Annotated in this window: 68 protein-coding genes and 1 riboswitch (2 of these 69 cut by a window edge); of the genes, 20 read left to right on the top strand and 48 right to left on the bottom strand. The window is 67.0% G+C overall.

Features of this window, described 5'->3' with window-relative positions; genetic code table 11:
- Positions 1-280, top strand: the final stretch of a protein-coding gene (locus ACP7CK_RS12400) for an MBL fold metallo-hydrolase (RefSeq protein WP_426026356.1). The gene continues 623 nt to the left of window position 1, outside the view; 280 of the gene's 903 nt are visible here — the last part of the coding sequence; the start codon falls outside the window, past its left edge; the stop codon is at positions 278-280.
- On the opposite strand, the gene ACP7CK_RS12405 is transcribed toward ACP7CK_RS12400, so the two are convergent.
- Together ACP7CK_RS12405 and ACP7CK_RS12410 are read right to left on the bottom strand one after the other, a co-directional pair.
- On the bottom strand, positions 277-963 hold the full coding sequence (locus ACP7CK_RS12405; RefSeq protein WP_426026191.1) for a DUF1499 domain-containing protein: 687 nt from the start codon (positions 961-963) through the stop codon (positions 277-279). The two genes, ACP7CK_RS12400 and ACP7CK_RS12405, sit on opposite strands and share 4 nt — an antisense overlap.
- Before the next feature lie 15 nt (positions 964-978).
- A complete protein-coding gene (locus ACP7CK_RS12410) occupies positions 979-2,613 on the bottom strand; it encodes a long-chain-fatty-acid--CoA ligase (RefSeq protein ID WP_426026192.1) in 1,635 nt (544 codons plus the stop codon).
- A gap of 189 nt (positions 2,614-2,802) precedes the next feature.
- Here ACP7CK_RS12410 and udk point away from each other — a divergent pair, with 189 nt between their 5' ends.
- Positions 2,803-3,450 (top strand): uridine kinase, encoded by a 648-nt coding sequence (gene udk / locus ACP7CK_RS12415; RefSeq protein ID WP_426026193.1) that lies wholly within the window; start codon positions 2,803-2,805, stop codon positions 3,448-3,450.
- On the opposite strand, the gene ACP7CK_RS12420 is transcribed toward udk, so the two are convergent.
- A complete protein-coding gene (locus tag ACP7CK_RS12420) occupies positions 3,447-3,683 on the bottom strand; it encodes a hypothetical protein (RefSeq protein ID WP_426026194.1) in 237 nt (78 codons plus the stop codon). The two genes, udk and ACP7CK_RS12420, sit on opposite strands and share 4 nt — an antisense overlap.
- 754 nt (positions 3,684-4,437) lie before the next feature.
- Complete coding sequence (locus tag ACP7CK_RS12425) at positions 4,438-5,694, bottom strand: ectonucleotide pyrophosphatase/phosphodiesterase (protein ID WP_426026196.1); 1,257 nt, start codon at positions 5,692-5,694, stop codon at positions 4,438-4,440.
- A gap of 99 nt (positions 5,695-5,793) precedes the next feature.
- On the opposite strand from ACP7CK_RS12425, the gene ACP7CK_RS12430 reads away from it, so the two are divergent.
- Positions 5,794-6,720, top strand: a complete 927-nt coding sequence (locus tag ACP7CK_RS12430; protein WP_008260680.1) for an ABC transporter ATP-binding protein — start codon at positions 5,794-5,796, stop codon at positions 6,718-6,720.
- Entirely contained in the window at positions 6,710-7,567 is an 858-nt protein-coding gene (locus ACP7CK_RS12435) for a hypothetical protein (RefSeq protein WP_426026197.1), read from the top strand. Before ACP7CK_RS12430 ends, ACP7CK_RS12435 begins: the two co-directional genes overlap by 11 nt.
- Here the strand turns inward: ACP7CK_RS12435 and ACP7CK_RS12440 are convergent.
- The 33 genes from ACP7CK_RS12440 to metE all read right to left on the bottom strand — a co-directional run bounded on the left by ACP7CK_RS12440 (position 7,527) and on the right by metE (position 29,026).
- Complete coding sequence (locus ACP7CK_RS12440; RefSeq protein WP_426026198.1) at positions 7,527-8,456, bottom strand: LysR substrate-binding domain-containing protein; 930 nt, start codon at positions 8,454-8,456, stop codon at positions 7,527-7,529. The two genes, ACP7CK_RS12435 and ACP7CK_RS12440, sit on opposite strands and share 41 nt — an antisense overlap.
- 384 nt (positions 8,457-8,840) lie before the next feature.
- Positions 8,841-9,683, bottom strand: coding sequence for a hypothetical protein (locus ACP7CK_RS12445; RefSeq protein ID WP_426026199.1), 843 nt, complete (start codon positions 9,681-9,683; stop codon positions 8,841-8,843).
- A gap of 193 nt (positions 9,684-9,876) precedes the next feature.
- Positions 9,877-10,335 carry a GNAT family N-acetyltransferase gene (locus ACP7CK_RS12450; protein ID WP_426026200.1) on the bottom strand — a complete coding sequence of 153 codons (459 nt, stop codon included), beginning with the start codon at positions 10,333-10,335 and terminating at the stop codon, positions 9,877-9,879.
- Between the two features lie 94 nt (positions 10,336-10,429).
- A complete protein-coding gene (gene rplQ / locus ACP7CK_RS12455; RefSeq protein WP_035307159.1) occupies positions 10,430-10,849 on the bottom strand; it encodes a 50S ribosomal protein L17 in 420 nt (139 codons plus the stop codon).
- Positions 10,850-10,953: 104 nt separating this feature from the next.
- Positions 10,954-11,973, bottom strand: coding sequence for a DNA-directed RNA polymerase subunit alpha (locus tag ACP7CK_RS12460; protein WP_183194957.1), 1,020 nt, complete (start codon positions 11,971-11,973; stop codon positions 10,954-10,956).
- Positions 11,974-12,064: 91 nt separating this feature from the next.
- Positions 12,065-12,454 (bottom strand): 30S ribosomal protein S11, encoded by a 390-nt coding sequence (gene rpsK / locus ACP7CK_RS12465; protein ID WP_008264180.1) that lies wholly within the window; start codon positions 12,452-12,454, stop codon positions 12,065-12,067.
- Positions 12,455-12,463: 9 nt separating this feature from the next.
- The gene (gene rpsM / locus ACP7CK_RS12470) at positions 12,464-12,832 is read right to left on the bottom strand and encodes a 30S ribosomal protein S13 (protein WP_026108555.1); all 369 of its coding nucleotides are present in this window, start codon (positions 12,830-12,832) and stop codon (positions 12,464-12,466) included.
- A 178-nt stretch (positions 12,833-13,010) separates the two neighbouring features.
- Positions 13,011-13,745 (bottom strand): energy transducer TonB, encoded by a 735-nt coding sequence (locus ACP7CK_RS12475; protein ID WP_292148865.1) that lies wholly within the window; start codon positions 13,743-13,745, stop codon positions 13,011-13,013.
- Between the two features lie 30 nt (positions 13,746-13,775).
- On the bottom strand, positions 13,776-14,336 hold the full coding sequence (locus ACP7CK_RS12480; protein ID WP_008260031.1) for an adenylate kinase: 561 nt from the start codon (positions 14,334-14,336) through the stop codon (positions 13,776-13,778).
- Between the two features lie 33 nt (positions 14,337-14,369).
- A complete protein-coding gene (gene secY / locus ACP7CK_RS12485) occupies positions 14,370-15,749 on the bottom strand; it encodes a preprotein translocase subunit SecY (protein WP_008262163.1) in 1,380 nt (459 codons plus the stop codon).
- 130 nt (positions 15,750-15,879) lie between these two features.
- Entirely contained in the window at positions 15,880-16,473 is a 594-nt protein-coding gene (gene rplO / locus ACP7CK_RS12490) for a 50S ribosomal protein L15 (RefSeq protein WP_008260404.1), read from the bottom strand.
- 260 nt (positions 16,474-16,733) lie between these two features.
- Positions 16,734-16,922, bottom strand: coding sequence for a 50S ribosomal protein L30 (rpmD, locus tag ACP7CK_RS12495; RefSeq protein ID WP_008258716.1), 189 nt, complete (start codon positions 16,920-16,922; stop codon positions 16,734-16,736).
- Between the two features lie 2 nt (positions 16,923-16,924).
- Positions 16,925-17,533 (bottom strand): 30S ribosomal protein S5, encoded by a 609-nt coding sequence (gene rpsE, locus ACP7CK_RS12500; protein ID WP_008262674.1) that lies wholly within the window; start codon positions 17,531-17,533, stop codon positions 16,925-16,927.
- Between the two features lie 12 nt (positions 17,534-17,545).
- Positions 17,546-17,902: a 50S ribosomal protein L18 gene (gene rplR / locus ACP7CK_RS12505; RefSeq protein WP_008259637.1), complete on the bottom strand. Its 357-nt coding sequence runs from the start codon at positions 17,900-17,902 to the stop codon at positions 17,546-17,548.
- A 3-nt stretch (positions 17,903-17,905) separates the two neighbouring features.
- Entirely contained in the window at positions 17,906-18,439 is a 534-nt protein-coding gene (gene rplF / locus ACP7CK_RS12510; RefSeq protein ID WP_035307166.1) for a 50S ribosomal protein L6, read from the bottom strand.
- Position 18,440: 1 nt separating this feature from the next.
- Positions 18,441-18,839 carry a 30S ribosomal protein S8 gene (gene rpsH / locus ACP7CK_RS12515; protein ID WP_008262310.1) on the bottom strand — a complete coding sequence of 133 codons (399 nt, stop codon included), beginning with the start codon at positions 18,837-18,839 and terminating at the stop codon, positions 18,441-18,443.
- Positions 18,840-18,854: 15 nt separating this feature from the next.
- A complete protein-coding gene (gene rpsN / locus ACP7CK_RS12520; RefSeq protein WP_008259854.1) occupies positions 18,855-19,160 on the bottom strand; it encodes a 30S ribosomal protein S14 in 306 nt (101 codons plus the stop codon).
- A gap of 19 nt (positions 19,161-19,179) precedes the next feature.
- Positions 19,180-19,740 (bottom strand): 50S ribosomal protein L5, encoded by a 561-nt coding sequence (gene rplE, locus ACP7CK_RS12525; protein ID WP_008262588.1) that lies wholly within the window; start codon positions 19,738-19,740, stop codon positions 19,180-19,182.
- Complete coding sequence (gene rplX, locus ACP7CK_RS12530; RefSeq protein ID WP_008263379.1) at positions 19,740-20,048, bottom strand: 50S ribosomal protein L24; 309 nt, start codon at positions 20,046-20,048, stop codon at positions 19,740-19,742. The genes rplE and rplX overlap by 1 nt, the downstream gene beginning before the upstream one ends.
- A gap of 1 nt (position 20,049) precedes the next feature.
- The gene (gene rplN, locus ACP7CK_RS12535) at positions 20,050-20,418 is read right to left on the bottom strand and encodes a 50S ribosomal protein L14 (protein WP_003164378.1); all 369 of its coding nucleotides are present in this window, start codon (positions 20,416-20,418) and stop codon (positions 20,050-20,052) included.
- A gap of 18 nt (positions 20,419-20,436) precedes the next feature.
- The gene (rpsQ, locus tag ACP7CK_RS12540) at positions 20,437-20,679 is read right to left on the bottom strand and encodes a 30S ribosomal protein S17 (RefSeq protein ID WP_008262472.1); all 243 of its coding nucleotides are present in this window, start codon (positions 20,677-20,679) and stop codon (positions 20,437-20,439) included.
- Positions 20,680-20,689: 10 nt separating this feature from the next.
- On the bottom strand, positions 20,690-20,887 hold the full coding sequence (gene rpmC / locus ACP7CK_RS12545; RefSeq protein ID WP_008263673.1) for a 50S ribosomal protein L29: 198 nt from the start codon (positions 20,885-20,887) through the stop codon (positions 20,690-20,692).
- Positions 20,887-21,327: a 50S ribosomal protein L16 gene (gene rplP, locus ACP7CK_RS12550; RefSeq protein ID WP_008259917.1), complete on the bottom strand. Its 441-nt coding sequence runs from the start codon at positions 21,325-21,327 to the stop codon at positions 20,887-20,889. Before rplP ends, rpmC begins: the two co-directional genes overlap by 1 nt.
- A gap of 3 nt (positions 21,328-21,330) precedes the next feature.
- Positions 21,331-22,086 carry a 30S ribosomal protein S3 gene (rpsC, locus tag ACP7CK_RS12555; protein WP_008264251.1) on the bottom strand — a complete coding sequence of 252 codons (756 nt, stop codon included), beginning with the start codon at positions 22,084-22,086 and terminating at the stop codon, positions 21,331-21,333.
- Complete coding sequence (gene rplV, locus ACP7CK_RS12560; RefSeq protein ID WP_008262904.1) at positions 22,086-22,466, bottom strand: 50S ribosomal protein L22; 381 nt, start codon at positions 22,464-22,466, stop codon at positions 22,086-22,088. The genes rpsC and rplV overlap by 1 nt, the downstream gene beginning before the upstream one ends.
- A gap of 3 nt (positions 22,467-22,469) precedes the next feature.
- Positions 22,470-22,748 (bottom strand): 30S ribosomal protein S19, encoded by a 279-nt coding sequence (gene rpsS / locus ACP7CK_RS12565; protein WP_008262211.1) that lies wholly within the window; start codon positions 22,746-22,748, stop codon positions 22,470-22,472.
- Positions 22,749-22,750: 2 nt separating this feature from the next.
- The gene (gene rplB / locus ACP7CK_RS12570; RefSeq protein WP_008259904.1) at positions 22,751-23,587 is read right to left on the bottom strand and encodes a 50S ribosomal protein L2; all 837 of its coding nucleotides are present in this window, start codon (positions 23,585-23,587) and stop codon (positions 22,751-22,753) included.
- A 4-nt stretch (positions 23,588-23,591) separates the two neighbouring features.
- Positions 23,592-23,894, bottom strand: coding sequence for a 50S ribosomal protein L23 (locus ACP7CK_RS12575; protein WP_008260292.1), 303 nt, complete (start codon positions 23,892-23,894; stop codon positions 23,592-23,594).
- Positions 23,894-24,532, bottom strand: coding sequence for a 50S ribosomal protein L4 (gene rplD, locus ACP7CK_RS12580; RefSeq protein ID WP_035307172.1), 639 nt, complete (start codon positions 24,530-24,532; stop codon positions 23,894-23,896). The genes ACP7CK_RS12575 and rplD overlap by 1 nt, the downstream gene beginning before the upstream one ends.
- Positions 24,532-25,281: a 50S ribosomal protein L3 gene (gene rplC / locus ACP7CK_RS12585; RefSeq protein WP_426026204.1), complete on the bottom strand. Its 750-nt coding sequence runs from the start codon at positions 25,279-25,281 to the stop codon at positions 24,532-24,534. Before rplC ends, rplD begins: the two co-directional genes overlap by 1 nt.
- A 21-nt stretch (positions 25,282-25,302) precedes the next feature.
- Positions 25,303-25,608, bottom strand: coding sequence for a 30S ribosomal protein S10 (gene rpsJ / locus ACP7CK_RS12590; RefSeq protein WP_003164367.1), 306 nt, complete (start codon positions 25,606-25,608; stop codon positions 25,303-25,305).
- A 296-nt stretch (positions 25,609-25,904) separates the two neighbouring features.
- Positions 25,905-26,672, bottom strand: a complete 768-nt coding sequence (locus ACP7CK_RS12595) for an acyl-CoA thioesterase (RefSeq protein WP_292148859.1) — start codon at positions 26,670-26,672, stop codon at positions 25,905-25,907.
- Positions 26,669-29,026: a 5-methyltetrahydropteroyltriglutamate--homocysteine S-methyltransferase gene (gene metE / locus ACP7CK_RS12600; protein ID WP_426026205.1), complete on the bottom strand. Its 2,358-nt coding sequence runs from the start codon at positions 29,024-29,026 to the stop codon at positions 26,669-26,671. The genes ACP7CK_RS12595 and metE overlap by 4 nt, the downstream gene beginning before the upstream one ends.
- A 110-nt stretch (positions 29,027-29,136) precedes the next feature.
- A riboswitch (cobalamin riboswitch) is annotated at positions 29,137-29,339 on the bottom strand.
- Positions 29,340-29,591: 252 nt separating this feature from the next.
- On the opposite strand from metE, the gene ACP7CK_RS12605 reads away from it, so the two are divergent.
- The gene (locus ACP7CK_RS12605; protein ID WP_426026206.1) at positions 29,592-30,344 is read left to right on the top strand and encodes a porin; all 753 of its coding nucleotides are present in this window, start codon (positions 29,592-29,594) and stop codon (positions 30,342-30,344) included.
- Positions 30,345-30,484: 140 nt separating this feature from the next.
- On the opposite strand, the gene ACP7CK_RS12610 is transcribed toward ACP7CK_RS12605, so the two are convergent.
- The 3 genes from ACP7CK_RS12610 to ACP7CK_RS12620 all read right to left on the bottom strand — a co-directional run bounded on the left by ACP7CK_RS12610 (position 30,485) and on the right by ACP7CK_RS12620 (position 33,545).
- On the bottom strand, positions 30,485-31,375 hold the full coding sequence (locus tag ACP7CK_RS12610) for a GIN domain-containing protein (RefSeq protein ID WP_426026207.1): 891 nt from the start codon (positions 31,373-31,375) through the stop codon (positions 30,485-30,487).
- An 84-nt stretch (positions 31,376-31,459) separates the two neighbouring features.
- Positions 31,460-32,374, bottom strand: coding sequence for a transcriptional regulator (locus ACP7CK_RS12615; protein WP_426026208.1), 915 nt, complete (start codon positions 32,372-32,374; stop codon positions 31,460-31,462).
- Between the two features lie 10 nt (positions 32,375-32,384).
- The gene (locus tag ACP7CK_RS12620) at positions 32,385-33,545 is read right to left on the bottom strand and encodes a GNAT family N-acetyltransferase (RefSeq protein WP_426026209.1); all 1,161 of its coding nucleotides are present in this window, start codon (positions 33,543-33,545) and stop codon (positions 32,385-32,387) included.
- A 173-nt stretch (positions 33,546-33,718) separates the two neighbouring features.
- On the opposite strand from ACP7CK_RS12620, the gene ACP7CK_RS12625 reads away from it, so the two are divergent.
- Positions 33,719-33,880 (top strand): hypothetical protein, encoded by a 162-nt coding sequence (locus ACP7CK_RS12625; RefSeq protein WP_008259259.1) that lies wholly within the window; start codon positions 33,719-33,721, stop codon positions 33,878-33,880.
- 46 nt (positions 33,881-33,926) lie between these two features.
- Positions 33,927-34,982 carry a L,D-transpeptidase family protein gene (locus ACP7CK_RS12630; RefSeq protein WP_426026210.1) on the top strand — a complete coding sequence of 352 codons (1,056 nt, stop codon included), beginning with the start codon at positions 33,927-33,929 and terminating at the stop codon, positions 34,980-34,982.
- Here the strand turns inward: ACP7CK_RS12630 and ACP7CK_RS12635 are convergent, their stop codons facing one another.
- Together ACP7CK_RS12635 and pdxH are read right to left on the bottom strand one after the other, a co-directional pair.
- Entirely contained in the window at positions 34,983-36,578 is a 1,596-nt protein-coding gene (locus ACP7CK_RS12635; protein WP_426026211.1) for a carboxylesterase/lipase family protein, read from the bottom strand. It abuts the gene before it with no gap.
- Positions 36,579-36,655: 77 nt separating this feature from the next.
- Positions 36,656-37,330, bottom strand: a complete 675-nt coding sequence (pdxH, locus tag ACP7CK_RS12640) for a pyridoxamine 5'-phosphate oxidase (RefSeq protein ID WP_035307197.1) — start codon at positions 37,328-37,330, stop codon at positions 36,656-36,658.
- A 178-nt stretch (positions 37,331-37,508) separates the two neighbouring features.
- Between pdxH and ACP7CK_RS12645 the strand changes: the two genes are divergently transcribed.
- Genes ACP7CK_RS12645 through aroC form a run of 4 tightly spaced genes read left to right on the top strand, consistent with a single transcriptional unit; the run spans position 37,509 to position 39,967 of the window.
- The gene (locus ACP7CK_RS12645) at positions 37,509-38,243 is read left to right on the top strand and encodes a DnaJ C-terminal domain-containing protein (protein WP_426026213.1); all 735 of its coding nucleotides are present in this window, start codon (positions 37,509-37,511) and stop codon (positions 38,241-38,243) included.
- Between the two features lie 58 nt (positions 38,244-38,301).
- A complete protein-coding gene (locus ACP7CK_RS12650) occupies positions 38,302-38,505 on the top strand; it encodes a type II toxin-antitoxin system VapB family antitoxin (protein ID WP_426026214.1) in 204 nt (67 codons plus the stop codon).
- Positions 38,502-38,873 carry a type II toxin-antitoxin system VapC family toxin gene (locus tag ACP7CK_RS12655; protein ID WP_426026215.1) on the top strand — a complete coding sequence of 124 codons (372 nt, stop codon included), beginning with the start codon at positions 38,502-38,504 and terminating at the stop codon, positions 38,871-38,873. The genes ACP7CK_RS12650 and ACP7CK_RS12655 overlap by 4 nt, the downstream gene beginning before the upstream one ends.
- Before the next feature lie 8 nt (positions 38,874-38,881).
- On the top strand, positions 38,882-39,967 hold the full coding sequence (gene aroC / locus ACP7CK_RS12660; protein WP_426026216.1) for a chorismate synthase: 1,086 nt from the start codon (positions 38,882-38,884) through the stop codon (positions 39,965-39,967).
- A gap of 25 nt (positions 39,968-39,992) precedes the next feature.
- Here the strand turns inward: aroC and ACP7CK_RS12665 are convergent, their stop codons facing one another.
- Positions 39,993-40,136 carry a hypothetical protein gene (locus tag ACP7CK_RS12665; RefSeq protein ID WP_154726799.1) on the bottom strand — a complete coding sequence of 48 codons (144 nt, stop codon included), beginning with the start codon at positions 40,134-40,136 and terminating at the stop codon, positions 39,993-39,995.
- A gap of 99 nt (positions 40,137-40,235) precedes the next feature.
- Between ACP7CK_RS12665 and ACP7CK_RS12670 the strand changes: the two genes are divergently transcribed.
- Positions 40,236-40,577, top strand: a complete 342-nt coding sequence (locus ACP7CK_RS12670) for a VOC family protein (RefSeq protein ID WP_154726798.1) — start codon at positions 40,236-40,238, stop codon at positions 40,575-40,577.
- A 6-nt stretch (positions 40,578-40,583) separates the two neighbouring features.
- Here ACP7CK_RS12670 and ACP7CK_RS12675 read toward each other — a convergent pair whose 3' ends face one another.
- The 3 genes from ACP7CK_RS12675 to thiE form a co-directional block, all read right to left on the bottom strand.
- Positions 40,584-40,925: a hypothetical protein gene (locus tag ACP7CK_RS12675; RefSeq protein ID WP_426026217.1), complete on the bottom strand. Its 342-nt coding sequence runs from the start codon at positions 40,923-40,925 to the stop codon at positions 40,584-40,586.
- Positions 40,926-41,514: 589 nt separating this feature from the next.
- The gene (locus tag ACP7CK_RS12680; RefSeq protein WP_426026219.1) at positions 41,515-43,197 is read right to left on the bottom strand and encodes an ATP-binding protein; all 1,683 of its coding nucleotides are present in this window, start codon (positions 43,195-43,197) and stop codon (positions 41,515-41,517) included.
- 73 nt (positions 43,198-43,270) lie between these two features.
- Positions 43,271-43,924 (bottom strand): thiamine phosphate synthase, encoded by a 654-nt coding sequence (gene thiE / locus ACP7CK_RS12685; protein WP_372705646.1) that lies wholly within the window; start codon positions 43,922-43,924, stop codon positions 43,271-43,273.
- A gap of 131 nt (positions 43,925-44,055) precedes the next feature.
- Here thiE and ACP7CK_RS12690 point away from each other — a divergent pair, with 131 nt between their 5' ends.
- Positions 44,056-44,241: a (2Fe-2S)-binding protein gene (locus ACP7CK_RS12690; protein WP_035308943.1), complete on the top strand. Its 186-nt coding sequence runs from the start codon at positions 44,056-44,058 to the stop codon at positions 44,239-44,241.
- Between the two features lie 138 nt (positions 44,242-44,379).
- Entirely contained in the window at positions 44,380-44,880 is a 501-nt protein-coding gene (bfr, locus tag ACP7CK_RS12695; RefSeq protein ID WP_008259683.1) for a bacterioferritin, read from the top strand.
- 7 nt (positions 44,881-44,887) lie between these two features.
- Here the strand turns inward: bfr and ACP7CK_RS12700 are convergent, their stop codons facing one another.
- The gene (locus tag ACP7CK_RS12700) at positions 44,888-45,610 is read right to left on the bottom strand and encodes an ABC transporter permease (protein WP_426026220.1); all 723 of its coding nucleotides are present in this window, start codon (positions 45,608-45,610) and stop codon (positions 44,888-44,890) included.
- Positions 45,610-46,476: an ATP-binding cassette domain-containing protein gene (locus tag ACP7CK_RS12705; RefSeq protein WP_426026221.1), complete on the bottom strand. Its 867-nt coding sequence runs from the start codon at positions 46,474-46,476 to the stop codon at positions 45,610-45,612. Before ACP7CK_RS12705 ends, ACP7CK_RS12700 begins: the two co-directional genes overlap by 1 nt.
- A gap of 165 nt (positions 46,477-46,641) precedes the next feature.
- Here ACP7CK_RS12705 and ACP7CK_RS12710 point away from each other — a divergent pair, with 165 nt between their 5' ends.
- The 6 genes from ACP7CK_RS12710 to ACP7CK_RS12735 all read left to right on the top strand — a co-directional run.
- Positions 46,642-47,139 carry a hypothetical protein gene (locus ACP7CK_RS12710; RefSeq protein WP_035308937.1) on the top strand — a complete coding sequence of 166 codons (498 nt, stop codon included), beginning with the start codon at positions 46,642-46,644 and terminating at the stop codon, positions 47,137-47,139.
- Positions 47,140-47,382: a helix-turn-helix domain-containing protein gene (locus ACP7CK_RS12715; protein WP_035308935.1), complete on the top strand. Its 243-nt coding sequence runs from the start codon at positions 47,140-47,142 to the stop codon at positions 47,380-47,382. It begins immediately after the preceding gene.
- A gap of 55 nt (positions 47,383-47,437) precedes the next feature.
- Positions 47,438-47,998 carry a tryptophan-rich sensory protein gene (locus tag ACP7CK_RS12720; protein WP_426026222.1) on the top strand — a complete coding sequence of 187 codons (561 nt, stop codon included), beginning with the start codon at positions 47,438-47,440 and terminating at the stop codon, positions 47,996-47,998.
- 99 nt (positions 47,999-48,097) lie between these two features.
- On the top strand, positions 48,098-48,664 hold the full coding sequence (gene efp / locus ACP7CK_RS12725) for an elongation factor P (protein ID WP_008264088.1): 567 nt from the start codon (positions 48,098-48,100) through the stop codon (positions 48,662-48,664).
- A 117-nt stretch (positions 48,665-48,781) separates the two neighbouring features.
- Positions 48,782-49,588 (top strand): inositol monophosphatase family protein, encoded by an 807-nt coding sequence (locus ACP7CK_RS12730; protein ID WP_154726792.1) that lies wholly within the window; start codon positions 48,782-48,784, stop codon positions 49,586-49,588.
- A gap of 210 nt (positions 49,589-49,798) precedes the next feature.
- Positions 49,799-50,594: the 5' portion of a glycerophosphodiester phosphodiesterase gene (locus ACP7CK_RS12735; RefSeq protein WP_426026223.1), read on the top strand. Its footprint extends 230 nt past the window's final position; only the first 796 of its 1,026 coding nucleotides appear in the window; its start codon is at positions 49,799-49,801; its stop codon lies off the right edge, out of view.

The raw sequence follows: 50,594 nt of genomic DNA on the forward strand, positions 1-50,594 counted from the left end.
GCTGTGGCCGACGCACGGGGCGCCGGTGACGCAGCCCGCCCCCTTCCTGGCCGCCTATCGCGCGCACCGGCTGGAGCGGGAGTCCCAGGTGCTGGCGCGGCTGCGGGCGGGGGACCGGAGCGTGGCGGAGATGGTGCCGGTGCTCTATGCGGTGGTGGATCAGCGGCTGTGGCCTGCGGCGTCCCTGTCGGTCCTGGCCCATCTGATCAAGCTGGTGGAAGACGGGGCGGCGACGGCGGAACCGGAGCCGGGCCTGAGGGCCGTGTTCGACCTGGCCTAGCGGATCTCCTCTTCCAGGGCGGTGACGATCCTGTTCATCAGGCGGCAGGTCGCGCCGCCGTCGGGGCGGGAGTCGCGGGCGGCGACGCGGATGTCGGTGCGGCCGGGGCGGATGCGGACGACGGCGTCATAGGCGAAGCCGAACCAGGCGCCTTCGTGAACGCCCTCGACCTCGAAGGTCGAGGCGCGGACGATCGGGAAGCCGGCGTCGACCAGGGCCGAGACGGCCTGCTGGGCCAGGACCTGGGTCGGGATCGAACGGGCGGCCGAACAGGATTCGGGGCCGGTCACGCCGGAGGCGTCCGGATGCAGGGCCGACAGGCGACTGTAGGCCGGGGGTTCGGCCACATTGGTGCTGATGTCGCGCGGGGACGGCTGGGCCAGCCGCCGCCCCTGATGCAGAAACACCGCCAGGGTCGCGCCGGCCAGGACCAGGGCGACGACGGCGAAGATCCAGCGCCGGCCGAGGTCTCGCAGCGCCAGGGCCAGCACGAGCAGGGCCGCCGCCATCCCGACCCAGGCCAGGCCTCGCGCCATGGTCCAGGTCATCAGGTCATAGGTGACGGCTCGATCGACGCCGCCGAACAGGGTCGCCGCCATGGCCGCGACCACCAGGACCGGGGCGACCGCCGTCAGGGCGGTCAACCCCGGGATCAGGGCGGGGACAGGCTTTTTCGACGACATCGGCGCTCCGGATCTTCAACCAGGCTGGATCTCTGGCAAGCGGTAGTCCTTCATCCGCTCGCGCAGAAGCTTCTTGTCGATCTTGCCGGTGGCGCCCAGCGGAATCTCGTCCACGGCGACCACGTCGTCGGGCATCCACCATTTGGCGATCTTGCCGTGCAGGAAGTCGAGATGCTCCTGCTTGTCCAGGGTCTCGCCGTCCTTGAGCCGCACGATCAGGACCGGCCGTTCGTCCCATTTGGCGTGGGCGGCGCCGATGACGGCGGCCAGTTCGACCTTGGGATGGCCGACGGCGATATTCTCGATCTCGATGGAGCTGATCCATTCGCCGCCGGACTTGATCACGTCCTTGGACCGGTCGGTGATCTGCATGAAGCCCAGGTCGTCGACCGTCGCCACGTCGCCGGTGTCGAAGAAGCCCTCGTCGTCGACGATGTCGCCCTCCTCGCGGAAATAGGCGCGGGCGACGGTCGGACCCTTGACCATCAGATGGCCGAAGGTCACGCCGTCGTGCGGCAGGGCCGCCCCGGCGTCGTCCTTGAGCTTCAGCTCGACGCCCAGCGGCGGCGTGCCCTGTTTGACGCGCCATTTCAGCTGTTCCTCGAACGGCTTGTCCGCCAGTTCGGGGGTCATGTTCGACAGGGTGCCGATGGGCGAGGTCTCGGTCATGCCCCAGCCCTGCAGCACCTCGATCCCATAGTCGTCGTGGAAGGCGCGGATCAGGCTTTCGGGCACGGCGGAGCCGCCGATCAACACGCGCTTGACCGTCGAGAGCCGCAGGTCGTTCTGCTTCATATGGCCCAGCAGCCCCTGCCAGACGGTGGGCACGGCGGCGGAGAAGGTGACCTTCTCGCTCTCCAGCAGTTCGTAGATCGAGGCGCCGTCCATCTTGGCGCCCGGCATGACCAGTTTGGCGCCGGCCGCCGGTCCGCCGAAGGCGATGCCCCAGGCGTTGGCGTGGAACATCGGCACGACGGGCAGGATCACCTCGTTGGGCGTGGCGCCCAGGACGGTGGACTGCAGGCCCAGCAGGGTATGGATGAAGTTCGAGCGGTGCGAATAGAGCACGCCCTTGGGATGGCCCGTGGTGCCCGAGGTGTAGCACAGGCCGCAGGCGGTCTGTTCGTCGAAGTCGCCCCAGACCACCTCGGCCGACTGACCTGCGATCACCGTCTCATAGGCCTCGGCCTTGGGCAGAGTCGTCTGCGGCATATGGGCGTCGTCGGTCATGATGATGACGCGCTCGACCTTGGGCAGGTGCGGCAGGATGGCTTCCAGCAACGGTACGAAGGTCAGGTCGGTGAAGATGACCCGGTCCTCGGCGTGGTTGATGATGTAGACCAGTTGCTCGGGGAACAGGCGCGGGTTCAGGGTGTGGCAGACCGCGCCGATCCCCATGACGCCGTACCAGGTCTCGATATGTTTGTCGGTGTTCCAGGCCAGGGTGGCGACGCGGTCGCCGGGCGCGATCCCCCAGGCCTTGAGGGCGTTGGAGACGCGCCTGGCCCGGTCGTGAATCCGGCCATAGGTGGTGCGGACGATCGGCCCCTCGACCGAGCGCGTCACCACCTCGCGGTCGCCGTGCCAGTGTTTGGCGTGGTCGATGATCTTGTCGACCGTCAGCGGCCAGTCCTGCATCAAGCCCAGCATGTCGTTTCCTGTTCCTATGGATGCGTCTGCTCGAGGCGACGCTTGCCCGGACGCTAACTTGGTTATCGGCGATAAGCAACGTGACCGAGGGAAGGGCCGGCGCGACGGATCGTCCCCGGATCGTCTGGCGGGGGCTGCTCGCGCAAGCCGCTGTGGCGCAGGCTTCGCCGACGTTCTAGAAGGCCGGCCATGACAATATTGATCGCGATCACGGGGGGCTCCGGCTCCGGCAAGAGCACCCTGGCCGAGGCCCTGGTCTCGGCCCTGCCGGAGGGCAAGGCGGTGCTGGTGCGCGAGGATTCCTATTATCGGGACGCGGCCTCCCTGCCCGGCTTCGACGCGGCGACCTTCGACTTCGACGATGTGGCGGCGCGCGACCACGCCCTGATGATCGCCGACCTGATGGACCTGAAGGCCGGGCGGCCGGTCACGGCGCCGGTCTATTCCTTCATCCATCACGGCCGCGAGCCGGGCGGCGAGCCGATCCCCGCCAGCGAGGTGGTGATCGTCGAGGGCACCCATGTGCTGTGCACCCCCGAACTGACGGCCCTGTTCGACATCCGGGTCTTCGTCGACACCCCGTCCGACATCCGTTTCATTCGCCGCCTGTTGCGCGACCAGTCCGAACGCGGCCGTTCGGCGGATTCGGTCGTGGCCCAGTATCTGACGACGGTGCGGCCGGGCCACGAACGGCTGACCGAGCCGTCGCGCACCCATGCCGACTTCATCATCGCCGACGCCACAGCGGCGGTGCGGCTGGAGGATCCGCAGGCCGTGGTGCGTCTGGCCGCGCCGGTCCTGGCCCATCCGCTGCTTCAGCCGCTGCTGGACGCCTAGACCCAGGGATCGTCGTCCGCGAAGACGGCGCCGGCGGCGGCCCGTTCGGCCTGGATGCGAACCTGCTCCGCCGCCTCAGCCCACTTGTCGGCCAGTATGGCGTCCATCCGGGCGCACTGGATGACCAGTTCCGCCCGCAGGCGGTCGTCTTCCGCCTGTTCTTCGGGACTGCGCCTTTCCGGCGGCGGCAGGCCGCGGCCGGGTCTGGGACGACGGGGTCTGGGACGGGCCATCAACGGCTCCTTTCAGGACAGGTCTGATCGTCCTCGCGCTTTCGCTGCGAAGTTCATGGAGGGCTGGGCGGGGCGCCGGGCCTTCGCCCGGAGTTTGATCTAGAAATACCGTTTCGACGAAGGTTTGACGCCCCGCGCGAATGGTTGGCCTGCAAGCTCGGGGCGCCGAGCGGTGGCGGTCTTATCGCCTAACCCCATAAGCCTGCGACGGGTCGGCGGTCCCTGCGAAGAACCGTCCCGAGTGCGATCGAGTATCCCCCTCGACCCTCCGCCGGCGCACCATGTGTCGCCGTCGGCGCGGAGGAGTTGCACCCCCGCTCCCGTTCCATCCGCTCCCGCCGCCGCAAGGTCGCAGGCCTTACGAGCCCTCCAAGCGACGAGACCGGGCGTGATTATAGGGGACGGGGGAGCCCTGGCGGGGAAGTCGGGGCGAGAATCTGGCAAGCTGTTGGAATTGCTGGAGTGAGGCCAGCGTCATTGTGACAGTTGGACCCGTTCGGGCCCCCTCCGTCACGGCGCTCTGCGCCGCGCCACCTCCCCCAGGGGGGGAGGAATGCGAGCACCGAAATCCTCCCCCCCTGGGGGAGGTGGCGCGGCGCAGAGCGCCGTGACGGAGGGGGCGACTCCGGCGGTGATGATGACCCTTGCTGGCTTCTGGAAGAAGACTTCCCTCTCCGACCCTGGTCCGCTGCGCGGACGCCGGGGATAGTCTCTCCCGCAAGCGGGAGAGGGTCTGGGGCGCGGAGCCGGCGTTCTACTGCGTGGTGACCGGCAGAGTGTCCTCGGCCCGGCCGTCGCCCTGGGGCGCGGTGACGCCCAGCATGCGGGCCAGGAAGGGCTGGACATCGACGCTGTCGAGGTCGGTCAGGCGGCGGCCGGGGATGACGCCGGGGCCGTGGGCGATGAACAGGGCCTGCATCTCGGGCACCTGATTGTCATAGCCGTGGGCGCCGCCGGGCCGCGTGACGGGCCGGTCGCGCGTGGCGGTCAGCCAGCCGGTCTCGACCAGGCAGACGATCCGGGCCACGCGCGGATTCGAGCCATAGACCAGGCGGGCGGGGACATCGGCCTTGTTCCAGCATTCCATGTGGGGGTGACGCCCGACCAGCTTCTGCTGCACCTCGGCCTCGCGGCCCGGCGCGGGATCGGCGGTCAGGACGGCGCCGCCATAACCGATCTGGAGCGCCGCCGGGTCGATGATGTCGTCGATCCACACCACCCGGTCGGGCGAGGTGGCGGCCATGCCGTGATCGGACACAAGGACCAGAAGCGTTCGGTCATAGAGTCCCCTCGCCTTCAGACCCTCGACCAGCCGACCGATGGAGGCGTCCACCGAGGCGACGGCGGCGCGGGTCTCGGCCGCATCCGGCCCATGACGGTGACCGGCGCTGTCGACGATGTCGAAATAGAGGGTCTCGAACCTCGGCCGCTGATCGGCGGGCAGGTCCAGCCAGGACAGGATCCGGTCCACCCGGGCGTCGCCCGACATCGACTGGTCGAAGGGCTCCCAACGACTGGGCCGGACACCGTGGATCTCGACCTCGGAGCCCGGCCAGAACATGGTCCCGGTGCGGACGCCCGCCTTTTCAGCCGAGACCCAGATCGGCTCGGCCTGGTCCCAGAAGCCGCTCTCCTTGCTGGCCATGGTGAAGACGCCCAGTTCGGCGTCGGTGAAGCGGTTGCCGACGATCCCGTGGTGGTCCGGGTGCAGGCCCGTCACCAGCGTATAGTGGTTGGGGAAGGTCACGCTGGGAAAGGACGGACGCATCGGCCCGAAGGCGCCGCCGGCGACCAGGCCATCCATGACCGGGGTCGCCCCCCGGCCCAGATAGTCGGGACGGAAGCCGTCGATGGAAATCAGAATCACCGGGTCCGGACGGTCGGCCTGAGTCGCAACGGCCGAAACGACCGGGGATTGCGTGACCGGCGCGGTCGAGGCCGGCGCCCCGGCGCAGGACGCAACCGCCAGTGCGGCGACGAGCGCCAGGCCGGAAACCAGGAAGCGGGACATGGGCGAACTCCGAAGCGACATGGAACCATTGCCTAAACTTAATGGACGACAACCGCGCGACGGCTTGTCGGAACGGCGTTCGCGGGCCAAGCTCGCCTCATGGAAACCGTCATCGAAATCCGCGGCCTGACCAAGACCTATGGGACGGTCAGGGCCCTGGACGGCCTGACCCTGTCGATCCCGCGCGGCGGGGTCTATGGCATTCTGGGGCCGAACGGCGCCGGCAAGTCGACCCTGTTCCGCACCCTGCTGGGCCTGATCCGCCCGACTGCGGGCGAGGCCACGGTCATGGGCGGGCGGATCGGCGATCCGGCGGCGACGCGGCGCATGGGCGCGATGATCGAAACCCCGCGCTTTCCCCCCTTCATGACGGCGCGCCAGGTGCTGGTCTGGCTGAGCTACGCCCACGGCGGCGTGCCGACCGCCGAGATCGAGGCCTGGCTGAAGCGGGTCGGCCTGGCCGAGGCGGCGGACCGGCGGGTGCGCGGCTTCTCGGTCGGCATGCTGCAGCGGCTGGGCGTGGCGGCGGCCCTGATGACCAGGCCCGACCTGGTCATCCTGGATGAACCGACCAGCGGCATGGATCCGCCCGGCATTCAGGAGATGCGGGCCCTGATCCGCAGCCTGGCCGACGACGACGGCGTGACCGTCATCCTGGCCAGCCACCAGTTGCAGGAGGTCCAGCGCGTCTGCGACCGCGTCGCCATCTTCAACAAGGGCAAGGTGATCACCGAGGGTCGGGTCTCGGACCTGACCGCCTCGGGCGAGCGGCTGCGCCTGTCGGTCACGCCCCTGGCCAGGGCCCTGGGCGTGCTGGGCGACCGGGCGACGCTGGACGGCGACGCCCTGATCGCCGCCGTGCCGCGCGCCGAGGCGGCGGCGACGATCCGCGCCCTGGTCGAGGCGGGGGTCGAGATCGAGGAGGCCCGCTGGATCGGCGCCGACCTGGAAGACGTCTTCATGAGCGAGACCGGCTGGACCGGGGTGCAGGGCGCGCCTGTGAAGGGGACCGATCATGCTGGTTGATGCGCTGAAATCCGAGGCCTATCGCGTCTCGCGGAACCGGACGGCGGTCTTCTGCAGCGTCCTGCTGACGCCGCTGCTGTTCATCATCGGCGGCGTGGCCTTCCACATCATCACCAAGACCAAGGGCGACGCCCTGGCGGCCAAAGCCAGTCTACCCGCCGAGATGGGAAATCAGCCGGTCAATCTGGCGGACGCCCTGGGCTTCACGGCCACCTACGGCGCGAACGGCGTGCTGCTGGCCTTCATGCTGCTGGCGGCGGCGACCGTCTACGCCGGCGACTATCGCTGGGAGACCTGGCGTCTGATCAGCGCCCGCAACGGCCGGCCCTGGCTGATCCTGGGCAAGATCGGGGTGATGAAGGCCCTGGCCATGATCGCCATGCTGGCCATGCTGATCGCCGCCTTCGTCTTCTTCATCTCCCAGGCGGTGGTGACCGGGCGGCCGATGGCGTTCGACCTGACCGATTTCGACCTGGGCCAGTTCCTGCTGCTGTGGCTGTTGTCCCTCATCCGCATCGTTCAGTACGGCCTGATCGCCCTGCTGGCGGCGGTGGTCAGTCGCTCGCTGCTGGCGGCCCTGTTCGTGCCCTGGGCCCTGGGTTTCGCCCAGTCCATCCTCGGAGGACCGCTGACGCCCGTGATCGGCTGGGCGCCGACCGACTGGGCCGCCCAGCTGCTTCTGCCGGGCCTGGCCTATGACACGCTGAAGGCCGCCGTCTCTCCCGGCCCCATGCCCCTGCCCGAAGGCGTGGTCATGAAGGCGATCGTCAGCCTGACCCTGTGGTGCGTCGTGCCGGTCGCGGCCTCTATCGCCTGGTTCCAGCGTCAGGATCTGTCGAAGGAATAGGCGGAGGCGGGCTGCGCGCGCCTTCCACCACCAGCCAGTCGCGGAAGGCGTCCACAGCGGCGTCCCGGCGGCCCTCGGGACGCAGGAAGGCGAACCAGGACGGACGTTCGACGAAGCCGAACGGCGCCGCCAGCCGCCCCGCCACGACGTCCGGCGCCACAAAGGCCCAGGGCGCAATGGCGACGCCCATGCCCGACACGGCGGCCTCGACCATCGAGTGATTATGCGCGAACTCGCGCTCCACCCTGGCCGGGGGCAGGTCCAGGCCCACCAGGGCGGCCCAGGCCGGCCAGGCGCGACGGAAGGTGGCCGAGCGCAGACGCGGGGCGCCGGCCACGGCCGCCAGGGTCGGCAGCCGCGCCATCACCTCCGGGGCCCCGACCGGTCCCTGATGCTGGGGCAGGAAACGTGTCGCCTCGGCGCGCGGATGAACCTGGTCCGGCTCAACAATCCGGATCGCCCCGTCGAATCGATCGCGCCGATAATCGACCGGCGAATAGGATTCCAACAGCCGCACCCGAACCTCGGGATGGGCCTCGAGAAAATCCGGCAAGCGAGGGATCAGCCATTTCAGTGCGAAGGTGCCCGGGCAGGAGATCTCGATCTCTCGCGCGGCGCCGTGGCGGGTCGCCTGGACCGCGTCGGTGATAGCGCCGAAGGCCGGGGTCAGGCGCTCGGCCAATTGCGATCCCGCCTCGGTCAGGACCAGGGCGTGACGCGGACCGGACACCAGCACCACGCCCAGCGAGGCCTGCAAGGCCGCGATCTGGCGACTGACCGCGCCATGGGTGACGCAAAGCTCGGCGGCGGCGCGGGTCATGCTGCCGTGGCGGGCGAAGGCCTCAAAGGTGCGCAGGGCGTTCAGCGGCGGCGGCGCGGCGGGTTTCATGTGACTTCCCCTCACAGACCCCTGCCCGCTTAATCGATTTCGGCCTCCAGGGAAATCGGCTCCAAACTGGTCATGCCTCAGTTCGACCCGCCGCCGCGCCCGCCCCGCCGCACCCGCCTGGACAAGATGGTCTACGGCCTGTGCGTTCTGCTCATATGGATCCTGGCGCTGGGCGAGGCCTTCACCGGCTAGAACCGCTTCTCCATGAAGACGTCGGCGCGGGCGTAGGGGGTCGGGCGGGACGGCAGATGGAGAAAGCCGAAGCTTTCGTACAGGGCGATGGCCGGCTTCAGGGCGCTGTTGGTTTCTATAGAATACGGACGCCGTCGAACCGGTCGCGCTGATAAATCGCCGGCTCCTTGCGTTCCGACAGTCGCCGAAGATTTAGAGGGGCGTCGGAAGCGGCCATGCTTCTCGAGCGCGATCGACGGCCTCGGTCAAGTCCGCTTTCACCCCGCCCCGCTCAGCGCAAACCTTGGCCAACCCCGGATAGTCGAAGGTCGCCGGATCGCTCAACACCGCTCGAAGTTCATCTGGCCAAGTAGCGATGCCCATTTCGTCCATCTGCTCTCCTCGCGGCAGATTCCACCGCCAAGTCGTATCGGCCTGTCCTGCATCTTCAACACAAGCTCGCTCTTCAAACCGCAGCCGTGCCTGGGCCTTGAACCACAGTCTCCGGTTCAGATCCGTCGGCTGCGCAGCAAATGACGCGAACAGAAGACATCTACCGGTCAAGTCATGATGCTTAGAGATGAGCGCAGCCAACGCGGCGGTCTCCGCCTTGGCGCTTCCGCTGTTCACGGTCTCAGCTACGGCCGTCTCGCCACTCTCCACACAGGGATTATCCGGCTGCTCCAACCAACCTGGCTGCCTAGGCGTGGGCAGTAGGTAGAGCGGCGACAAGGCAACGCTCAGCACAATCAACGGAGACTGAATCGCCCAGTCCTTCGCGGTAAATCGAGGGGGCGAGGCGACAGTCACCTCAGCAAGGTCTGACGCCATAAAACAGGGCGGATCCAACCCGCGGCCACACAACATATCTCCTGCCGGAATGACGCCGTCCAAGAGGATACTTTCTCCGCTCCTCATCACCCCAGTCGTTAGGGCGCCGCGTTGAAAAATGGCCCCGGCAGAAAGGCCGTCGGTCGCCACAGTCTGAAACGACCGGGTCGGCACGCAGCCACCGAGCAAGGCGCAAAGGAGCGTGGTCAGAATCAGGCGGCTCATACTTTGAGCATGGCTTAGCTGCGCCTCCCCATAAAGCAAAAGGCGGTCCGCTGCCCCGGCCACCATTTCCGCGTGTGGAGATGCTGCCCAATCCCCCGTCTTCGGCGCAGCGTAAGAAGACCGAAGCCATAGCTCTCGGCTAGGATGTGGCGATTAATCACTCGGTTTTGGCGCTGGGCGAGGCCTTCACCGGCTAGAACCGCTTCTCCATGAAGACGTCGGCGCGGGCGTAGGGGGTCGGGCGGGAGGGCAGGTGGAGGAAGCCGAAACTTTCGTACAGGGCGATGGCCGGCTTCAGGGCGCTGTTGGTCTCGAGATACAGATGCGCCGCCTCCGCCTCGCGGGCCGCCGCATCGCAGGCCTCCAGCAGACGCCGCGCCAGGCCCAGACCGCGCGCAGCGGGCGTCACCGTCATCTTCGACACCTCGAAGCCGTCAGGAATACGGATCAGGGCGCAGCAGCCGACCGCCTCCCCGTCCCGTTCGGCGATGAAGATCCGTCCGCCCCCGGCGATGAAGACCCCGTGCGGGTCGTCGATGGAGCGCCGATCCTTGGCCTCGATGGCGAAGCCGCCCTCGGCCAGCCAGGCCTCGTTCAGCCGCGCCCAGGCGGCGGCGTGGTCGGGGCGGTATTCGACGATGGCGACGGTCATCCGCGCCTCTTGCCCCATGTCCGCTCAAAGCAAAAGGGCGGCCGGATTGCTCCGGCCGCCCTTTCGAACATCAGTCTCGTCAGAGACGAAAGGCTCAGGCCTCGTCGTCGCCTTCGAAGGCCAGGACCGGACCGGAGTCCTTGCCCTTGGCTTCGACGTCGCGATCGACGAACTCGATCACGGCCATCGGGGCGTTGTCGCCGTGGCGGAAGCCCGCCTTCATGATGCGGATATAGCCGCCGTTACGCTCGCTGTAGCGCGGGCCGAGCGTTTCGAACAGCTTGCCGACTTGCGGCACGTCGCGAACCTGGCTGATGGCCTGACGACGGGCGTGCAGATCGCCCTTCTTGGCCAGGGTGACCAGCTTCTCGACGAAGGGACGCAGTTCCTTCGCCTTGGGCAGGGTCGTGGTGATTTGCTCGTGCTTGATCAGCGAGGCGGCCATGTTCGCGAACATGGCGGTGCGGTGGCTGGTCGTGCGACCGAGTTTACGATGGGCGGCGCCGTGGCGCATCTGGGTCTCTCCTACTCCGGAACCGGTATCCCAACAGGGACCTGGAACCGTAATCTTCTAACCGCCCCGGCATTCTCCCGAGGGAGACGGGCGGAGGGTTGAACTTAGATCTGGTCGTCGAACTTCTTGGCCAGATCTTCGATGTTTTCGGGCGGCCAGTTCGGCACGTCCATGCCGAGGCTGAGGCCCATCGTCGCGAGAACTTCCTTGATCTCGTTCAGCGACTTACGGCCGAAGTTCGGGGTGCGAAGCATTTCGCCCTCGGTCTTCTGGATCAGGTCGCCGATGTAGACGATGTTGTCGTTCTTCAGGCAGTTGGCCGAACGGACCGACAGCTCCAGCTCGTCCACCTTCTTCAGCAGGGCCGGGTTGAAGGGCAGGTCGGGCTTGCCGTCCGACTGCTCGACAGCCTTCTTGGGCTCTTCGAAGGTGATGAAGATCTGCAGTTGGTCCTGCAGGATGCGCGCGGCGTAGGCCACGGCGTCAACCGGCGTGACCGCACCGTTGGTTTCGACTTCCAGCAGCAGCTTGTCGTAATCCAGCGACTGGCCCTGACGGGTCGGCTCGACGCGATAGGCGACGCGCTTGACCGGCGAATACAGGGCGTCGACGGCGATCAGGCCGATCGGCGCATCTTCCGGACGGTTCAGCTCGGCGGCCACATAGCCCTTGCCGTTCTGGACGGTCAGTTCCATGCGGACCGACGCGCCGTCGTCCAGGGTGCAGATGACGTGATCGGGGTTCAGAACCTCGATGTCCGCCGGCACGTCGATCTGGCCGGCCGTCACGGCGCCGGGGCCCGTGGCGCGCAGGGTCATGCGCTTGGGGCCTTCGGCGTGCATGCGCAGCGCCAGTTGCTTGATGTTCAGGACGATGTCGACCACGTCTTCCCGAACGCCTTCCAGCGACGAGAATTCATGGACGACGCCGTCGATCTGGATGGCGGTGACGGCCGCGCCTTGCAGCGAGGACAGCAGAACGCGACGGAGCGCGTTGCCGAGCGTCACGCCGAAGCCACGTTCGAGAGGTTCGGCCACCAGGCGCGCCTTGCGCTGGGCGTCGGAACCGATCTCGATCTGCGGCTTCTCGGGACGGATCAGCTCTTGCCAGTTTCTTTCGATCATTTTGTCCCTCGAACGGGTTTCGTAGACTCCGGCCTTGTCGACGAGGCCATGGTGGAGCCGACGGAGATGGGGGTGCTGTAGGCGGTGTCGCTTAGACGCGACGACGCTTGGGCGGACGGCAACCGTTGTGCGGCATCGGCGTGACGTCGCGGATGGTGGTGATCGTCAGACCGACCGACTGCAGCGCGCGCAGGGCCGATTCACGGCCGGAACCCGGACCCGAGACATTCACTTCCAGCGTCTTCACGCCGTGTTCCTGCGCCTTCTTGCCGGCGTCTTCAGCCGCCATCTGGGCGGCATACGGGGTCGACTTACGCGAGCCCTTGAAGCCCATGTGACCGGCCGACGACCAGGAAATCGCATTTCCCTGCGCGTCGGTGATGGTCACCATGGTGTTGTTGAAGCTGGCGTTCACGTGGGCGACGCCCGAGGTGATGTTCTTGCGCTCGCGCTTCTTTACGCGACCCGGTTCCTTGGCCATGTGTCTGTCTTACTTCTTCTTGCCGGCGATCGGCTTGGCGGGACCCTTGCGGGTGCGGGCGTTGGTGTGCGTGCGCTGACCGCGGACCGGCAGGCCCTTGCGGTGACGCAGGCCGCGGTAGCAGGCCAGGTCCATCAGACGCTTGATGTTCATCGACGTCTCGCGGCGCAGGTCGCCCTCGACCGTATGATCCTTGTCGATCGTTTCACGGATCGACAGGACTTCGGCGTCCGTCAGCTGGTTCACCCGGCGAGCCGGCTCGATGCCGACCTTCTCGGTGATGTCCTTGGCGGCGGCGGGGCCGATGCCATGGATGTACTGAAGCGCGATTTCAACGCGCTTGTTGGTCGGGATGTTGACGCCAGCAATACGGGCCACGAAATTCTCCAGATACGCGTTAGTCAGACGCAACAAACGCTCCGGTTAACAAACCAGGAGCGTGGCGCCCTTCGCGGGAAGGCGCCCTTATACAGATGATTCACATCGCGTCAACGCCTGGTGGATCGAAGACAAGCGAAGGCCGCTGCGACTTGGATGCCCGGTGTGCGTGCGGACGTCAACGCGGCCGATTGCCGAAGTCGATTCCCACCACCAGCCTCTGGCCCTCGACCGGACGGCCGTCCTCTGTCGGGGGCAGGACGCGGAACTGATCGACCAGGCGCAGGGCCGCCTCGCCGAAGCCCAGACCCGCCGGCGTCTCGCTGATCACCCGGCAGTCTTCCAGCCGCTGGTCCAGGCGAACGACACAGGACAAGGCCGCATTGCCGTATCGGCTGCGCGCCGCCCGGGGGTGGTTGGCGCGGATTTCCGACACGGGCGGAGAGCGGAGCACCCGCGCCCGGGTGGAGCCGGCGCCCGGCCCTGAGCCCGATCCGGCCCCGGATCCGCTGCCGCTCCCCTGCCCGCCCTGGCCGAAACCGGCCGCCGGCGAAGGCGCGGGCGCGACGCCGACGACCGGGGCCGGCTCAGGCGCCTGTTTGGGCGGGGCGGGCAGTTCGACAGGACGCGGCTGTTTCAGCGGCGGGGGCGTGTGGATGCGCGACGGCGCGGCTGGGGCGCCTCCCCCGATCTCCGGCGCAGGCGGCTCAAGCGAGATCGGCGGCGGCGGCTCATAGAGCAGGACTTCGACCGGGCGGGGCTGCGTCCCCAAGGTCTCCGGCGCCCTGCCCTTCACCTGGCCCAACAGAAGGAACAGGCCGATCTCGACCACGGCCACGCCGCCGAAAACGACGAAGGCGCGCCAGCGTCTGCGGGCGCGCCTTCTTTCATGAGGGGTCTTGGCGTCAGGCATCGGTCGTCTAACGCCCGACGCCCGGTTTGGTCACGCCAGAGCTTCGTCGATCGCCTTGGCGACGGAGTCGATGGAGCCCATGCCGTCCGCTTCGGTCAGCTTGCCCTGGGCTTCATAATAGGGAAGCAGCGGGGCGGTGTTGCGGTTGTAGGCGTCCAGACGCACCACGAAGGTGTCGGGATTGTCGTCGGGACGGCCCTGTTCGGCGTAGCGTTTGGCGATCCGCTCCAGCAGGGCCGAGTCGTCGACCTTCAGCCGCACCACGGCGTCGATCTGGGCGCCGCGCTTGGCCAGCATGGCGTCCAGGGCCTCGGCCTGGGCCACGGTGCGGGGGAAGCCGTCGAAGATGGCGCCGCCGGCGGCCTCGGCCTCCGGCAGGCGATCCTCGATCAGGGCGATGACGATCTCGTCCGTCACCAGATCGCCGCGCGCCAGCACGTCCTTGACCTTGAGCCCCAGTTCCGAGCCCGAGGCGATGGCGGCCCGCAGCATGTCGCCGGTCGAGAGCTGGACCATGCCCCGCTCTTCGACCAGCCGCTTGGCCTGTGTCCCCTTGCCCGCCGCCGGCGGTCCGAACAGGATCAAGTTCACGCGTAGGCCCTCCCCAGGCTTCTTGTAGTCAACTCAGCGCCGCACCGGAGTGGGCGCGCCACGACCGCCGCGACCGCGCAGCTTGGCCTTCTTGATCAGGCCCTCGTACTGGTGCGCCAGCAGTTGGGACTGGATCTGGGCCACAGTGTCCATCGTGACCGACACGACAATCAAGATAGACGTTCCGCCGAAGTAGAGGCTGTTGCCCATCTGGGCGACCAGGAACTCGGGCAGCAGGCAGACGGCGGTGATATAGGCCGCGCCGATCACCGTCAGACGGGTCAGGACATAGTCCAGATACTCGGCCGTGCGCTTGCCCGGACGGATGCCCGGCAGGAAGCCGCCGTACTTGCGCAGGTTCTCGGCCGTGTCCTCCGGGTTGAAGGTGATCGAGGTGTAGAAGAAGCAGAAGAAGATGATCAGGGCGGCGTACAGGGCCATGAACAGCGGCTGGCCGTGCGTCAGCTGCGACGTGACCAGCGGCAGCCAGCCCAGATAGTCGGGCAGGTCCGCGTTGGCGGTCAGGCTGGCCACCGTGGTCGGCAGCATCAGCAGGGACGAGGCGAAGATCGGCGGGATGACCCCGGCGGTGTTGACCTTCAGCGGCAGGAACGAGCGTTCGCCCCCGGCCATGCGGTTGCCTTCCTGGCGCTTCGGATACTGGATCAGAAGCCGGCGCTGGGCGCGTTCCATGAAGACGATGAAGACCACGGTCGCCACGGCCAGAACGGCGATGAACAACAGGGCGAAGGCGGACATCTGACCCTGCTGGGCCAGGCCCAGCATGCGGGCGATGGTGGACGGCAGGACCGCCACGATGCCGGCGAAGATGATCAGCGAGATGCCGTTGCCGACGCCGCGCGCCGTCACCTGCTCACCCAGCCACATCAGGAACATGGTGCCGCCCGTCAGGGTCACGACGGTCGAGACCAGGAAGAAGATCCCCGGATTGTCGACCAGACCCGGCTGGGCGTTCAGGCCCGCCGCGATGCCCAGCGACTGGGCCAGGGCCAGGAACACCGTCAGATAGCGGGTGTACTGGTTCAGCTGCTTGCGGCCGCTCTCGCCGCCTTCCTTCTTCAGCTTTTCCCAGGGCGGATACACGGTGCCCATCAGCTGCACGATGATCGACGCCGAGATATAGGGCGCGACGTTCAGCGCGAAGATGGCCATCCGCTCGACCGCGCCGCCCGAGAACATGTTGAACATGTCCAGGATGCCGCGCTGACCCGAAGGGTCCTGGAAGAATTGCAGGAAGGCCTGCGAATTGATGCCCGGGATCGGAACGTAAGTCCCGATGCGATAAACCAGCAAGGCGCCCAGCGTGAACAGCAGGCGCTTGTGCAGCTCGGTCGCTTTCGCGAACGAGCCCATGTTCATATTGGCGGCGAGTTGTTCTGCGGCCGAAGCCATTATGCGTCCCCACGACTGACAGAGTCGTCAGATAGGCGGAAAGCGGCCCTCATGCGAGGGCCGCTTCCGTTGTTTCGTCGTCGCAGGTGTAATCAGGCCACGGCCTAGTCCAGCCGCGACGACGCGTTGCTTAGGCCTTGGCGGCGGCGCGCTTGGTGCGGGCCGAGATCTTGTTCTCGTCGCCGCGCGGGGCCTTCGGAGCCGGAGCCTTGCCCTTGGCGGCGTTGCGCTTCTCGACGCGCGCAGCGGCCTTGGCTTCGGCTTCGATACGTTGTTCCAGCACGGTGCCGCCAGCGGCTTCGATGGCCTTCTTGGCGCCGGCGGTGGCCGACCAGACGACCAGGTTCAGGGCTTGCTTGACTTCACCGGTGCCCAGCAGACGCACGCCGTCCTTGACGCGACGGATCACGCCGGCGGCGACCAGGGCGTCGCCCTTCAGTTCCGACTTGGCGTCCAGCTTGCCGGCGTCGATGGCGTCTTGCAGGCGCCACAGGTTCACTTCGGCCAGCTTCAGGGCGTTCGGGTTGTTGAAGCCGCGCTTGGGCATGCGCATGTACAGCGGCATCTGGCCGCCTTCGAAGCCCAGCAGGCTGACGCCGGTACGCGACTTCTGACCCTTGACGCCGCGGCCCGAGGTCTTGCCCTTGCCCGAACCGGGGCCACGGCCGACACGCATGCGCTTCTTGTGCGCGCCTTCGTTGTCGCGGATTTCGTTCAGTTTCATATGCCTGATCCTTTCGGGTTCTAGCGCCCGGACATCGTCCGGACTCGGCGTTCAAAGTTTATCGTCTCCCTCCCCCTCGGGGGAGGGTGGTCGGCGGAGCCGACCGGGTGGGAAGGGCTCGGCGAGCCCGTCCCGGATATCTCAAGGTCGGGCGCTATAGCGGCTCCCCGAACAGCAGTAAAGGCGACTCTTGCGAGCCGCCCCCACCTGGTCGCTTGCGCGACCTGCCCTCCCCCGAGGGGGAGGGAGAGTCTTTCGTCTTACTTTTCGACGATCTCGGTCAGGTGGGCGACCTTGGCGATCATTCCACGAACCGAAGGCGTGTCCACCAGGGTCGATTCACGGCCCAGGCGGTTCAGACCCAGGCCCACCAGGGTGGCGCGCTGGTCGTTCTTGCGGCGGATCGGCGAACCGGTCTGCTTGACGGTGACGGTCTTTTGCTCGGCCATGATTAGGACTCCACAGCTTCGGGCGCCGAGGCGCCGTCGTTGCGACGGCCCATCAGATCCGCGACCTTCTTGCCGCGCTTGGACGCGACCTGACGGGGCGAGGACTGGACCTTCAGCGCTTCGAACGTCGCGCGGATCATGTTGTAGGGGTTCGACGAGCCGGTCGACTTGCCCACGACGTCCTGGACGCCGAGGGTTTCGAGCACGGCGCGCATCGGACCGCCCGCGATGACGCCGGTCCCGGGAGGGGCGGCGCGCATCATGATCTTGCCGGCGCCCCAACGGCCGTTGCCGTCGTGGTGCAGGGTGCGGTTCTCGCGAAGCGGAACGCGGATCATGGTCTTCTTGGCTTCCTCGGTCGCCTTGCGGATGGCTTCCGGCACTTCGCGCGCCTTGCCGTGACCGAAACCGACGCGGCCCTTGCCGTCGCCGACGACCATCAGGGCGGCGAAGGAGAACCGACGGCCGCCTTTGACGGTGGCCGCAACGCGGTTGATGTGAACCAGCTTCTCGACGATGTCCGAATCCGGACCGTCGACAGCGGGACCGTTGCGATTGTCACGACGGTTGCGATCGTTACCGCCGCCGCCGCGCTGGGGTTGATGCGCCATGCTTCGCGTCCCTTAGAAGTTCAGGCCGGCTTCGCGCGCGGCTTCCGCCAGCGCCTTGACCCGGCCGTGATAGATGTACTCGCCACGGTCGAAGACGACGTCCTTGACGCCCTTCTCGATGGCGCGTTCGGCGATCAGCTTGCCGATCGCTGCGGCTGCGGCCGTGTCCGAACCGCGCTTGCCCTTGCCGCCTTCCAGCGACGAGGCCGCAACGACGGTCACGCCCTGGGCGTCGTCGATGATCTGGGCCGAGATGTTCTTGTCCGAACGGTACACCGACAGGCGCAGACGGCCGTTGGCGACGGCCTTCAGGCGGCGACGGGTGCGCTCCGAGCGGCGCTTGGCTTGTTGTCGAAGAGAAAGAGCCATGACTTACTTCTTCTTGCCTTCCTTGCGACGGACCTTCTCGCCCGCGTAACGGACGCCCTTGCCCTTGTAGGGCTCCGGCGGACGCAGCTTGCGGATGACCGAGGCGATCTGACCGACAGCCTGCTTGTCCGAACCCAAGATCTTGATCTCGGTTTGCTTCGGAACAGCGAAGCTGACGCCGGCCGGGGGATCGATGTCGACTTCGTGCGAGAAGCCGAGCTGCAGCGACAGGGCGTTGCCCTTCATCGCGGCGCGGTAACCGACGCCGACCAGCTCAAGCGACTTCTCGAAGCCGGTGGTGACGCCGACGACCATGTTGTCGACCAGCGTGCGCGACAGGCCCCACATCGCGCGACCGCGTTGCGTGTCCGACCGCAGGCCCAGCGACAGTTCGTCGCCTTCCCGGGTGACTTCGATTTCCTCGGCGACGGTCCAGGAGCTCTCGCCCTTGGGGCCCTTCACGGAGACGGTCTGGCCGTCGAGCGTGACAGTCACGCCCTTCGGCACAGCGATGGTTTTCTTGCCAATACGGGACATATCAGTAGACCCTGCAGAGGACTTCGCCGCCGACGTTGGCGTCGCGGGCAGAAGCGTCGGACATGACGCCCTTCGAAGTCGAGAGGATCGAGATGCCGAGGCCGTTCTTGACGGGCTTCAGATCGCCGATCGCCGAATAGACGCGGCGGCCCGGCTTGGACACGCGCGCGATCTCGGCGATGACGGGCTGGCCGTCGAAGTACTTCAGCTCGATCTCGAACTGCGGAAACTCACCCGGATTCTGAACCAGGTTGTAGCCGCGGATGTAGCCTTCGTCCTGCAGCACGTCGAGGACGCGCTGGCGCAGACGGGAAGCGGGGGTCAGCACCTTGGAACGCTTGCGGGTCGCCGCGTTCTTGATGCGAGCGATCATGTCGCTCAGGGGATCGTTGATCATCATGTCTGTTCGCTCCCCTTACCAGCTGGACTTGGTCAGGCCAGGGATCTGGCCCTGGTTGCCGAGTTCGCGCAGCGCAATCCGGCTCATCTTGAGCTTGCGATAGAACGCACGCGGACGACCGGTCACTTCGCAACGGTTGCGAATACGGGTCGGCGCGGAGTTGCGCGGCAGTTCAGCCAGCTTCAGGCGCGCGTCGAAACGCTCCTCAAGCGGCAGGTTTTCGTCGTTGGCGGTCGCCTTCAGGGCGGCCCGCTTCGCGGCATACTTCGCAACCAGGGCCTTGACGGCTTCGTTGCGGTTTACGGCGCTCTTCTTAGCCATTGTTCTCTTCCCTTCCCGCTCAGTTCTTCACGAACGGGAACTTGAACTCGGTGAGGAGAGCCTTGGCTTCCTCATCGGTCTTGGCCGTGGTGCAGACGATGATGTCCATGCCCCACATCTGGTCGATCTGGTCGTAGTTGATTTCCGGGAACACGATGTGTTCCTTCAGACCGGTGGCGTAGTTGCCGCGACCGTCAAACGACGTGCCCTTCAGACCACGGAAATCCTTCACGCGCGGCAGCGCGATCGTGATGAACCGGTCCAGGAACTCGTACATCTGGTCGCCGCGCAGGGTGACCTTGCCGCCGATGACCATGCCCTCGCGCAGCTTGAAGCCGGCGATGGAGTTACGGGCCTTGGTGGCGACGGCCTTCTGACCGGCGATGGCCGTCAGATCCTTGAGGGCGGCGTTCGCCTTCTTGGAGTCCGCGACGGCTTCGCCGATGCCCATGTTCAGGACGATCTTGTCCAGCTTGGGCACCTGCATTTCGTTCGTGTAGCCGAACTTTTCCTTCAGCACCTGGCGGATGCGCGCCTGGTACTCGCCCTTGAGGCGCGGGGTGTACTTCTCGGTAGCCATCAGATGACGTCTCCCGTCGTCTTGGCGATGCGGACCTTGGTGTCCCCATCGATCTTGAAGCCGACGCGGGTCGCCTTGCCGTTGGCGTCGGCGATCGCGACGTTCGACAGGTGAAGCGAGGCTTCCTTGTTCTTGATGCCGCCCTGCGGGTCAGCCTGGCTCGGGCGCGTGTGGCGCTGAACCATGTTGACGCCTTCAACCAGGACGCGGTTTTCGGTGGGCAGGACCTTCAGCACGTTGCCCGTGCGGCCCTTGTCCTTGCCGGTGAGGACGACGACGCGGTCGCCCTTTTTGATCTTGGCGGCCATGTTACAGGACCTCCGGAGCCAGCGAGATGATCTTCATGTGGTTCTTGGCGCGCAGTTCGCGGGGAACCGGGCCGAAGATCCGCGTGCCGACAGGCTCGTTCTGCTTGTTGACGATGACGGCGGCCGACTTGTCAAAACGGATGACCGAGCCGTCCTTGCGTTGGATGTCCTTGGCGGTGCGCACGACGATGGCGCGAACAACGTCGCCCTTCTTCACGCGGCCACGCGGGATGGCTTCCTTCACGGAGGCGACGATTGTGTCGCCGATCGAGGCGTAGCGGCGCTTGGAGCCGCCCAACACCTTGATGCACATGACCCGGCGGGCGCCCGAATTATCGGCCACTTCCAGGTTAGTTTGCATCTGGATCATAAGATCAGATCCTTCTGATTACGAGGCGGAGGCGTTGGAAAGGACTTCCCAGCGCTTCAACTTGGACTTCGGGGCGCACTCGACGATGCGAGCGATGTCGCCGACTTTGAGCGCGTTGGCTTCGTCGTGGGCGTGATACTTCTTCGAAAGACGAACGATCTTCTTCAGAACAGGGTGAAGCAGCGTGCGCTCCACCTTCACGACGACGGTCTTTTCGCCCTTGTCGGACACGACCACGCCTTCGAGAATTCGCTTGGGCATATTCGTCTCCTTACGAGGCCGCACGCTTCTCGCGCAGAAGCGTCGAGATGCGGGCGATGTCTTTGCGCACTTCACCCACGCGGTGGGTTTTTTCCATTTGGCCGGTGGCCGCCTGGAAACGCAGGTTGAACTGTTCCTTCTTGAGCTTCAGCAGCTCGTCGGACAGTTGGTCGGTCGTTTGCGACCGCAGATCGGCGATCTTGGTCATTAGGCGGCTACCTCGACATGGGCGACGCCGGCGTCGATACGGGTCACGACCTTGGTGCGGACCGGCAGCTTGGCGGCGCCGAGACGGAGCGCTTCACGGGCCACTTCGTCCGTCACGCCGTCGATTTCAAACAGGATGCGGCCGGGGTGGCAACGCGCGGCCCAGTGGTCCACGGCGCCCTTGCCCTTACCCATCCGGACTTCGGCCGGCTTGCCCGTGACGGGCAGGTCGGGGAAGACGCGGATCCAGACGCGGCCCTGGCGCTTCATCTGGCGGGTGATCGCGCGGCGAGCCGCTTCGATCTGACGCGCAGTGATGCGTTCCGGCTCCAGCGTCTTCAGGCCGTACGACCCGAAGTTCAGCGAGAAGCCGCCCTTGGCCGAGCCGTGGATGCGGCCCTTGAAGGCCTTGCGGTACTTGGTCTTCTTCGGTTGCAACATGACTTAGTTCTCACGTCCCCGGTCGCGACGCGGACCGCGGTCGCCACGGGGGCCGCCGCGTTCGCGGCCTTCGTTCGAGGACGGACCCGACGCTTCCTGGGCCCAACGCTTGTCCTGGGCCATCGGATCGTGCTCGAGCACTTCACCCTTAAACACCCAGACCTTCACGCCGATGATGCCGTAGGTCGTCTTGGCTTCGTAGAAGCCGTAGTCGATGTCGGCGCGCAGGGTGTGAAGCGGCACGCGACCTTCGCGATACCATTCCATCCGCGCGATTTCCGCACCGCCCAGACGACCCGAGACGTTCATCCGGATGCCCTTGGCGCCCAGACGCATGGCCGACTGCATCGAGCGCTTCATGGCGCGGCGGAAGGCCACGCGACGCTCGAGCTGCTGGGCGATGTTCTCGGCGATCAGCTGCGCATCGGTTTCCGGCTTGCGGACTTCGATGATGTTCAGGTGAACTTCACCTTCGGTCTGGGCCGAAATGTCCTTGCGGAGCTTCTCGATGTCAGCGCCCTTCTTACCGATCACGACGCCCGGACGGGCGGCGTAGATGGTGATGCGGCACTTCTTGTGCGGGCGCTCGATGATGATGCGCGACACGCCGGCGGCGGCCAGACGTTCCCGCAGCCACTCGCGCAGCTTCAGGTCCTGGTGCAGCAGGCGGGAATAGTCGGCGCCGGCGGCGAACCAACGGCTGTCCCACGTACGGTTCACGCCGAGGCGCAGACCGATCGGATTGATTTTCTGACCCATCAGGCGGCCTCGCCGGCTTCACGGACCACGATGGTGATCTCGCTGAACGGTTTCAGGATGCGCGACGAACGGCCACGAGCACGGCTCGCGAAACGCTTCATCACCAGGTTCTTGCCCACGAAGGCCTCGGCGACGACCAGGTTGTCGATGTCGAGGTTGTGGTTGTTCTCAGCGTTCGAGATCGCCGAATACAGGACCTTGCGGACATCGGTCGCGATACGCTTACGGCTGAATTCCAGCTCGTTCAGCGCCTTCTGAACCGGCATGCCGCGGATCGATGCGGCGACCAGGTTCAGCTTTTGCGGGCTGATGCGCACGTTGACCAGCTTGGCGCGGGCCTCGGTCGGGGCGACCCGACGAATGTTCTTGGTCTGGGCCATCAGTTACTTCCTTTTGGCCTTCTTGTCCGCCGCGTGACCCGGGAAGTTCCGGGTCGGGGCGAACTCGCCGAGCTTCATGCCGACCATCTCTTCCGAGACCGACACGGGCACATGCTTCTGACCGTTATGGACGCCGAACGTCAGACCGACGAACTGCGGCAGGATGGTGGAGCGGCGCGACCAGGTCTTGATCACGTCCTTGCGGCCCGACGTTTGAACGGCGTCGGCCTTCTTGAGCAGATACCCGTCGACAAACGGGCCTTTCCAGGAGGAGCGGGCCATTCTTAGCGAGCCTTCTTAACGTGGCGGGTACGGATGATGTACTTGTCCGTAGCCTTGTTCTTGCGGGTACGGGTGCCCTTGGTGTCCTTACCCCACGGCGTGACGGGGGTGCGACCACCAGAGGTCCGGCCTTCACCACCACCGTGCGGGTGGTCGATCGGGTTCATGGCGACGCCGCGGACGTGCGGGCGGAAGCCCATGTGACGCTTGCGACCGGCCTTGCCCAGGTTCTGGTTCATGTGGTCGGGGTTCGAAACCGCGCCCACAGTGGCGATACAGCCGTCCAGGACCATGCGCAGTTCGCCCGAGCCGAGACGGATCTGGGCGTAGCCCTGATCGCGACCCACCAGCTGAGCGTAGGCGCCGGCCGAGCGAGCCAGCTGGGCGCCCTTGCCCGGCTTCATCTCGATGTTGTGGATGATCGTACCCACCGGCATCGAACGAAGCGGCATGGCGTTGCCCGGCTTCACGTCGGTCTTTTCGCCCGCGATCACCGTGTCGCCGGCCTTAAGGCGTTGCGGCGCGATGATGTAGGTCTTCTCGCCGTCTTCGTAGGTCACGAGGGCGATGAAGGCCGTGCGGTTCGGATCGTATTCCAGACGCTCGACCGTGCCGACCATGTCCCACTTGCGACGCTTGAAGTCGATCTTGCGGTACAGGGTCTTGGCGCCGCCGCCGCGGAAGCGGACCGCGATGCGACCGCCCTGCCCGCGTCCGCCCGACTTGGTCAGGCCTTCGGTCAGCGACTTTTCCGGACGGCCCTTGTGGAGCTCCGAACGGTCGACCAGCACGAGGGCGCGACGGCCCGGCGAGGTCGGATTGTAATGTTTCAAGGCCATCTGATCAGAGCCCCGTGGTGACGTCGATCGACTGGCCGTCGGCCAGGGTCACGATCGCTTTTTTGATGTCCACGCGACGACCCAGGATCCCCCGGAAGCGCTTGGTCTTGCCCTTTTGAACCAGGGTGTTGACCTTCAGGACGTTGACTTTGAACAGGCTTTCGACCGCCGCGGCGATCTCGTCCTTGGTCGCCGTGTCGGCGACGCGGAAGACGACCTTGTTCTGCTCGGACAGGATCGTGGCCTTTTCGGTGATCACCGGAGCCAGGATGGTGTCGTAGTGCTTGGCGGTAGGTTGAGCGGCCATTACGCGGCTTCCTTATCGCTGAAGCGGGCTTCGATCGCCTCGATAGCGGCCTTGGTCAGCACCAGCTTGTCAGCCCGCAGGATGTCATAGACGTTCAGGCCGGCGTTCGGCAGCACGTCGATGTGCGGGATGTTGCGTGCGGCCAGGCCGAAGTTCGTGTCGACTTCCGGACCCGCGATGATGAGAGCCTTGGTCCAGCCCAGCTTGCCGAGCGTCTCGCGCAGCGAGGCGGTCTTGGCTTCCTTGACCGAGACGGTGTCCACGATGATCAGGTCGCCCGACTTCGCCTTGGAGGACAGGGCGTGACGCAGAGCGAGCGCGCGGATCTTCTTCGGCAGCGAGAAGCCGTGGTCGCGAACGACCGGACCAAAGGCGCGCGAACCGCCGACGAACTGCGGTGCACGGCGCGAACCGTGACGAGCGCCGCCGGTGCCCTTTTGCTTGTACATCTTCTTGCCCGTACGAGAATTCTCGTTGCGGGTTTGAACCTTGTGCGTGCCGGCGCGGCGCTTGGCCAGCTGCCAGTTGACGGTGCGGGCCAGGATGTCGCCGCGGATGTCGGAGATGCCGAAGACGGCGTCCGACAGTTCCACGTCGCCAGCGGCCTTGCCGTCGAGTTGGATGACAGAGAGTTTCATTACGCTTCACCGCCTTCGGTCGCTTCGACGGGGGCTTCTTCAGCCGGGGTCGAGGCGGGTTGAGCAGCAGACTTGCTCGACTTCAGCGCACCGGGGAACGGAGCGTCAGCCGGACGAGCCTTCTTGATGGCGTCACGAACCTTGACGTAGCCGCCGTCATGACCGGGGACAGCGCCCTTGATCAGGATCAGGCCACGCTCGGCGTCCACGCGGACGACGGTCAGGTTCTGAGTGGTGACGGTTTCGGCCCCGTAGTGACCGGCCATCTTCTTGCCAGGGAAGGTCCGACCCGGGTCCTGACGGTTACCCGTCGAACCGTGCGAACGGTGCGACAGCGAAACACCGTGCGTGGCGCGCAGACCGCCGAAGTTCCAGCGCTTCATGGCGCCGGCGAAACCCTTACCGATGGTCTCGCCCTGGATATCGACCTTCTGACCCACCACGAAGTGTTCGGCCGAAAGCTCGGCGCCCACGTCCAGCAGACCGTCCGCATCGACGCGGAACTCGGTCACATAGGCTTTCGGTTCGACTTCCGCCTTGGCGAAGGTCTCGCGTTGAGCCTTGTTGGTGTTCTTGGCCTTCTTCGTGCCAGCGCCCAGTTGGAGAGCGACGTAACCGTCACGCTCCTGGGTACGTTGGCCGACGACCTGGCAGCCGTCGAGCTGAAGCACAGTGACCGGTACGTGCGCGCCGTCATCGGCGAACACGCGGGTCATGCCCAGCTTCTTGGCGATCACGCCCGTGCGCATCGGATCCCGCCTCTTTCTACTTTAAATCTTGATCTCGACGTCCACACCGGCGGACAGGTCGAGCTTCATGAGCGCGTCCACGGTCTGCGGGGTGGGGTCGACGATGTCGAGCACGCGTTTGTGCGTGCGGATTTCAAACTGCTCACGCGACTTCTTATCGACGTGCGGAGAGCGGTTCACGGTGAACTTCTCGATCAGGGTCGGCAGCGGAATCGGACCGCGAACGGTCGCGCCGGTGCGCTTGGCTGTATTGACGATCTCGCGCGTCGAGAAATCGAGGACGCGGTGATCAAAGGCCTTGAGCCTGATGCGGATGCTTTGATCCATATCGGTGCTTACTTCCAATGCGGTCGGAGGACCGCGTCCCTGTGAACCATTTCAAAGACCGAAGGCCTTCGGGCATAGAGCCCTCAGGGAACGCAAATCCGCAAAAACGATCGGCCCACGCAGTCGCCTGCGAAGGCCGCTAAAGTCCTGGGTCACTGCAAAGAACAGGGTCTCAGGTCGTTCCTGCGAACCGCGTCTGCATCCGGGGATGCACAGCCGGTCCAACAAGAGTGGGGCTTATGCCTACCGATTCCATTTTCGTCAAGCGGCGAAACCGTGGCGGCGACAGGATTCCGTCAGGCCGGTTCCAGCGTCGCCGCAGGCTTCGAAATCGGCGCAGATCGCCCCGCCTCATCGACCGCCACCATGACGAATTCGGCCACGGCCGACCGCCGTCGTTCGCCGGTCAACAGCGCCTCCGCCCACAGCTCCACCTCTATGGCGACGGAGGAGCGGCCGACCCGCGTGACGCGCGACGCCAGTTCGATCATGTCTCCTTCTCTTATAGGCGACGAGAAGTCGATGCGGTTCGACGCCGCCATGACCATGACGCCCCTGGCCCGTCGCGTGGCGCAGATGAAGGCGGCCTTGCCCATCAGCTTCAGGGCGTCGCCGCCGTAGAGGGTGCCATAGTGGTTGGTCCAGGTCGGGAAGACCATCTCCGCCGTCCGCAGCCAGCCGTCCCCCGGCTCCTCCCCCTTGTCCGGAACCGGCGGCAGGTCGCCCTGCCCCGCTTCGCGGGGCGCCACCATGTTGAACACGCCGCGCGTACACAGGCGGCGCTCGCCGCTGACCGGCGCCTCGGCCCACAGTTCGACCTCGACCCCCATGGAGGTTCGGCCCACGCGCGCCACCCGACCCGTCGCCTCGACCATTTCGCCGATCCGGGCGGGTGCGGCGAAGTCGATCCGCTCGCAGCCGGCCGTGACCGTGTGCCGCCGCGCATGACGCGCGGCGGCCAGGAAGGCGACCTTGTCCAGGTGCGCCAGACCGACGCCGCCGAACAATGTGCCGTGGTGGTTGGCGTCGCCGGGGAACACCATGTCTATAAGCGTGACGCTCATCCCCCTACGGCCTCCAGGCGCGCGGCCTTCGCGGCCGAGACCATATTGGTCAGCGCCGCCTCGGTCTCGGCCCAACCGCGGGTCTTCAGGCCGCAGTCCGGGTTCACCCACAGCCGGTCCACCGGCAGCTTGCCCGCCGCCGCCGTCAACAGGGCCGCCATCTCATCCACCGACGGCACGCGCGGCGAGTGGATGTCATAGACGCCCGGCCCGATCTCGGCCGGATAGCGATAGTCGGAGAAGGCGTCGAGCAGCTCCATCCTGGACCGCGAGGTCTCGATGGAGATGACGTCGGCGTCCATGGCCCCGATGGACTGGATGATATCGTTGAACTCGGAATAGCACATGTGGGTGTGGATCTGGGTTTCGTCCCGCACGCCCGAGGCGGTGATGCGGAAACACTCGACCGCCCAGTCCAGATAGGCCGCCCAGTCGGCGCGGCGCAGCGGCAGGCCCTCGCGCAGGGCCGCCTCGTCGATCTGGATCACGACGGCGCCGGCGGTTTCCAGATCGATCACCTCGTCACGGATGGCGAAGGCGATCTGGCGGCAGGTCTCGCTGCGCGGCTGGTCGTCGCGCACGAAGGACCAGTTCAGGATCGTCACCGGGCCGGTCAGCATCCCCTTCATCGGCCGCTCGGTCAGGCCCTGGGCGTAACGCCACCATTCCACCGTCATCGGTCTGGGCCGCGACACGTCGCCATAGATGATCGGCGGCCGCACGCAGCGCGAGCCATAGGACTGGACCCAGGCGGCCTTGGTGAAGACGAAGCCGGACAACTGCTCGCCGAAATACTGGACCATGTCGTTGCGCTCGAACTCGCCGTGGACCAGCACGTCCAGACCCAGGTCTTCCTGCCATTTCACCGTCCGCGCCGTCTCTTCGCGCAGGAAGGCGGCGTAGGCGGCGTCGTCGATGACGCCCTTGCCGTGATCGGCGCGCGCCTTTCGAACCTCGGCCGTCTGGGGGAAGGAGCCGATGGTGGTGGTCGGATAGGCGGGCAGGTTCAGCCGCCGCTGCTGCACCGTGCGCCGGATCTCGAAGCTGGAGGTGCGGTTCGACAGGGCGGGGTCGGCGTCCGCGGCGCGCGCCTGGACCTTCGGATCATTGATGCGCGGCGAAGTGCGGCGCGAGGCGACGGCGGCGGTCGAGGCGTCCAGTTCGGCCTTCACCGCATCGCGGCCCTGGTTCAGGGCGCGGGCCAGGGTCGCCAGTTCGGCCACCTTCTGCACGGCGAAGGCCAGCCAGTTCCTGATCTCCGGCTCCAGGGCCGTCTCACGCTCCAGATCGATGGGGGTGTGGAGCAGCGAGCAGGACGGCGCCAGCACCACCCGGCGGCCCGAGGCGACCAGGGGCTCGACCCGGTCCAATACGGCGTTCAGATCGGCCTTCCACACATTGCGGCCGTCGATGACGCCCAGCGACAGCACCTGATCGGGACGCATGTCCGAAGCGACCGGGGCCAGTTGCTCCGAGGCGCGGATCAGGTCGAGATGCAGGCCATGCACCGGCAGCTTCAACGCCGTATGCAGATTGTCGCCCAGCGCCCCGAAATAGGGGGTCAACATCAGCTTGATCGGCGGCGTCACATCGGCCAGCACGCGATAGGCGTGATCATAGGCAGCCTTGGCCTCGTCGCTCAGGTCCGTGACCAGGCAGGGTTCGTCCATCTGCACCCAGGTCGCGCCCGCGCGCGCCAGCGACCGCAACACCTCGGCATAGACCGGCAGCAGGCGAGGCAGCAGGCTGAGGACGTCGAAGTCGGCCCCGCGCGTCTTGCCCAGCAGCAGATAGCTGACCGGCCCCAGCAGCACCGGTCGAGTGTCGATCCCCTGCCCCCTGGCTTCCAGATACTCGTCCAGCGCCTTGGTCGAGCCCAGCCGGAAGACCTGATCCGCCGTGAACTCAGGCGCGAGATAGTGGTAGTTGGTGTCGAACCATTTGGTCATCTCCATCGCCGGCGCGCCCTCACCGCCGCCGTGGACATGACCCTGTTCGCAGACCGGACTGTCGCCGCCGCGAGACCCCGGCGCTCCAGACCCTCTGGCCATGGCGAAATAGGTCGCCAGATCGACCCGATCCCCGCTCCAGCCATAGGCGGCGGGCACGGCCCCGACCATGGCGGTCAGGTCCAGCACCTGATCATAAAGAGAGAAGTCGTTCGACGGCACGATGTCGGCGCCCAGATCGCGCTGGCGCGCCCAGGTCAGGGCGCGCAGCTCGGCGGCGGTGGACAGCAGGGCGTCCCCATTGATCTTGCCGGCCCAATAGGCCTCAAGCGCGGTCTTCAGCTCGCGCTTGGGGCCGATGCGGGGAAAGCCGAGGGTGGCGACCTGGACAGTGTGGCGGGTCATGACGTTCGAAACCTGTGTTGTGGCTAGGTTTCGGACAGGGGCGCATCGACGCCGACGCGGACGTGCAGGGTCCGGCGGCGCGCATGCGGCCTGACCGGACACCCCGCCGGAGGACGTTATCTGTCGGGGCAGGTCTCCTGGCTCACGGGTCGACGCCTCGGATCCGGCCTTCCCGGCGCGAACGCCAGTGACACGAGATGGACCCTCGACTCGCCGCTTACAGTTGCGGGGGCAGCGCCGGTTTCACACCGGCTTCCCTCTTAGCTCCACGCGCCCCGAAGACCGCGTGCAGACCACGACCCGGGCACATGACCGCAATGAAGCGCAGCCGTCAATATATATAAGGATATGTTTATATGATTATATGATTTCGGCCCGTTAACCCCTTGCCGCAGGAAACGCGCGCGAGCGACACATTTCGACCACAAGGCGTGGCGGATGAGACACATGTCAGTTTCAAGACACTTATGTAACGACGGTTTATTGCTCAGCTTCTCGCGCCGGCTGGTAGCAGCCGCCCTCCCCGGGCCTCCACCCGGGCACAGACTGCTAAGGACAAAAGAAAATGAAGACGATCCTCCTCGCCTCGGCCGCCGCCACCCTGTTCGCCGCCCCGGCCTTCGCCCAGAACGCCATCGGTTCGGTCGGCGTGACCTACTCCAACCCGTCGATCGAAGTCGCCGGCGATGACGTCGACGCCGACGTCTGGACCGTGGACGGCACGGTCGCCCTGCCGGCCGCCGACTGGACCGTGACCCTGAACGGCGCCGTCGACTACACCAAGGCCTTCGGTGAAGAAGACGTCACCGGCGTCGCCGCCGCTCACCTGACCAAGATGTGGACCTCGGACGTCCGCGCCGGCGCCTTCGTCGCCGCCAACGACATCGGTTCGGGCAACGATCCCGTCTGGACCGTCGGCGCCGAAGCCCAGAAGTACCTGTCCAACGCGACCCTGACCGGCCTGGTCGCTTACACCACGTCTGACGACAGCGACGCCGACATCTGGACCGTCGGCGGCGACGCCGCCTTCTACGTCATGCCGAACCTGCGCCTGAACGCCGGCGTCAGCTACAACAACGTGGACGTGGCCGGCGGCGACGTGGACGCCTGGACCTATGGCGTGGGCGCCGAGTACGAAATCGAGAACACCCCGTTCTCGGTCGGCGCCGCCTACACCCGCGCCGACGTCGACTCGATCGACGTCGACACCTGGTCGCTGGGCCTGCGCTACAGCTTCGGCGGCGGTCTGCAAGCGCGTGACCGCGCCGGCGCCGGCCTGAACGTCTCGTCGATCACGAGCGTCCTGGGCGGCCTGTAAGCAACGGCCTCCCTCACGGGATGAGAAGAGCCCCGGCGGAGCGATCCGCCGGGGCTTTTTTCATGTCCGGATCGACGCACGAAAAAGGCCCCCAGGGTTCCACGACCGGGGGCCTTTCCTCTCGCGGCGAGATACGGGTCTTAACGCCCGATATGAAGCGTCCCTGATCCGACGACGGTGCGGGACACTGAGCCTGTGGCGGCGGCGACGCGGACGTTCCCCGAGCCGGCGATGGCGACGCTGAGGTCGCGGGTCGTTCCGCCGTAGCGGACGTCGCCGGACCCGCCGATGGCGACCGACAGCTTGTCCAACCGACCCTGGCGGACGTTCACCCCGCCCGAGCCGCCGATGGAGATGTCGCCCTGACCATTAGCGCTGGCGACCTCCACATTGCCCGAGCCGCCGACGGCGACCTTGAGGTCGCCGGTGCCGCCGGCCGAAACCGAGCCTGAACCGCCGACGCTGGCGTCCAGCGTCCGCGACGTCCCGGCGCGGATCGACCCCGAACCGCCGACGCCCAGCTCAAGGTCGCCGTCCACATTGGCGATGGTCCAGCCGCCGCAGCCGCCGCTGTTCAGTTCGACCGAGCGCGCGCCGCGTCCCACGGCGCCGAACACGGCGCCGCCGGCGCTGACATCCACGTTCCGCGGCGTGCGCAGGATGATCAGGGGCGCGTCCTCCAGCCGGATGCGGCCCAGATCGCGCACCTCGACCGTCGCGCCCTGGCCGGGCTGGGCTGCGTCTGCGCGGCCCGAGTTGCAGTTGCGTATGCCGTCGCCACGCCCCCAGAGGCCATTGCGGCGGAGCCCGCCGTCGATCTCCACGTCACGGCCGTTGCGCCGCACCTGTACGGCCGGCAGCCGTGACCGGCCCTGTGTCACCTCGACGGCGATGTCCTGGCGGTCCTCGACGATGACGACCACGCGCGCCACGGCGTTGCGGATCTCGACTTCGCCGGCCGATGCGGGCGCGGCGGCGGCCAACCCCGTCAGGGCGGCGACGGCGGCGGCGGCGATCAGAGCGGTTTTCATGGAGGCGTTCCCTTTCCCGGATATGAGGAAAAGGTGCGCGCTGGCGACCCGCGAGTCATTTTAACTCGAGGTCATGAACTCGAATTAACGGGTGGCGTTCAAGGCGCCCGCGCCGTCCGCAGCCCCGACCTCGGGCTGGAAGTCGCGCTCGAAGGTCGCGATCCGGCTCTTCATCGCCCCGGCCCGCTTCAAAGCGAGCGACGCGACCCAGCGCGCCGCCAACTCCGGCGCCGCCATGCCGTCGGTGAGGCGCGGCTCGCCGCCCCGGCTGCGGATCACGGCGTTGGTGAACAGTGCGCCGTTTCTGAACCGCGACGGCCAGGTCTGGAAATCCATCGACAGGCTGACGCAGAACCGGTCCAGGTTCTCCACACGATGCGGCGCATACAGGGGCCAGGTCAGGGCGCGGCCGGGCTCCAGATCCATGATCTGGGCGTCGTTCTCGAACGCCAGATCATAGGGCAGTTCCTCCGTCGTCTGGCGCGCGACGACCTGTTCCATGCTGCGCTCGGGCAGATGCCGCTCGTCGCCCGGATAGACGAACAGCCTCTTGCGCCCGCGCAGGTGGAACAGAACCACCCCCGCCGCATCGAAATGATAGGGCACCCGCGCCTTGGGCGAGGACAGGATCAGCTGGCCCGCGTTCCGCACAGCCCGCAGACCCGGATAGGTCGCCTGGATCGCGGCGAAATCCTTCATCGCCGCCGCCCACAATTCGGGCCAGGCCGTCTCGACCCCGCGCAGATTGACCCAGAGCCGGCCCTGTTTGATCGCCTCCAGGAGATCCTCGCCCGACAGCCGCCCCCGCGCGCCGGTGCGCAGGCTGACCTGGCCCGCGTCGTCGTAGTCGTACAGGTTGATGTCGAACAGTTCGGCCGGATAGCGGTCCAGCACGGCGGCCAGGGCCGCATCCTCGGCGAAGCCCTGTTCCACCAGGCTGTGCGGATGGGTATTGGCCTCGGCGATGGGGCCGGGATAGCGGGTGCGGCGGCCGCTCATGATCCTATCCTCAGACATGGGCGACGCGCGTGGGCGTCTTCCTGCGGGCGGCGGCCTTGCTGACGGCGGATCGAACCGCGACGGCCGCGCCGCGCAGCCGCCCGACCGGCGAGGCCTCGCAGGCCTCGATGGTGGACCAGCGACGGCGCAGCGACGCCCGCAGCGCCTCGCCCCGGCCGCCCGCCTTGTCCAGCACGCCTACCGCTGCGTCGCCCAGGGCCTGGGTCAGGCCGGGCCGCATCACCACCGCCTCGCGCACCGTCTGCCGGGCGTTGACGAAATACTTCTTGTAGCTCTCGCCCTCGAACCCGAAGTCGAAGACCCGGAAACCCTCGGCCGAGGCCAGCCGCATCGTGTCCATGCTCAGCAATATCCCCGGCGAGCAACGCGCCAGGCTGGGTTCATAGACCGGGAACCAGAAATGATAATGCCGACCCGCGTGTAGCGAGAACTCGATCGCCACCAGCTTGTCCCCCGCATGCATGGCCGCTATCGAGGCCCCGAAGTCCGGCCGGGGGTCCGCCATCAGGGCGTGGAGCAGGTCGCGCGTCCAGCCGCAGGCGAAAATGTCGTGCAGGCCCGACCGGCGATACTGGGCCGCCTTCAGATCGATCAACTGGTCCAGCAGGGCGGGGTCGCGCAGGCCGCGTTCGACCCGAACGGGGCCCAGCTCGGCCTCCAGGCTGCGACGGGCCCGTTCCTTGTCCTTGAAATATTTGCCGAAGGTCACGCGGCGCTCGGCGTACCAGGCGTCGAAGCCGGCGTCCGGCATGGCGACCTGAACGGTCTCACGCGCCTGGCCGGTCTCGGCCGCGCCGATCCAGCCGGGGACGTTCAACCGGCGTGCATGAAGCAGGTGCGCCACCTGTTCCAGCGTGATGGTCTCGCCCTCGGCGGCGATCACGCCATGATAGTCGTTCATCGGCGCACCCAGCGGCTGCACCGATCCGCCGCGTTTCTGATGCGGGAAGAAGCCGACGATCCGCCCCCCGCGCCGAAACACGGCCACGGCCGCGCCCGGACAGACGCGGGCGGCGATCTGCGTATAGTCCCAGCGGAAATAGGGACTGGTCAGGGCCGGATTGGTCGTCGTCCAGTCGCGCCACAGGGCGATCGCGGCGGCGTCCATCGCCGCCGCGCTCATGATCTCGACCTGCAGCGTTTCGGCCATGCGCGTCCTCATGCGACCCTTGGGAGCAAGGTCCATTCCAGAAACCATGCGCCATGGCCCGTTTCGGTATGGTTCATCGTCATGGTGAACGGGGTGATATCGCCACAGCCGGGAGCCCCGCCGGCCCGCGCGCGTTGCCATCCTGCGGAGGCCTGCTCCGCCAGGAGACCCCCATGACAGACGCACGCCCCGACAATCGCAACGTAGAGAACGAAAACCTGCGTCCGGACCACGACGGCGAACCGCCGCGCCCCGCGACCGAACCCAAGGGCTCGGAAGGCTCCAGCAACTCGGGCGAGACCGCGACCGATCCTGCGACGGGCGAGGAGAACTGAACCCGACGCCACCACGCCCTTGTCTGTCGCCTCCGAAAGCTCCCGAATGAACCGCCGTTTCGCCTGCCTCGCCTCCAGTCTCGCCGTCCTGACCTTGGCCGCCTGTTCCCCGCCCGCCGACAATGACCGAGATGCGGCGACGTCCCCCGCCGCCGAAGTCGGGCAGTCAGGCCCCCTGTCGCGCGACGCCATCGAGAACAGCGCCTATTCGCCCCCTGCGCCCGACGCGCCCCAGACGACGGCGCAAAATCCGGCTCAACCGGAACCGGCCCTGATCCGCGCCCAGATTTTGCTGGAACGGGCGCGGTTTTCGCCCGGCGCCATCGACGGACTGGCCGGCTCGAACATGCGTCAGGCGATCTCGGCCTTCCAGGAGGCGCAGGGTCTGCCCGTCACCGGCGAACTGGACGCCGACATCATGGGCCGGCTTCGCGCCGTGGGGATCGGCGCCGTGACCTCGACCTATCGGATCACCCAGGAGGACGTGGCCGGCCCCTATGTCGGCGTGGTTCCGACTGATCTGGAAGCCCAGGGCGAGGCGGCCGCCATGGGATACGCCAATATCGTCGAAGCCCTGGCCGAACGTTTCCACGTGACCGAGGGCCTGCTGAGGGCGATGAATCCGGGCGCAGACTTCAACCGTGTCGGTCAGCCCCTGCTGGTTCCGGCGGTGAACACCAAGCCCCTGCCCGCCGAGGTGGACCATATCGACGTCAACAAGGCCGAGGGGTCGGTCAAGGCCTTCGCCGCCGACGGCAAGCTGATCGCCTATTTCCCGGCCACCATCGGCAGCGGCGACAATCCGACGCCCACCGGCACGGTCAAGGTCAACGGCGTCGCCCGCAATCCGAACTATACCTACGACCCGTCCAAGCTGAGCTTTGGCGAAGGGAGCCGCAAGGTCGTGGTTCAGCCGGGACCGAACAATCCGGTCGGCGTGGTCTGGATCGATCTGAACAAACCCAGCTACGGCATCCACGGCACGCCCGACCCGCATCTGGTCGGCAAGACCGCCTCGCACGGCTGCGTCCGCCTGACGAACTGGGACGCCTGGATGCTGGCCGACAAGGTCAAGCCCGGCGTGACCGTGCGGTTCGTCTGACTACTGAACCGCGCCGAAAGGCGTTCCGTCCCAGAAGTCGCAGTGGTGGCGGCCGAAGAAGTCCCTATCCAGTCGGTCGCCCTGGGCCGTGAACACCCGCACCGGCCCCGCACCCTCGACGCGGGGCCATTCGGGGCCGAAGTCGCCCTGGCCGAAGCCGGCCCACAGCCGCTGTATCCGGTCGGACAGGGCCTTCTGTAGGGGTGTGAACCGCTTCACATCGGTGAAGACCCAACTGGTCCCAAACACATAGGCCAGTTCGCTGGCGTGATAGGCGCCCAGGTCGAGGCCGACCAGCCAGTCCGGCAGGACGAAGGGCGCGCCGCGATCCGCGAACTCATAGCCCCAGACCGGCACATAGCGGGACAACTGACGGCGCAGGGCCTGGGACGGACAGGCGAACCTCTGGTCGGTGAAGTTCGCAGCGATGGCGTAGGCCGGCCCCTCAGGACCGACCGGATAACGGTCCAGCACGCGCGGGCCGACATCGCCGTACATCCAGATCGTCTCCTTCTGGTAGCGATCCATATCCTTGACCTCGTTGGCGAACAGCCGCCCCTCGTCCAGGTTCGTGCCGACGATGACCGGCACGCGGGTGAAGCGGCCCTCATGGATCGCCAGGGCCGGGCTTTCCGGCACGGTCGCGTCGGTATGAACCGGTCCCCAGGATCCGGGCCCATTGATCCCGGCCCGCAGGGACGGCGCGCGCGCCAACCGCCAGGCCGGAAGGGACTTCAGACAGTCGATCTGATCGGGGCCGCCACACCCCAGGTTTTCCGCAAAAATCGGCCCGGTCCTGGCCGCCTCCTCCGCGCTGACCAGGGACGACGGCTCCAGACATCCGCCGCTTTGCATGATGACCCGCTGGTACAGGCCCTCGGATTTGGGCGAGGCCATCAGGTAGCAGGCCGTCCATGCCCCTGCGCTCTCGGCGAACAGGGTCACATTGGCCGGATCGCCGCCGAAGGCCGCGATGTTCCGATTCACCCATTGCAGGGCCGCCTGCTGGTCCATCAGGCCGAAATTGCCGCCGAAGCCTTCGCTCTCCGCCTGGAATTTCGGATGGGCCAGCCAGCCCAGGGCGCCCAGGCGGTAGTTCAGGGTGACGACCACCCGATCCTGATCGGCAGCAAGTTTCGACGGATCATAGTTGACGCCCGAGCCGACAGTGAAGGCGCCCCCGGGAATATAGACCATCACCGGCCGCAGCTCGGCGGCGTATCCGGCGGGCGCATAGATGTTCAGATACAGACAGTCCTCGCCCCCCACGACGAGGCCGCCGCCCCCGCCCAGAATGGCCTTGCGCCCAATGGCCTGGGTGCAGTCCGATCCCGGCCGGGTCGCATCGCGCACGCCGGTCCAGGCCTGGACCGGCTGCGGCGCGCGCCAGCGCAGATCGCCGACCGGCGGACGGGCGAAGGGCACGCCCAGAAAGGCGCGAACCCCCGCGCCCTGAACGCCTCGCACCGTCCCGGCCTGTGTCGCCGCCAGCACGGACCGGGCATCGCTGGCGAACCGGACCTGATCGACCTTGCCGGGATGGGTGGCGCAGGCCGCAAGCAGCAGGGACGCAAACAGAAGCGACAGAAAACGCATGAAGACCCTTGGCCGAGACGAGCGAGCTTAACGCGGCCGAAGCCAGAGCGTTTCGTTCGCGCCGAACGGCCGCGACATCAAGGCCAGAGGCGTTCGCGGCTCCAGGCGTCGCCGTCGCGCGTGAAGCGCAGCCGGTCATGCAGGCGGAATGGACGGTCGCGCCAGAATTCGACGCTTTGCGGCGTCACACGCCAGCCGGTCCAGCGTTCGGGGCGCGGCACCTCGTCACCCTCGAACCGGGCGGTCTCGCGCGCCACGGCGCCTTCCAGCGTCGCACGCGTGTCCAGCGGACGAGACTGGTCCGAGGCCCAGGCCCCGACCCGGCTCTCGCGGGCGCGGCTGGCGAAATAGGCGTCGGCCTCTTCCTTGCTGACCGGCTGCACCTGGCCGCGCACCCGCACCTGACGCCGCAACGACTTCCAGTGGAAGGTCAGGGCGGCCACCGGACGGGCGTCCAACTCCAGACCCTTGGCGCTCTCGCGGTTCGAATAGAAGGTGAAGCCGCGCCCATCCACATCCTTCAGCAGGACGATCCGGGCGTCGGGCATGCCGTCGGCGTCCACCGTGGACAGGGTCATGGCGTTGGAATCATTGACCTCGTGCGCCCCCGCCTCGGCCAGCCATTCGACGAACAGGCCGATGGGCTCGACCCGGTCAAAGATCGTCTCGTCGCCATTGGCGGCAAGAGCGGCGGCATAGTCGCGCGCGTACTCTTCGCGCGACGGGCTGGGCGGGATCACGGGGGGGGTCATGCGCCTGACTTAGCGCGGGACAGAGGCGGTGGAAATGATCGGGATCAAAACGGCCCCCCGGGCTCAAGGAGCGCGAGGCGCGGTAGCCCGACATGAATGGCCTCAAGGAGCGCGAAGCGCGGTAGCCCGAAAAGTTAAGTTAACCCGGCATTGACCCTAAGGCGCGAACGGTACGGGAATGAGCGCCATCCGTTCCACCTCCGACGCCGCCGCCGTTCGCGAAGCCCTGTCGATCCTGGGTCTGCACGGCGCGACCGACGCCACCGCCCTGAAGGCCGCCTTCCGTGCAGCGGTGAAGGCGGCGCGTCCGGACCAGGCCGGCGGAGACGCCGAACGGTTCCGGCGGGTGATCGCCGCCTACCGCCTGATCCAGGCCCACGCCCCTGCCCGTCCCAGCCTGGCGGCGCCCGTCGAACGCCCCACGCCGCGGCCGGTGCTGGGGCTCAGCCCGATGCAGGCCCTGGCCGGCGCGCGGGTCGAACTGAGGCTGGGCGCGCGCACGGTTCGGGTCGCCGTCCCGGCGGGCCTGCGCACGGGCGAGCATCTGCGGCTGCGCGGCGGCGCGACGGACGGTTCGGACCTGTATCTGGTGGTACTGATCCGGCCCGAGGACGGGCTTTCGGTCATGGGCGATGATCTGTTCATGACCTGGCCAACCCCCTCGCGCCTGCTGGACGAAGGCGGCCGGGTCGAGATCGAAACCCATGCGGGCGCCCGCTCGGCCTGGATCACGCCCGAGATGGCGGCCCCGGCGCGGGTGCGGTTCAAGGCCATGGGCCTGCCTGCGCGCGGTCCCCATCCGGCGGGCCATCTGTTCGTGACCCTGACCCCGTCGTCGGAGGCGCCCTCGGCCGCCGAGGATATGCTGGTCCGGTTCACCCGCGCCTGGGCGCCGGAGCGTCTGGCGGCCTGATCTTGAAGCGTCCCATCATTGAGCGCATCATCTGGTGACGTTTTTGATGAGGCACGCCATGCGGACCACCGTGACACTCGATGACGAACTGATGGAAATGGCGGCGGAATACTCCGGTCTGTCCGAGCGGTCCGCGATCATTCGTGAAGCCCTGAAGGCGTTCGTCGCCCGCGAGGCGGCGCGTCGCCTGGCCGCCATGGGCGGAACTGACCCCAAAGCCACAGCCGCGCCTCGGCGACGCCCCGAATTGGCCGAGGAATGATCCTGGCCGACAGTTCGGTATGGATCGCGCACCTGCGATCAACAGACCAGACCCTGGCTGAGCGGCTTCGTGGCGAGGACATCCTGTGCCATCCCGCCATCATCGGTGAACTGGCCGCTGGAAACCTCGCCAACCGTCGCGCCTTTCTCGACCAACTCTCGCGATTGCCGACCGCTGTCGCCGCCTCGCACCAAGAGGTGCTGACCCTGATCGAAAAGAACCGGCTTTTCGGGATTGGCGTCGGCTATCTGGATCTTCACCTCCTCGCCTCCACCCGACTGACGCCAGGCGCGCGGCTGTGGACACGAGATCGTCGGCTGCACGACGCCGCCCGGACACTGGACCTGGCCGCCGTCCTCGACCATTAGGTTGCGCCATGTCGCACAACACCTTCGGCCATCTGTTTCGCGTGACCACCTGGGGCGAGAGCCATGGGCCGGCTATCGGCTGCGTCGTGGACGGCTGTCCGCCGCTGATCCCGCTGACCGAGGCCGATCTCCAGCCCTGGCTGGATCAGCGCAAGCCCGGGGGTTCGCGCTTCGTGACCCAGAGGCGCGAGAGCGATACGGCCCAGATCCTGTCGGGCGTGTTCGACGACGGCGAAGGCCCGGTGACCACCGGCACGCCCATCTCGATCCTGATCCAGAACGAGGACCAGCGGTCCAAGGACTATGGCGAGATCGCCCGCGCCTATCGGCCGGGCCACGCCGACTTCACCTATCAGACCAAATACGGGGTTCGTGATCCGCGCGGCGGCGGACGGTCCTCGGCGCGGGAAACCGCCAGCCGGGTGGCGGCGGGCGCCGTGGCGCGCAAGGTGCTGGGCGACGGGATCAAAATCCGGGCCGGCGTGGTCCAGATCGGTCCGCACAGGATCGCCCCCGAAGACATCGATTTCGACGCCGTCCACGACAATCCCCTGTTCGCCGCCTCGCGCGCCGTCGTGTCCGCGTGGGAGGCCTATCTGGACGATATCCGCAAGGCCGGCTCGTCCATCGGCGCCGTGGTCGCGCTGGAGGTCACAGGCGTGCCGGCCGGATGGGGCGCGCCCCTGTACGGCAAGCTGGATTCCGAACTGGCCGCCGCCCTGATGTCGATCAACGCCGCCAAGGGCGTCGAGATCGGCGCCGGCTTCGCAGCCGCTGAACTGTCGGGCGAGGACAACGCCGACCAGATGCGGCTGGACCTGAACAAGCAGCCGGTCTTCCTGTCCAACCATGCGGGCGGGGTTCTGGGCGGCATATCGACGGGCCAGCCGGTGACGGCTCGGGTGGCGTTCAAACCCACCTCCTCGATCCTGACGCCGCGCCAGACCATCACCCGCGACGGCGAGGAGACCGACCTGCGCACCAAGGGCCGCCACGACCCCTGCGTCGCCCTTCGCGCCGTGCCGGTGGTCGAGGCCATGGCCGCCTGCGTCCTGGCCGACGCCCTGCTGCGCCACCGCGCCCAGGTGGGCTGACGGCCAAGGACTGAGGGCGGGTCGATCAGCCCGGTCGGGCGCGCAGCTTTTGACTGTCCGAAACCACTGTCGGGCGGACAGGCGCGCGCTCTTCCGTTCGTGCGGCCGTCTTCTCATCCTGTCGCATCAGAGCCATCAGGCCGGTTAGACCCGTCGTCATCACGATCATCAGCGACTCCTGCAACTGCGAACCGTTTGCAGGTTTGCGCACATCCGGGCGGCGTGCAAGAGAGGTTCGTCGGTGGCGCCGCACCCCAGGAGATCACCCGTGCGTGAAGACGGAAAATTGGACTACCTCGAACTGCCCGCCGCCAGCCTGCCCGAAACCAAGGAATTCTACAGCCGGGCCTTCGGCTGGACCTTCGTGGACTACGGCCCCACCTACGCCGCGTTCGACCAGGGACTGGATGGAGGTTTCGACGCCGATCAGGCCGAGCGGACCAAGACGCCCCTGCCCATCCTTTACGCCCACGACCTGGAAGCCATGCAGGCCAAGGTCCAGGCGGCGGGCGGCGTGATCCTGAAGCCGATCTACGCCTTTCCCGGCGGCCGGCGGTTCCACTTCGCCGATCCGGCGGGAACCGAAATGGCGGTCTGGTCCGAAAACTGAGATCGCCTAGCGGGCGTCGACCGACTGGGCGATCCGTTCGCCCTGTTCGCGGTCGGCGCCGTCCGGCGACGCCACCCAGACGTGGATTTCCTGCGGCGCGGTCGCACGCTGGAACAGATGCTCGATGGCCAGGCGGCGTCCGCCCTCGGTCACGACGATGGAGGCCCGTCCGCCGGCCTGGATCATCTGGCCGTCATAGATGGGAAACTGCGACGCCGGCCCCGCGTAGATCATGACCAGAACCGTGTCCCCGCGACGGACGGCGTAGATTCGGGCGTCAGCGCCGGCGCGCGACTGGGTCAGCACGGTTCCGGACGGCAGGTCCAGCGTGAACGGCAGGGCGGCCATGGCCGCAGCGTCCAATCCTTGAGGCCCGACGGGCGGCGCAGGCGCCGGGGCGACCGTTGACGGCGTCTGGGTTGGCGCGGGCGCAGGCGCGGGCCGCCCGGGACTGGCCTGAACCGGCGCAGGCGTCGGCGCGGCGGTGGGGCGCTGGACGACGGGGGCGGTCGATGGAGACCGGACAGGGGTCTGCGCAGGCGGCGGCGTAACCGGCCTCTGGGCAACAGGCCTCTGGGCAGCGGGCGTTTGGGCAGCGGGCGTCTGCGCCCCGGGCGTCACGGGCCGGGCGGTCGAGGCCGGCGCGCTGTTCAGGTCGCGGGTCAAGGTCGAGGGCTGGGGCGCAGGCCTGGACTGCGGGGCCGGCTCCACCCCGACGGGCGCAGGCGCAGGCGCAGGGGCGACCTGCGCGGGGGCCGAAACAGGAGCCGAGGTCGGGGCGGAGGTCGCGAACGGCGGTCCGCTGTTGAGATCGCGAGTCAGATCCGAGGCCGAGCGCGGCGTGGACGTGTCCTGCCCGGACACAAGAGCGACGGCGAGAGCGATGACGACCATGGCCGGACCATTACCCGGCGCCGAAGGAACCGCAAGCGTGCGGTCAGGCGTGCGGCAGATTCACCCAGAAGGTCGCGCCCTCGCCGGGGCTCGAGATCACGCCGATGGCGCCGCCCTGCAGTTCGACCAGTCGTTTGGCGATGGCCAGACCGACGCCGTGACCCTCCAAGCTGGATCGCTCCAGTCCCAGACGGTTGAAGGGCTCGAACAGCTGCGATTGCTTCTGTGAGGACAGGCCCGGACCGAAATCGACCACCTCGATGCGGATATGCTGGTCAGCACGAAGCGCCCGCAGAATCACCCGCCCGCCAGAGCCGCCGTATTTGAGGGCGTTGCTGGTCAGATTGTCGATCACCTGCGCCAGTCGCTGGGAATCGGCCACCGCGATCAGACCGTCGCCCTCGCAGACCACCTGCACATCCACCGACTGGGCTTCCGACCTGAGCATGGCCGCGCGCCTTACGTCTTCCAGCAGGCCGGGAATATCGGTCGGCCGCAGATCGACCTTGACCGCGCCGGACTCGGCTCGCGCCACATCGAGCAGGTCGTGGGCCAGCGCCTCCACCTGGCGCGCGGTCTTGACCAGCACGTCCGCCATTTCCGTCTGCTGGGGCGTGACAGGCCCGAGCTGGCCGGTCGACCACAGATTGCCGATGCCGATCACGCCGGCGACCGGGCTCTTGATCTCATGCGCCACATTGGCGAGCAGGCGCGACTTGGCCTCCGAGGCTCGCTCCGCCCGGACCTGCCCGGCTCGCGCCCGTTCGGACAGTCGGTCGCGCTCCTCCAGAAGGGCCGCGACCAGCAGGATCGGCATATAGCCGACCAGAACCTGGAGCTGGGCCGCCAGAACCTGTTCCGACCGGCTCAGGGTCTCGATATGGGGACCGTAGCCGAGCATGGCGCCCCCGACCGACAGCAGGGTGACGACCAGCAGGCTGAAGGCCGTGCCCGCGACGCCGAGTCGGACCGCGACCCCGAGCAACAAGGGGATCATCGCCACACCGATCTCAGCACGGCCGGTCAGGCCGAAGAACTGGACAGCCAGCACGCCCGCCAGCAACAGGCCGGCCTCCAACAGCGCGCCGGGGCGGGTGAGACGCGCCAGGGTGGACCAGGTCAGAGACAAGCCGAGCGTGCCTATGACGGCCAGGCCCAGCGCATGACCGAACCACCAGGTCTGAAACGTTTCCAGCACGTCGCCCGAACCGAACGGCGCCAAGGCGATCGACGCGAACACGCCCGCCGGGATCGGCGCGAGAGCCGCGGTGCAAATGAGAAACCGCGCCACGCCGTTCAGGCTGGACACGTTCAGCGTCGGGGCGAAGCGGCGCGCCAGAAGAACCGCCCCGATGATCTCCACCATGTTCGCCAGAGCGAACAGCAGGGACAGCATGGGCTTGTAGCCGGCGATCAACTCGCCGATCAGGATGCTGATCATCAGGACGGTGGCGAAGGCCACGTCGTGACGCCGCCCTCGCCCGGTCCGAAGCCAAACGGCGACCGCCACCCCGCACACGCCCCAAAGTCCCGTGATGAGCCCCAGACTATGGGCCCAGCCGATGGACACCGCCGCCAGAACAGCGACAGCCACGCCGGTCATTACGGGAATCAAGGGGTGGGCGAAGACATCGCCCCTGCCCGGCTCAGCCGCGCGCATGCGCGCGGCCGACGGCTGCGTCGGCGGCGCCGCGACATCGATGTCGAGCACACGGCTCAGGGTCATGCAGGGTCTCGAGGCGATTGATCGCGCCATCAAACCATGCGGTTCCTAATATCCCCTGAAACATGGTCACATGCTAATTATTCAATCTATGATTGAAGTCCTTAACCGCTGAAGCTGGACCTGCGTCGTAGGACCAGACCCCGGCGCTGACGGCGATGAAATCTGCGCCCGCACGCGCCACCTCCGCCGCCGTCTCGACGGTGATTCCGCCGATGGCGACGCAGGGCGTCTCGACAGTCTCCTGCCAGACCGTCAGGATCTCCAGACCGGGTCGGTGGACCGTCGTCTTGGTGTCGGTCGGATAGAAGGCGCCGAAGGCGACATAATCCGCCCCGCCCTCGGCCGCGTCCCAGGCCAGGTCGCGGTCGTCGTGGCAGGTCACGCCGATCATGGCGTCCGGTCCCAGGATGCGCCGCGCCTCGGCCAGCGAGCCGTCCTCCTGGCCGATATGAACCCCGTCGCAGCCCGTCGCCTTCGCCAGATCGGGTCGATCGTTCAGCAGGACCGCCACCCCATGACGCCGCGCGATCGGCGCCAGCCGCTCAACGGCCGCGCAAATGGCGGCGTCGTCGGCGGGCTTGAGCCGAATCTGCAGGGCGGCCACGTCGCCGGCGCCCAGGGCCTCGTCCAGGGTCGCGGCGAAGGCGTCCAGATCGGGAATCGCGGGCGGGGTGATCAGATACAGCCGGCAGGGCGGGCGGTCGGGAACGGTCGGGGTTCTGGCCATGGGGCTGACTTCCCTCTCCTGCGACCATTCGTCAACGGGTCCGTCGTCGCACACCCATGCGAACGACTTGCAATCGCCTTAAGGGGTGCTATAGCGAACCATTCTCAGTCGGTGGAACGCGTAGAACTCTCGTGTACGTCTGTAACTGCAATGGTCTTCGCAAGCGGGATGTGGCCCAGGCCATCGAGGCCGGCGCCTGTCGGCCGCGCGACATCTTCGCCAGCCACCAGTGCCAGGCCCAATGCGCCAAATGCGTCTGCGAGATGCGCCAGATGATCCAGGACAGCCGCGAAGCCTTCGCCATGGCGGCTGAATAGCCCCTCGCTTGCTGCCGAAAATCACTCGCACTATCAATGCAGTGATAAAAACTCGCAAATAAGCAGGGTCGATTTTACTGTGGTATTGCGTCGCTCGACAGACGGCGAAGGCGCCGTCGCAAGACCAAGGACACGGCCATGAAGGGCGACCCCGCTATCCTCCGCACGCTGAACGCGGTGCTCACCAACGAGCTGACGGCGGTGAACCAGTATTTCCTGCATGCGCGCATGTTCGAAAGCTGGGGTCTGGCCCACCTGGGGCACGTCATCTACGAAGAATCGATCGGCGAGATGAAACACGCCGACATGCTGATCAAACGCATCCTCTTCCTGGACGGCCTGCCGAATCTGCAGGATCTGCACAAGCTGAAGGTCGGCGAGGATCCGATCGAATGCCTGGGCGCCGACCTGCAACTGGAGCTGGACAGCCGCGTCGCGACCGCCGCCGCCGTTACCCTGTGCGAAGAGACCCGCGACTACGTCAGCCGCGACCTGCTGATGAAGATTCTGGCCGACACTGAGGAACACATCGACTTCCTGGAAAACCAGCACAAGCTGATCGAGCTGATGGGCGCGCAGAACTATCTGCAGTCGGCCATGAAGGAAATTGTCACCGACAACAGCGCCACCGGCGGCTGATCGATCCTCAGCCCTCGCGGCGGGCCAGGTGGATCATCGCCGCCGCGAGGACGACGAGACCCAGACCGCCGCCCAGCGTCAAGGCGGTCTGGACGCGCCACGCCTCGGTCGCCAGAATATTCACCGGCATCTGCCAGGGCATGAAGACGCCCTCTTTCGCCGAGGTCGCCACCACGCCGAAGAAGGTTCCGCCGATGCCCAGCACAAGGCCGGGCACGAAGCTGGCGAACCGGATCGCCGTCCAGAACTGAAGGGCGATCATCAGAACGGCGGCCGCCGCGATCTTGGCCAGGATCCAGGCATGAGCCGCGAGGTCCAGTCCTCCAGCCGCAGCCGCCTCCGGCTTGATGAGGCCGCCGAGGACCACAGCCCCGATCGTCATGGCCAGCACGGCCGCGCTCATGATCAGCACCAGGCCGATCACGCAGACCGCCTTTGACGCATAGAGGGTCCAGCGTGGCACAGGCAGGGCGCGCAGGTGATCCCAGCTGCGCGGCCCATGCTCCATATGGGCGATCAGGGCAGTCAGGGCGGTGACGCACATGGGCATCATGAAATAGGCCCAGATCGCCGTGGCGCTGCCGATCCACCTCTCCCATTCCCAAGGCGTCTCGGACCGTAGCAGCATTGAAAAGGCGAAGACGGCGATCAGAGCCGGAGCGGTCGCGGCCAACACAAGGGCCAGTGACCGGTTCAGCTTGCGGATTTCGACGGACAGAACGGCGAGCATCAGACGGACTCCGCAAAGCGGGATTGGGACAGGGCGGAAGCGGCGCGATAGACGCCCTCCAGCGAACGGGCGCGGGCGCCGATGGCGAACACAGCGACGCCTGCGGCCACCAGCTCGCGGTTCAGAGCAGCGCAGACCTGGTCGTGATCGTTGCCGGGACGCAGCCGCGCCACCAGGCCCCCCGCGTCTTCGCTCAGGGTCAGATCCAGCGACTGCAGCACCGCCCGCGCGCGCGCCGGGTCATCGACGCGCAAGCCGATCTCGGGCGCCAGTTCGGCCTTCAGCCTGGCCAGTTCGCCCTCGACCACCAGTCGGCCTTCGTGAATCACGCCCACGTGGGTGGCGGTCTGTTCGATCTCGCCGAGCAGGTGGCTGGACAGAAGGACGGTCGCCCCCGCGCGGATCGGCAGTTCGCGCAGAAACAGGCGCATGTCGGCGATCCCGTCGGGGTCCAGCCCGTTCGTCGGTTCGTCCAGCATCAGCACCGGCGGGGCCCCCAGCAGGGCGCGCGCTATGCCGAGCCTCTGACGCATGCCCAGCGAATAGTCGCCGACCCGGCGTCCGCCGTCGCGCGTCATGCCGACGACCTCCAGCACCCTGTCGATCTCGGTCGCCGCAAGTCCAAGAAGCCGGCGCGTGAGGTCCAGGTTCTCTCGTCCCGACAGGTGGGCGTAGAAGCCGTGCGCCTCCAGGAGGACGCCGATCTTGCGGGCCGCCCCCCTGCGATCCTGCGCGACGTCGACGCCGCAGACCCGAGCCACGCCCGAGGTGGGTCGCAACAGCCCGATCAGCATCTTCATCGTCGTGGTCTTGCCGGCGCCGTTGCGCCCCAGGAACCCATAGACCGCATGCTTGGGCGCCGTCATGGACACCGAGTCCACCGCACAACGGCGGCCGAACATGCGCGTCAGCCCTACTGTCTCTATGGCCGCCATAACCCACCCCGCGTTTAACTCTTAGATAAAGTTGCGCGAGGAGGATTTTTAAGTCAAGATTAAAGATACGACAGGTTCAGCTCCGCAGGGAAACCCATGGCCGCCGACGATCTCGCCCGTTTTCGCCGCATGTGCCGGCAGTTTCGCTGGCTCGCGGTTTTCATGGTTTGCAGCGTCGGCGCGATCCTGGCGCTGATGTATGTGATCGTGCCGGCGGTCTTCGCAGCACGCGGAGAACACAGAGACCTCACCCTCCTGCTTCGGGAGATCGTCTGGGCCTCGCCGACGCTTCTCTACCTGTTCGCCGTCTGGTCGATCGGGTCGGCGCTGGGGCAGTTGGCCAAGGGGCGGCTGATCCAGCCGACCCTGTCGTCCGCCCTGCGTCGTGTGGGGCTGGCGCTGGGCTTCGGCGGGCTGCTCAGCGTGTTCGGCGTCACCAATCTGATGCGGCTTCTGGGCGACGAGCGGAGCAGTTGGGCCTATTTCGACGTCGCCGGCATGACCCTGGGCATGATCGGCGGCGCCCTCTTCCTTCTGGGACGGGTGATCGATCAGGCGGGCTTGCTGCAGGCCGAGATGGACGAAATGATCTGAATGCCCGTTCGCGTGACCCTGAATGATCTGATGGTCCGCAAGGGCCTGAAGGCGCGCGATGTCGCCGCCCAAGTCGGCCTGAGCGAAACCCAGTTCTCCCTGTTCCGGTCCGGCAAGGTGAAGGGCATTCGCTTCAGCACCCTGTCGCGACTATGCGCCGTTCTGGAGTGTCGCCCCGGCGACCTGCTGGACTATGATTTCGATCCGCGCGAGATGGAACCGGTCGAGCCGGAAGAGGTCTGACGGAACCGCGTCCGGTCCCGGCCATTAGATTTCGACGGGCAAGCTGGAGCGGACCATGACTGACATCGACGACGCCATTGATGATGTGCGCGACGCGGCTGTGGACCTGCTGAACAGCGAGGGGCGCAGCGCCGGGCATGTGGCCATGGGCGTCGCCCTGACGGTGGGGTTCGCCTTGCTGGCGACGGGCATAGCCTCTGGCGCGCTGAGGCCGAAACGGTCCTTGAGACAGGTTCGCGACCGCGACCTGCCGATCACCGAGAAGCCCCACGGCGCCTTCAGTCTGATCCTTCCTGCGGTGTTCTCGGCCACCACCCTGTCGGCCGTGCGCGTCTGGAACGCCCCGCCGGCGCGCGAGCGGACCAGGGCCATGTGCCTGTGGGTCGCGGCCCAGACCGTCAACGCCGTCTGGCTGGGCCTGCGCCCGTCGTCGATGTGGAAACAGGTGCTGGCGGCCATGTCGTCCGCGGGCCTGGCCGCCGCCTTCGCCCACGAGGCGCGCAAGCTGGACGAAGGGGCGGGCAAGATGGCGGCGCCGACCGGATCGGGCGTGCGGATGGGCAATCTGCTTCATCGCAAGGCGGACGACGTCTCGGGCGGCCGCAGCCTGCATTAGGCCGCCTTGCCCTTTGCCGGGGCTTCCTCTAGGGATCGCGCCCTATTCGCCACGCCCCATCCGGGCGCGTGGGCGCAACCCCATTCCCGATGTGACCCCATGAAGATCAACGGCAACACCATCAAGCCCGGCATGGTCCTGCAGCACAATGGCGGCCTGTGGGTCGTCACCAAGGCCAGCCACGTCAAGCCCGGCAAGGGCGGCGCCTTCGCCAACGTCGAGGCCAAGAACCTCGAGACCGGCAACAAGCTGAATGAACGCTTCCGGTCGGAAGACAAGGTCGAGCGCGTGACCCTGGAGCAGAAGGACTTCTCCTATCTGTTCGACAACGGCGACAGCCTGGTCTTCATGGACGACGCCACCTACGAGCAGATCGAGCTGCAGAAGGACTGGGTCGGCGAAGAGCGCATCCCCTATCTGCAAGAGGGCATGAAGGTGATCATCGAGATGCACGAAGAGCGTCCGATCGGCCTGGAACTGCCGGATCAGGTCGTGCTGGAAGTCGCCGAAACCGAGCCGACCGTGAAGGGCCAGACGGCCTCGTCCTCGTACAAGCCCGCCATCGCCTCGAACGGCGTGCGGATCATGATCCCGCCCTATATGTCGGCCGGTGAACGCATCATCGTCGACACGACCAGCGGCGAATACGTCCGCCGCGCGGACTAAGACTCACTGCCGGCCTCATCCGGGGCCGTTCCCTTTCTTGCACTTCTCCGCATGTCCGGGCTCCCATCCTACTGAAGAATGGGCCTTTTCAGGACATGCGGACCAGGAGATCCGCCGATGGCCCTCGCTTCCGCCCTGCTCCAAGTCATGCTCGACGCGGTGCGCAAGACCGCACGCCCCATGCTGCGCGACTTCGGCGAGGTGTCGCAGCTTCAGGTGTCGCGGAAGGGGCCGGGCGATTTCGTCACGACCGCCGACCTGCGCGCCGAAGACACCCTGTACGAACTGCTGATGAAGGCCCGCCCGGGCTACGGCTTCCTGGGTGAAGAGCGCGGCATGATCGAGGGGACCGACAAGTCCCACACCTGGATCGTCGATCCCATCGACGGCACCACCAACTTCATGCACGCCATGCCGCATTTCGCCGTCACGGTGGGGCTGGAGCGCAGGGCGCCCGACGGTTCGAGCGAGATCGTGGCCGGCGTGACCTATAACCCCGTGATGAACGAGCTGTTCTGGGCCGAGAAGGGCAAGGGCTGCTATCTGAACGACCAGCGGATCCGCGTCGCCGGCCGTCGCGACCTGTCGGAGAGCCTGGTCGCCACGGGCCTGCCCTTCATCGGCAAGTCGGGCCACGCCCAGGCCATCAAGGACATCCACGCCATCGGCCAGCGCGTCGCCGGCATCCGCCGCCTGGGCTCGGCCGCCCTGGACTTCGCCTGGGTCGCGGCCGGCCGCTACGACGCCTATTACGAGCGCGGCCTGAAGCCCTGGGACGTGGCGGCGGGCATCCTGTTCGTCACCGAGGCCGGCGGGTCGGTGACCACCATCGAGGCGGACGGCGATCCCAAGACGGGCGTGTCGGTTCTGGCCAGCAACAGCGAACTGCATCCGCAGCTGCGCAAGGTGCTGCAGGCGTCCTGACGGTCGCACAGCCGCCTCTCCCTCCCCGACCGGGGAGGGGCGTCGCGAAGCGACGGGGTGGGGGCGGCAAGGCTGGCGCGCGATCAGGTCTGGGGGACTTCGCCCTGCCCGTCCCGCCCGGCTCCGCTGCGCTTCGCCCCCCTCCCCCGCAGGAGGAGGGAGAAACGCCGTCGTCATTCGGTTGTCGCGCGGCGTCCCTATCCAAGGAGCATGATCCGCGCCATCGTCACCGCCCTCGCCCTGCTCGTTGGAACGCCCGCCGTGGCCCAGCCCCTGATCATCGCCCATCGCGGCGCGTCCGGCGAACGGCCGGAGCATACGCGCGCGGCCTATCAACTGGCGATCGAACAGGGCGCCGATGTGATCGAGCCGGATCTGGTGATGTCCAGGGACGGGGTCTTCATCGACCGGCACGAGAACGAGATCGGCGGCACGACCGACGTGGCCGACCGGCCCGAGTTCGCGGATCGCAAGACCACCAAGACCATCGACGGCGCCGCCATCACCGGATGGTTCACCGAGGACTTCACCTTGGCCGAGCTGAAGACCCTTCGGGCCAGGGAGCGGCTGCCCGAGTTCCGGCCCGGCAATGTCGCCTATGACGGGCAAGAACCCATCCTGACCTTCGACGAGGTCGTGGCCATCGCGCGCGAAGCCTCCGCCCGGACCGGCCGCACCATCGCCGTGGCCCCCGAGCTGAAACACCCGACCTATTTCGCCGCCATCGGCCTGCCGATGGAGGACGCCTTCGTGGGCGAACTGGAGCGGCTGGGCCTGACCGGCGCCGACGCGCCCGTCATCGTGCAATGTTTCGAGGTCGGACCGCTGGAGCGGCTGTCGCAGAGGATCGACGTCCCGCTGGCGCAGCTGGTCAGTGCAGCCGGCGCGCCGGAGGACCGGCCGTCGCAGACCTACGCCCAGATGATCACGCCCGAAGGCCTGAAGGCCATGGCCGCCTATGCCGACTGGATCGCGCCGGAGATGACCCTGGTCCTGCCGCGCGACG

This window comes from Brevundimonas sp. TSRC1-1 (assembly GCF_049898245.1).
Taxonomy (GTDB): Bacteria; Pseudomonadota; Alphaproteobacteria; order Caulobacterales; family Caulobacteraceae; genus Brevundimonas; species Brevundimonas mediterranea_A.

What these genes read in the sequence shown, in the direction of transcription:
- ACP7CK_RS12405 (WP_426026191.1), bottom strand. Translation starts at nt 963, where the DNA reads ATGTCGTCGAAAAAGCCTGTCCCCGCCCTGATCCCGGGGTTGACCGCC.
- ACP7CK_RS12410 (WP_426026192.1), bottom strand. Translation starts at nt 2,613, where the DNA reads ATGCTGGGCTTGATGCAGGACTGGCCGCTGACGGTCGACAAGATCATC.
- udk (WP_426026193.1), top strand. Translation starts at nt 2,803, where the DNA reads ATGACAATATTGATCGCGATCACGGGGGGCTCCGGCTCCGGCAAGAGC.
- ACP7CK_RS12420 (WP_426026194.1), bottom strand. Translation starts at nt 3,683, where the DNA reads ATGGCCCGTCCCAGACCCCGTCGTCCCAGACCCGGCCGCGGCCTGCCG.
- ACP7CK_RS12425 (WP_426026196.1), bottom strand. Translation starts at nt 5,694, where the DNA reads ATGTCCCGCTTCCTGGTTTCCGGCCTGGCGCTCGTCGCCGCACTGGCG.
- ACP7CK_RS12430 (WP_008260680.1), top strand. Translation starts at nt 5,794, where the DNA reads ATGGAAACCGTCATCGAAATCCGCGGCCTGACCAAGACCTATGGGACG.
- ACP7CK_RS12435 (WP_426026197.1), top strand. Translation starts at nt 6,710, where the DNA reads ATGCTGGTTGATGCGCTGAAATCCGAGGCCTATCGCGTCTCGCGGAAC.
- ACP7CK_RS12440 (WP_426026198.1), bottom strand. Translation starts at nt 8,456, where the DNA reads ATGAAACCCGCCGCGCCGCCGCCGCTGAACGCCCTGCGCACCTTTGAG.
- ACP7CK_RS12445 (WP_426026199.1), bottom strand. Translation starts at nt 9,683, where the DNA reads ATGAGCCGCCTGATTCTGACCACGCTCCTTTGCGCCTTGCTCGGTGGC.
- ACP7CK_RS12450 (WP_426026200.1), bottom strand. Translation starts at nt 10,335, where the DNA reads ATGACCGTCGCCATCGTCGAATACCGCCCCGACCACGCCGCCGCCTGG.
- rplQ (WP_035307159.1), bottom strand. Translation starts at nt 10,849, where the DNA reads ATGCGCCACGGCGCCGCCCATCGTAAACTCGGTCGCACGACCAGCCAC.
- ACP7CK_RS12460 (WP_183194957.1), bottom strand. Translation starts at nt 11,973, where the DNA reads ATGATCGAAAGAAACTGGCAAGAGCTGATCCGTCCCGAGAAGCCGCAG.
- rpsK (WP_008264180.1), bottom strand. Translation starts at nt 12,454, where the DNA reads ATGGCCAAGGAACCGGGTCGCGTAAAGAAGCGCGAGCGCAAGAACATC.
- ACP7CK_RS12475 (WP_292148865.1), bottom strand. Translation starts at nt 13,745, where the DNA reads ATGCCTGACGCCAAGACCCCTCATGAAAGAAGGCGCGCCCGCAGACGC.
- secY (WP_008262163.1), bottom strand. Translation starts at nt 15,749, where the DNA reads ATGGCTTCGGCCGCAGAACAACTCGCCGCCAATATGAACATGGGCTCG.
- rplO (WP_008260404.1), bottom strand. Translation starts at nt 16,473, where the DNA reads ATGAAACTGAACGAAATCCGCGACAACGAAGGCGCGCACAAGAAGCGC.
- rpmD (WP_008258716.1), bottom strand. Translation starts at nt 16,922, where the DNA reads ATGGCCGAGCAAAAGACCGTCACCGTCAAGCAGACCGGTTCGCCGATC.
- rpsE (WP_008262674.1), bottom strand. Translation starts at nt 17,533, where the DNA reads ATGGCGCATCAACCCCAGCGCGGCGGCGGCGGTAACGATCGCAACCGT.
- rplR (WP_008259637.1), bottom strand. Translation starts at nt 17,902, where the DNA reads ATGGCTCTTTCTCTTCGACAACAAGCCAAGCGCCGCTCGGAGCGCACC.
- rplF (WP_035307166.1), bottom strand. Translation starts at nt 18,439, where the DNA reads ATGTCCCGTATTGGCAAGAAAACCATCGCTGTGCCGAAGGGCGTGACT.
- rpsH (WP_008262310.1), bottom strand. Translation starts at nt 18,839, where the DNA reads ATGATGATCAACGATCCCCTGAGCGACATGATCGCTCGCATCAAGAAC.
- rpsN (WP_008259854.1), bottom strand. Translation starts at nt 19,160, where the DNA reads ATGGCTAAGAAGAGCGCCGTAAACCGCAACGAAGCCGTCAAGGCCCTG.
- rplE (WP_008262588.1), bottom strand. Translation starts at nt 19,740, where the DNA reads ATGGCTACCGAGAAGTACACCCCGCGCCTCAAGGGCGAGTACCAGGCG.
- rplX (WP_008263379.1), bottom strand. Translation starts at nt 20,048, where the DNA reads ATGGCCGCCAAGATCAAAAAGGGCGACCGCGTCGTCGTCCTCACCGGC.
- rplN (WP_003164378.1), bottom strand. Translation starts at nt 20,418, where the DNA reads ATGATCCAGATGCAAACTAACCTGGAAGTGGCCGATAATTCGGGCGCC.
- rpsQ (WP_008262472.1), bottom strand. Translation starts at nt 20,679, where the DNA reads ATGCCCAAGCGAATTCTCGAAGGCGTGGTCGTGTCCGACAAGGGCGAA.
- rpmC (WP_008263673.1), bottom strand. Translation starts at nt 20,887, where the DNA reads ATGACCAAGATCGCCGATCTGCGGTCGCAAACGACCGACCAACTGTCC.
- rplP (WP_008259917.1), bottom strand. Translation starts at nt 21,327, where the DNA reads ATGTTGCAACCGAAGAAGACCAAGTACCGCAAGGCCTTCAAGGGCCGC.
- rpsC (WP_008264251.1), bottom strand. Translation starts at nt 22,086, where the DNA reads ATGGGTCAGAAAATCAATCCGATCGGTCTGCGCCTCGGCGTGAACCGT.
- rplV (WP_008262904.1), bottom strand. Translation starts at nt 22,466, where the DNA reads ATGGCCCAGACCAAGAACATTCGTCGGGTCGCCCCGACCGAGGCCCGC.
- rpsS (WP_008262211.1), bottom strand. Translation starts at nt 22,748, where the DNA reads ATGGCCCGCTCCTCCTGGAAAGGCCCGTTTGTCGACGGGTATCTGCTC.
- rplB (WP_008259904.1), bottom strand. Translation starts at nt 23,587, where the DNA reads ATGGCCTTGAAACATTACAATCCGACCTCGCCGGGCCGTCGCGCCCTC.
- ACP7CK_RS12575 (WP_008260292.1), bottom strand. Translation starts at nt 23,894, where the DNA reads ATGGCCGCTCAACCTACCGCCAAGCACTACGACACCATCCTGGCTCCG.
- rplD (WP_035307172.1), bottom strand. Translation starts at nt 24,532, where the DNA reads ATGAAACTCTCTGTCATCCAACTCGACGGCAAGGCCGCTGGCGACGTG.
- rplC (WP_426026204.1), bottom strand. Translation starts at nt 25,281, where the DNA reads ATGCGCACGGGCGTGATCGCCAAGAAGCTGGGCATGACCCGCGTGTTC.
- rpsJ (WP_003164367.1), bottom strand. Translation starts at nt 25,608, where the DNA reads ATGGATCAAAGCATCCGCATCAGGCTCAAGGCCTTTGATCACCGCGTC.
- ACP7CK_RS12595 (WP_292148859.1), bottom strand. Translation starts at nt 26,672, where the DNA reads ATGAGCGTCACGCTTATAGACATGGTGTTCCCCGGCGACGCCAACCAC.
- metE (WP_426026205.1), bottom strand. Translation starts at nt 29,026, where the DNA reads ATGACCCGCCACACTGTCCAGGTCGCCACCCTCGGCTTTCCCCGCATC.
- ACP7CK_RS12605 (WP_426026206.1), top strand. Translation starts at nt 29,592, where the DNA reads ATGAAGACGATCCTCCTCGCCTCGGCCGCCGCCACCCTGTTCGCCGCC.
- ACP7CK_RS12610 (WP_426026207.1), bottom strand. Translation starts at nt 31,375, where the DNA reads ATGAAAACCGCTCTGATCGCCGCCGCCGCCGTCGCCGCCCTGACGGGG.
- ACP7CK_RS12615 (WP_426026208.1), bottom strand. Translation starts at nt 32,374, where the DNA reads ATGAGCGGCCGCCGCACCCGCTATCCCGGCCCCATCGCCGAGGCCAAT.
- ACP7CK_RS12620 (WP_426026209.1), bottom strand. Translation starts at nt 33,545, where the DNA reads ATGGCCGAAACGCTGCAGGTCGAGATCATGAGCGCGGCGGCGATGGAC.
- ACP7CK_RS12625 (WP_008259259.1), top strand. Translation starts at nt 33,719, where the DNA reads ATGACAGACGCACGCCCCGACAATCGCAACGTAGAGAACGAAAACCTG.
- ACP7CK_RS12630 (WP_426026210.1), top strand. Translation starts at nt 33,927, where the DNA reads ATGAACCGCCGTTTCGCCTGCCTCGCCTCCAGTCTCGCCGTCCTGACC.
- ACP7CK_RS12635 (WP_426026211.1), bottom strand. Translation starts at nt 36,578, where the DNA reads ATGCGTTTTCTGTCGCTTCTGTTTGCGTCCCTGCTGCTTGCGGCCTGC.
- pdxH (WP_035307197.1), bottom strand. Translation starts at nt 37,330, where the DNA reads ATGACCCCCCCCGTGATCCCGCCCAGCCCGTCGCGCGAAGAGTACGCG.
- ACP7CK_RS12645 (WP_426026213.1), top strand. Translation starts at nt 37,509, where the DNA reads ATGAGCGCCATCCGTTCCACCTCCGACGCCGCCGCCGTTCGCGAAGCC.
- ACP7CK_RS12650 (WP_426026214.1), top strand. Translation starts at nt 38,302, where the DNA reads ATGCGGACCACCGTGACACTCGATGACGAACTGATGGAAATGGCGGCG.
- ACP7CK_RS12655 (WP_426026215.1), top strand. Translation starts at nt 38,502, where the DNA reads ATGATCCTGGCCGACAGTTCGGTATGGATCGCGCACCTGCGATCAACA.
- aroC (WP_426026216.1), top strand. Translation starts at nt 38,882, where the DNA reads ATGTCGCACAACACCTTCGGCCATCTGTTTCGCGTGACCACCTGGGGC.
- ACP7CK_RS12665 (WP_154726799.1), bottom strand. Translation starts at nt 40,136, where the DNA reads ATGATCGTGATGACGACGGGTCTAACCGGCCTGATGGCTCTGATGCGA.
- ACP7CK_RS12675 (WP_426026217.1), bottom strand. Translation starts at nt 40,925, where the DNA reads ATGGCCGCCCTGCCGTTCACGCTGGACCTGCCGTCCGGAACCGTGCTG.
- ACP7CK_RS12680 (WP_426026219.1), bottom strand. Translation starts at nt 43,197, where the DNA reads ATGACCCTGAGCCGTGTGCTCGACATCGATGTCGCGGCGCCGCCGACG.
- thiE (WP_372705646.1), bottom strand. Translation starts at nt 43,924, where the DNA reads ATGGCCAGAACCCCGACCGTTCCCGACCGCCCGCCCTGCCGGCTGTAT.
- bfr (WP_008259683.1), top strand. Translation starts at nt 44,380, where the DNA reads ATGAAGGGCGACCCCGCTATCCTCCGCACGCTGAACGCGGTGCTCACC.
- ACP7CK_RS12700 (WP_426026220.1), bottom strand. Translation starts at nt 45,610, where the DNA reads ATGCTCGCCGTTCTGTCCGTCGAAATCCGCAAGCTGAACCGGTCACTG.
- ACP7CK_RS12705 (WP_426026221.1), bottom strand. Translation starts at nt 46,476, where the DNA reads ATGACGGCGCCCAAGCATGCGGTCTATGGGTTCCTGGGGCGCAACGGC.
- ACP7CK_RS12710 (WP_035308937.1), top strand. Translation starts at nt 46,642, where the DNA reads ATGGCCGCCGACGATCTCGCCCGTTTTCGCCGCATGTGCCGGCAGTTT.
- ACP7CK_RS12715 (WP_035308935.1), top strand. Translation starts at nt 47,140, where the DNA reads ATGCCCGTTCGCGTGACCCTGAATGATCTGATGGTCCGCAAGGGCCTG.
- ACP7CK_RS12720 (WP_426026222.1), top strand. Translation starts at nt 47,438, where the DNA reads ATGACTGACATCGACGACGCCATTGATGATGTGCGCGACGCGGCTGTG.
- efp (WP_008264088.1), top strand. Translation starts at nt 48,098, where the DNA reads ATGAAGATCAACGGCAACACCATCAAGCCCGGCATGGTCCTGCAGCAC.
- ACP7CK_RS12730 (WP_154726792.1), top strand. Translation starts at nt 48,782, where the DNA reads ATGGCCCTCGCTTCCGCCCTGCTCCAAGTCATGCTCGACGCGGTGCGC.